Source organism: Methylomonas sp. Kb3, assembly GCF_002834115.1.
GTDB classification, from domain to species: Bacteria; Pseudomonadota; Gammaproteobacteria; order Methylococcales; family Methylomonadaceae; genus Methylomonas; species Methylomonas defluvii.
In genome coordinates this window covers 461372-519042 of record NZ_PIZT01000068.1, presented here as the reverse complement: position 1 = coordinate 519042, position 57671 = coordinate 461372, and the positions used below count along the sequence as shown (strand labels likewise).

The 57671-nt window shown below is 52.9% G+C and carries 52 protein-coding genes (1 of these 52 cut by a window edge); 28 read left to right on the top strand and 24 right to left on the bottom strand.

Going from position 1 to position 57671, the window contains the following annotated elements:
* Positions 1–200, bottom strand: the start of a protein-coding gene (locus CWO84_RS21195) for a heparan-alpha-glucosaminide N-acetyltransferase domain-containing protein (protein WP_101055039.1). It extends 976 nt beyond the left edge of the window; the window shows 200 of its 1176 coding nt (coding positions 1–200); it begins with the start codon at positions 198–200; its stop codon lies beyond the left edge, outside the window.
* 79 nt (positions 201–279) lie between these two features.
* Between CWO84_RS21195 and CWO84_RS21190 the strand changes: the two genes are divergently transcribed.
* The 3 genes from CWO84_RS21190 to CWO84_RS21180 all read left to right on the top strand — a co-directional run bounded on the left by CWO84_RS21190 (position 280) and on the right by CWO84_RS21180 (position 3245).
* Positions 280–528 carry a Rho-binding antiterminator gene (locus tag CWO84_RS21190; protein WP_101055037.1) on the top strand — a complete coding sequence of 83 codons (249 nt, stop codon included), beginning with the start codon at positions 280–282 and terminating at the stop codon, positions 526–528.
* A 60-nt stretch (positions 529–588) separates the two neighbouring features.
* A complete protein-coding gene (locus CWO84_RS21185; protein WP_101055035.1) occupies positions 589–1263 on the top strand; it encodes a transaldolase family protein in 675 nt (224 codons plus the stop codon).
* Between the two features lie 314 nt (positions 1264–1577).
* Positions 1578–3245, top strand: a complete 1668-nt coding sequence (locus tag CWO84_RS21180; RefSeq protein ID WP_101055033.1) for a L,D-transpeptidase family protein — start codon at positions 1578–1580, stop codon at positions 3243–3245.
* A gap of 65 nt (positions 3246–3310) precedes the next feature.
* Here CWO84_RS21180 and CWO84_RS21175 read toward each other — a convergent pair whose 3' ends face one another.
* Entirely contained in the window at positions 3311–4288 is a 978-nt protein-coding gene (locus tag CWO84_RS21175) for a DUF882 domain-containing protein (protein WP_101055031.1), read from the bottom strand.
* A 1085-nt stretch (positions 4289–5373) separates the two neighbouring features.
* Here CWO84_RS21175 and CWO84_RS21165 point away from each other — a divergent pair.
* Positions 5374–6678 carry a DUF3422 domain-containing protein gene (locus tag CWO84_RS21165; protein ID WP_240618113.1) on the top strand — a complete coding sequence of 435 codons (1305 nt, stop codon included), beginning with the start codon at positions 5374–5376 and terminating at the stop codon, positions 6676–6678.
* Positions 6679–6920: 242 nt separating this feature from the next.
* Positions 6921–7091: a rubredoxin gene (locus CWO84_RS21160; RefSeq protein WP_084153209.1), complete on the top strand. Its 171-nt coding sequence runs from the start codon at positions 6921–6923 to the stop codon at positions 7089–7091.
* 70 nt (positions 7092–7161) lie between these two features.
* Here the strand turns inward: CWO84_RS21160 and CWO84_RS21155 are convergent, their stop codons facing one another.
* Complete coding sequence (locus CWO84_RS21155; RefSeq protein ID WP_101055027.1) at positions 7162–8871, bottom strand: proline--tRNA ligase; 1710 nt, start codon at positions 8869–8871, stop codon at positions 7162–7164.
* Between the two features lie 163 nt (positions 8872–9034).
* Between CWO84_RS21155 and CWO84_RS21150 the strand changes: the two genes are divergently transcribed.
* Positions 9035–9673: a response regulator gene (locus CWO84_RS21150; protein WP_101055025.1), complete on the top strand. Its 639-nt coding sequence runs from the start codon at positions 9035–9037 to the stop codon at positions 9671–9673.
* A 43-nt stretch (positions 9674–9716) separates the two neighbouring features.
* Here the strand turns inward: CWO84_RS21150 and CWO84_RS21145 are convergent, their stop codons facing one another.
* The 3 genes from CWO84_RS21145 to CWO84_RS21135 form a co-directional block, all read right to left on the bottom strand.
* Entirely contained in the window at positions 9717–10622 is a 906-nt protein-coding gene (locus CWO84_RS21145) for an NAD(P)-dependent methylenetetrahydromethanopterin dehydrogenase (RefSeq protein ID WP_101055023.1), read from the bottom strand.
* A 47-nt stretch (positions 10623–10669) separates the two neighbouring features.
* On the bottom strand, positions 10670–11578 hold the full coding sequence (locus CWO84_RS21140; RefSeq protein ID WP_101055021.1) for an NAD(P)-dependent methylenetetrahydromethanopterin dehydrogenase: 909 nt from the start codon (positions 11576–11578) through the stop codon (positions 10670–10672).
* A gap of 86 nt (positions 11579–11664) precedes the next feature.
* Positions 11665–12459 (bottom strand): inositol monophosphatase family protein, encoded by a 795-nt coding sequence (locus CWO84_RS21135; RefSeq protein WP_101055019.1) that lies wholly within the window; start codon positions 12457–12459, stop codon positions 11665–11667.
* Between the two features lie 90 nt (positions 12460–12549).
* Here CWO84_RS21135 and CWO84_RS21130 point away from each other — a divergent pair, with 90 nt between their 5' ends.
* From CWO84_RS21130 to CWO84_RS21110, 5 genes are all read left to right on the top strand, one after another.
* Positions 12550–13275, top strand: a complete 726-nt coding sequence (locus CWO84_RS21130) for an RNA methyltransferase (protein WP_033155454.1) — start codon at positions 12550–12552, stop codon at positions 13273–13275.
* A gap of 4 nt (positions 13276–13279) precedes the next feature.
* Positions 13280–14032: a serine O-acetyltransferase gene (gene cysE / locus CWO84_RS21125; RefSeq protein ID WP_033155455.1), complete on the top strand. Its 753-nt coding sequence runs from the start codon at positions 13280–13282 to the stop codon at positions 14030–14032.
* Positions 14033–14316: 284 nt separating this feature from the next.
* Complete coding sequence (gene iscR / locus CWO84_RS21120; protein WP_033155456.1) at positions 14317–14802, top strand: Fe-S cluster assembly transcriptional regulator IscR; 486 nt, start codon at positions 14317–14319, stop codon at positions 14800–14802.
* Complete coding sequence (locus CWO84_RS21115) at positions 14802–15905, top strand: cysteine desulfurase family protein (RefSeq protein ID WP_101055017.1); 1104 nt, start codon at positions 14802–14804, stop codon at positions 15903–15905. The genes iscR and CWO84_RS21115 overlap by 1 nt, the downstream gene beginning before the upstream one ends.
* Before the next feature lie 15 nt (positions 15906–15920).
* On the top strand, positions 15921–16244 hold the full coding sequence (locus CWO84_RS21110) for an iron-sulfur cluster assembly accessory protein (RefSeq protein ID WP_033155458.1): 324 nt from the start codon (positions 15921–15923) through the stop codon (positions 16242–16244).
* Positions 16245–16295: 51 nt separating this feature from the next.
* Here CWO84_RS21110 and CWO84_RS21105 read toward each other — a convergent pair whose 3' ends face one another.
* Positions 16296–16640 (bottom strand): hypothetical protein, encoded by a 345-nt coding sequence (locus tag CWO84_RS21105; protein WP_101055015.1) that lies wholly within the window; start codon positions 16638–16640, stop codon positions 16296–16298.
* Positions 16641–16838: 198 nt separating this feature from the next.
* Here CWO84_RS21105 and def point away from each other — a divergent pair, with 198 nt between their 5' ends.
* Genes def through CWO84_RS21085 form a run of 4 tightly spaced genes read left to right on the top strand, consistent with a single transcriptional unit; the run spans position 16839 to position 19482 of the window.
* Positions 16839–17366, top strand: coding sequence for a peptide deformylase (gene def / locus CWO84_RS21100; RefSeq protein ID WP_101055013.1), 528 nt, complete (start codon positions 16839–16841; stop codon positions 17364–17366).
* Between the two features lie 11 nt (positions 17367–17377).
* A complete protein-coding gene (locus CWO84_RS21095; RefSeq protein WP_101055011.1) occupies positions 17378–18292 on the top strand; it encodes a quinoprotein relay system zinc metallohydrolase 2 in 915 nt (304 codons plus the stop codon).
* A gap of 18 nt (positions 18293–18310) precedes the next feature.
* Positions 18311–19144 (top strand): quinoprotein dehydrogenase-associated SoxYZ-like carrier, encoded by an 834-nt coding sequence (locus tag CWO84_RS21090; protein ID WP_033155462.1) that lies wholly within the window; start codon positions 18311–18313, stop codon positions 19142–19144.
* Positions 19144–19482 carry a DUF2845 domain-containing protein gene (locus CWO84_RS21085; RefSeq protein ID WP_101055009.1) on the top strand — a complete coding sequence of 113 codons (339 nt, stop codon included), beginning with the start codon at positions 19144–19146 and terminating at the stop codon, positions 19480–19482. Before CWO84_RS21090 ends, CWO84_RS21085 begins: the two co-directional genes overlap by 1 nt.
* Before the next feature lie 134 nt (positions 19483–19616).
* On the opposite strand, the gene CWO84_RS21080 is transcribed toward CWO84_RS21085, so the two are convergent.
* The 5 genes from CWO84_RS21080 to CWO84_RS21060 form a co-directional block, all read right to left on the bottom strand.
* Positions 19617–20519, bottom strand: coding sequence for an EAL domain-containing protein (locus CWO84_RS21080; RefSeq protein ID WP_101055007.1), 903 nt, complete (start codon positions 20517–20519; stop codon positions 19617–19619).
* Between the two features lie 28 nt (positions 20520–20547).
* Positions 20548–21546 carry a sulfate ABC transporter substrate-binding protein gene (locus CWO84_RS21075; RefSeq protein ID WP_101055005.1) on the bottom strand — a complete coding sequence of 333 codons (999 nt, stop codon included), beginning with the start codon at positions 21544–21546 and terminating at the stop codon, positions 20548–20550.
* Between the two features lie 296 nt (positions 21547–21842).
* Entirely contained in the window at positions 21843–22571 is a 729-nt protein-coding gene (locus CWO84_RS24740; protein WP_101055003.1) for a VPLPA-CTERM sorting domain-containing protein, read from the bottom strand.
* A 526-nt stretch (positions 22572–23097) separates the two neighbouring features.
* Positions 23098–24459, bottom strand: coding sequence for a hypothetical protein (locus tag CWO84_RS21065; protein WP_240618112.1), 1362 nt, complete (start codon positions 24457–24459; stop codon positions 23098–23100).
* Between the two features lie 506 nt (positions 24460–24965).
* Positions 24966–25367 (bottom strand): hypothetical protein, encoded by a 402-nt coding sequence (locus CWO84_RS21060; RefSeq protein ID WP_033155468.1) that lies wholly within the window; start codon positions 25365–25367, stop codon positions 24966–24968.
* 445 nt (positions 25368–25812) lie between these two features.
* Between CWO84_RS21060 and CWO84_RS21055 the strand changes: the two genes are divergently transcribed.
* From CWO84_RS21055 to CWO84_RS21025, 7 genes are all read left to right on the top strand, one after another.
* Positions 25813–26199 (top strand): hypothetical protein, encoded by a 387-nt coding sequence (locus CWO84_RS21055; protein WP_101055002.1) that lies wholly within the window; start codon positions 25813–25815, stop codon positions 26197–26199.
* 435 nt (positions 26200–26634) lie between these two features.
* The gene (gene ftsH, locus CWO84_RS21050) at positions 26635–28530 is read left to right on the top strand and encodes an ATP-dependent zinc metalloprotease FtsH (protein WP_033155470.1); all 1896 of its coding nucleotides are present in this window, start codon (positions 26635–26637) and stop codon (positions 28528–28530) included.
* Positions 28531–28749: 219 nt separating this feature from the next.
* Entirely contained in the window at positions 28750–30288 is a 1539-nt protein-coding gene (locus CWO84_RS21045) for a TolC family protein (RefSeq protein ID WP_033155471.1), read from the top strand.
* A 119-nt stretch (positions 30289–30407) separates the two neighbouring features.
* Positions 30408–30878: a MarR family transcriptional regulator gene (locus CWO84_RS21040; protein WP_033155472.1), complete on the top strand. Its 471-nt coding sequence runs from the start codon at positions 30408–30410 to the stop codon at positions 30876–30878.
* Positions 30879–31056: 178 nt separating this feature from the next.
* Positions 31057–31320: a YtcA family lipoprotein gene (locus CWO84_RS21035; protein ID WP_033155473.1), complete on the top strand. Its 264-nt coding sequence runs from the start codon at positions 31057–31059 to the stop codon at positions 31318–31320.
* 15 nt (positions 31321–31335) lie between these two features.
* Positions 31336–32493, top strand: a complete 1158-nt coding sequence (locus CWO84_RS21030; protein ID WP_101055000.1) for a biotin/lipoyl-binding protein — start codon at positions 31336–31338, stop codon at positions 32491–32493.
* Entirely contained in the window at positions 32490–34763 is a 2274-nt protein-coding gene (locus CWO84_RS21025) for an FUSC family protein (RefSeq protein ID WP_101054998.1), read from the top strand. The genes CWO84_RS21030 and CWO84_RS21025 overlap by 4 nt, the downstream gene beginning before the upstream one ends.
* Before the next feature lie 197 nt (positions 34764–34960).
* Here CWO84_RS21025 and CWO84_RS21020 read toward each other — a convergent pair whose 3' ends face one another.
* The 4 genes from CWO84_RS21020 to CWO84_RS21005 form a co-directional block, all read right to left on the bottom strand.
* A complete protein-coding gene (locus tag CWO84_RS21020; protein WP_240618111.1) occupies positions 34961–36100 on the bottom strand; it encodes a HupE/UreJ family protein in 1140 nt (379 codons plus the stop codon).
* Positions 36101–36222: 122 nt separating this feature from the next.
* The gene (locus CWO84_RS21015; RefSeq protein WP_101054996.1) at positions 36223–37392 is read right to left on the bottom strand and encodes a hypothetical protein; all 1170 of its coding nucleotides are present in this window, start codon (positions 37390–37392) and stop codon (positions 36223–36225) included.
* 61 nt (positions 37393–37453) lie between these two features.
* Complete coding sequence (locus CWO84_RS21010; RefSeq protein ID WP_101054994.1) at positions 37454–39094, bottom strand: DUF4331 domain-containing protein; 1641 nt, start codon at positions 39092–39094, stop codon at positions 37454–37456.
* A gap of 92 nt (positions 39095–39186) precedes the next feature.
* A complete protein-coding gene (locus CWO84_RS21005; RefSeq protein WP_101054992.1) occupies positions 39187–39870 on the bottom strand; it encodes a DVUA0089 family protein in 684 nt (227 codons plus the stop codon).
* Between the two features lie 452 nt (positions 39871–40322).
* Here CWO84_RS21005 and CWO84_RS21000 point away from each other — a divergent pair, with 452 nt between their 5' ends.
* Positions 40323–40940: a sigma-70 family RNA polymerase sigma factor gene (locus CWO84_RS21000; RefSeq protein WP_101054990.1), complete on the top strand. Its 618-nt coding sequence runs from the start codon at positions 40323–40325 to the stop codon at positions 40938–40940.
* A 5-nt stretch (positions 40941–40945) separates the two neighbouring features.
* Complete coding sequence (locus CWO84_RS20995; RefSeq protein ID WP_101054988.1) at positions 40946–41785, top strand: cupin domain-containing protein; 840 nt, start codon at positions 40946–40948, stop codon at positions 41783–41785.
* 38 nt (positions 41786–41823) lie between these two features.
* On the opposite strand, the gene CWO84_RS20990 is transcribed toward CWO84_RS20995, so the two are convergent.
* On the bottom strand, positions 41824–43416 hold the full coding sequence (locus tag CWO84_RS20990) for an ABC-F family ATPase (protein ID WP_101054986.1): 1593 nt from the start codon (positions 43414–43416) through the stop codon (positions 41824–41826).
* Between the two features lie 145 nt (positions 43417–43561).
* On the opposite strand from CWO84_RS20990, the gene CWO84_RS20985 reads away from it, so the two are divergent.
* On the top strand, positions 43562–44251 hold the full coding sequence (locus tag CWO84_RS20985) for a glutathione S-transferase (protein ID WP_101054984.1): 690 nt from the start codon (positions 43562–43564) through the stop codon (positions 44249–44251).
* Between the two features lie 9 nt (positions 44252–44260).
* Positions 44261–44560 carry a hypothetical protein gene (locus tag CWO84_RS20980; RefSeq protein ID WP_101054982.1) on the top strand — a complete coding sequence of 100 codons (300 nt, stop codon included), beginning with the start codon at positions 44261–44263 and terminating at the stop codon, positions 44558–44560.
* Positions 44561–44659: 99 nt separating this feature from the next.
* Here the strand turns inward: CWO84_RS20980 and CWO84_RS24540 are convergent, their stop codons facing one another.
* The gene (locus CWO84_RS24540) at positions 44660–44821 is read right to left on the bottom strand and encodes a hypothetical protein (protein ID WP_165786391.1); all 162 of its coding nucleotides are present in this window, start codon (positions 44819–44821) and stop codon (positions 44660–44662) included.
* A 205-nt stretch (positions 44822–45026) separates the two neighbouring features.
* Between CWO84_RS24540 and CWO84_RS20970 the strand changes: the two genes are divergently transcribed.
* Together CWO84_RS20970 and CWO84_RS20965 are read left to right on the top strand one after the other, a co-directional pair.
* On the top strand, positions 45027–45311 hold the full coding sequence (locus CWO84_RS20970) for a hypothetical protein (protein WP_101054980.1): 285 nt from the start codon (positions 45027–45029) through the stop codon (positions 45309–45311).
* A gap of 74 nt (positions 45312–45385) precedes the next feature.
* Complete coding sequence (locus CWO84_RS20965) at positions 45386–46639, top strand: hypothetical protein (RefSeq protein WP_101054978.1); 1254 nt, start codon at positions 45386–45388, stop codon at positions 46637–46639.
* Positions 46640–46691: 52 nt separating this feature from the next.
* Here the strand turns inward: CWO84_RS20965 and CWO84_RS20960 are convergent, their stop codons facing one another.
* The 6 genes from CWO84_RS20960 to CWO84_RS20935 form a co-directional block, all read right to left on the bottom strand.
* Positions 46692–51122 carry an EAL domain-containing protein gene (locus CWO84_RS20960; RefSeq protein WP_101054976.1) on the bottom strand — a complete coding sequence of 1477 codons (4431 nt, stop codon included), beginning with the start codon at positions 51120–51122 and terminating at the stop codon, positions 46692–46694.
* A 5-nt stretch (positions 51123–51127) separates the two neighbouring features.
* Complete coding sequence (locus CWO84_RS20955; RefSeq protein ID WP_101054974.1) at positions 51128–52072, bottom strand: ABC transporter substrate binding protein; 945 nt, start codon at positions 52070–52072, stop codon at positions 51128–51130.
* Between the two features lie 50 nt (positions 52073–52122).
* Positions 52123–54273, bottom strand: coding sequence for a TonB-dependent receptor (locus CWO84_RS20950; RefSeq protein WP_101054972.1), 2151 nt, complete (start codon positions 54271–54273; stop codon positions 52123–52125).
* A gap of 202 nt (positions 54274–54475) precedes the next feature.
* Complete coding sequence (locus CWO84_RS20945; protein ID WP_240618110.1) at positions 54476–56302, bottom strand: bifunctional protein-serine/threonine kinase/phosphatase; 1827 nt, start codon at positions 56300–56302, stop codon at positions 54476–54478.
* Positions 56303–56321: 19 nt separating this feature from the next.
* The gene (cynS, locus tag CWO84_RS20940) at positions 56322–56765 is read right to left on the bottom strand and encodes a cyanase (protein WP_101054970.1); all 444 of its coding nucleotides are present in this window, start codon (positions 56763–56765) and stop codon (positions 56322–56324) included.
* 75 nt (positions 56766–56840) lie between these two features.
* Positions 56841–57653 (bottom strand): formate/nitrite transporter family protein, encoded by an 813-nt coding sequence (locus tag CWO84_RS20935; RefSeq protein ID WP_101054968.1) that lies wholly within the window; start codon positions 57651–57653, stop codon positions 56841–56843.
* Positions 57654–57671 lie beyond the last annotated feature (18 nt).

Below are 57671 nucleotides of genomic sequence, written 5' to 3'. Positions count from 1 at the left end.
AAAAACACGAACACCGGTGCGCAGAAATGCGTGATCCAACGGGTCAGAAACAAGGCCACTGAGGTCTTATCCAGATCGGTGGGACTAAAACGGCTGTCGCTGAAAAAATCGCGAGTATGATCCAACGTCATCAATACCATGACCAAGCCGCGCAAAATGTCGATAGACGCCAAGCGTCTTGAAGATGAATTGCTACCCAAAATAATTTGCCCCCAGATGATTGGCTATGGAAGACACCGAGGGTAAGATCGATGAACAAAAAACTCAAGGGGAGATGCCATGAGCGAATCACGAATCGCTTGCGATTTACACGACTATATCGAAATTGCCTGTCTATACGGCTATCGGGTTAGATTGACATTAAAGGATCAAAGAATCGTCGAGGGCCGGGCACTGAATGTAGTGACTGAAGAAAGACGCGAATTTCTATTGGTAGAAGATAGCCCTGCCGGGAAAATAGCGCTGGATCAACTGGCAAAACTGCAAGTAATCACACCGAAAGCGCGATTTACCGAGGTAATTTTCTAAAGATAAGCAACAGCACTGGTTATACTGGCCGCTTTTATCCGTAAAACCACACGCCGTTCCATGTTAGAAATTTATTTAGACAGCGCCGATGTCGCCGGCATCAAAAACCTTTGCCCAGCTTTGCCCTTGGCGGGCGTTACTACCAATCCGTCGATTATGGCCGCCAGCGGTATGGGCCTACAGGAACTACTACCTGCGCTGACAGACATCATCGGCCCACAGGCGCGGTTTCATGTGCAAGTACTTAGTAACTCGGTTGACGGTATCATTGCGGAAGCACATAAACTTCATGAATTGCCGTTCGACATTATCGTCAAAATACCCGCGCATACCGCTGGTTTGAGTGCTATCAAACAGCTGAAAAAAGCTAATATCCCGCTATTAGCCACTGCGATTTACAACGTGCAGCAAGGGATGCTTGCTGCGCTGCATGGCGCGGATTACCTGGCACCCTATCTCAACCGCATCGACAATCAAGGCTTTGACGGCATTGCTGTCGTCAGCGATTTGCAGGCCTTCATCGACCGCTACCAATTGCCCAGCAAACTTTTGGTTGCCAGCTTCAAGAATGTCAATCAGGTGTTGCAGGTGTTAAAACTTGGCGTTGGCGCAGTCACTTTGCCGCTGGACATTGCCCAGCAAATCTTGACCACACCCGCTACCGACACCGCCGTTGAGAAATTCAGCCACGACTGGCAAGCGGCATTTGCCGATAAACTGTCTTTTGAAAGCTAAAGTACGGGGGAGGAGGTGTAGGGAACTCTGAAAACAACCCCGCCCTTCTCCTGGTACCGCACATTACAAAGCTTTGGCAAGCTTTTCGCGTCAATTGTTGTCATAACAGGGTACAATTAGACTAACATTATATTGATTAGCTTTGCGGCTAGACTTAAGCGCAAAGCGCACAATAAACACCCAATTCGAACCCTATTCGTGTAACCATGACAACTCAATCGCACGCCCTGAAAAATTCGCGCCATAGGTATGCCAGGTTAGCGTTGGCGGCCTGTATTTATTATGCGGGAACGGAGCAGGCATGGAGCGCAGATATGCCAGCTACAGTGCCGGAAACCAGTCTGCCTTCGATAAACAGCGTTCCTGAAGTCGTTAATCCTATCCCTGCCGACAACCCGATTGGCGCCATTCTGCTTAGCAAACGACATCCGCTGTTGTTACGCGCCGACTTTAGCCGCGTTAGCGAACTTGTTAGCCAAATCTACCTGAGCACTCAATTTCAACCGATCTGGTTTACGGCAAATCGCTCGGAAAAAAACCTTAACGATTTATTGAGCATATTAAACAATGCATCCAATGATGCGTTGAATCCTGCCAATTATGATGTTGACCGCCTGAAACAGCTGATCAATGAGCCAAATCCGGATAGTGCGGCCGTTGCGGGATACGATGTGGCTTTGACCGTGTCTTTGGTGCGTTATCTACACGATTTGCGGCACGGCCAAGTAGATCCCCGCGATGTTGAGTATCCGGTACACATCGCCCCCAAACCCGCTTTGGACTTGGCTGGCTTGTTGAAACAACACTTGGCAGCGCAAACATTGACCGAGGTAGTCGGTCAGTTTGAGCCTAAAACCAAGCAATACCAACAACTCAAACAAATTTTCACCCGCTTACAGCAGTTGGGAAATCAAACGGGGGCTCAGGAATTCAAGCCCGGCAAAATGCTACGTCCCGGCGATAAACATCCGCATATCGTGCATTTGCGCCAACGGCTACGGGACATGGCCTTACTGGACAATAATAATGCCGCCGACAGTAAAACTTACGACAACGATTTGGTTGCCGCCGTCAAAAAGGTTCAGCAACAACAAAGTTTAACGGCCGATGGCGTGATTGGCTCGGCCACTGCGGCATTATTCAATCAATCTTCGAGCGAAAAAATCGCCCAGATCGCGCTGGCTATGGAGCGCGCGCGCTGGATTCCGGACACCACCGATGGGCCGATGATTGTGGTTAATATCCCGGCCTTTGAGTTATGGGCGTTCAATTCAGTTGACGATCCCAACCCGCTGAACATGAAAGTGGTAGTAGGGAAATCCCCGAGCAACCAAACGCCGGTACTTTGGGAAGAAATGAAGTATTTGGAGTTTATGCCTTACTGGAACATTCCAAAAACTATTTATGAAAAAGAAATTCTGCCAAAAGCCGCCAATAACCAAGGCTATTTAGCCAGCCAGGAAATAGAACTGGTAAGACACCAAAACAGTGAAGAGAAAGGCGGTGGTAGTTATTTACGCGCGCGCCAGCGGCCTGGCAAGAAAAATCCGTTAGGACGGGTTAAGTTCGTATTTCCCAATACCGCCGATGTGTATTTACACGACACCCCAGGCCATGCCGCATTTAACCGCCCTCGTCGGGATTTAAGCCATGGTTGCGTGCGGGTATCGGCGCCGGAACAATTAGCCGAATTCGTCTTGGGTGATCAGGCCGGCTGGGACAAAGAATCCATCAAGCAAGCAATGTCGGCCCCTAAAACCCGCCACGTGACGCTAAAACGTGCCGTACCGGTACTGTTTTATTACGGCACGACATTTGTCGACCATCAAAACCAGTTACGTTTCTACCCGGACGTTTACGGCCAGGACGAACAACTGAAAAAGGCCTTGGACAAAATCCATGCGCCGACAACGGCTAGTTCGACAGCGAATAATCAATTAGTGATGAGCAAAAGCACGGACCTCGGCGACACTAATCCATAAACCGGAAAATCGAGCAGACATAAAAAAAGCGCCGCAAATGGCGCTTTTTTTATGAGCGAACGACTCTATAACTTCCAGGTTCTGAAGGTTCCCGTGTCCAGATGGATAAAGTTTGACTCAGGGTAATATCCAACGCCGCCACGGTGCATAGCCAGTGCCGCGCCATGAATACGCCGAAGGTCAAAGCGCTCGATACGAATATCAACTGCCCGACCCTGCATGTGGAAGCTATTGTTCGCCACACCGGAATTCTCGGCATGCAGTTTAGCGTTGGTCAATGGCGAACGATAACCGCAAATAACATCAAAAGGTTGATTTAAACCCAAAATTTGTTTCAAATCGTGTAACTGATCCAGCAACTCCGGATCGATAGGATGCACATCGTCGGTACGATAATCGCGCAACAAAAAGCTGATTTCATCCAAGGCATCGCTAAGGTAACGACCTCTTTCAAAATACGTCAGGCTCAATTTGTCCCCAGTATGCGGATTTTGAAAAGCCAAGGCCCGGTGAGTTGCAAAACGCCCGTGATCCGCCAAAAACAACGAATCTTGGCTAGGTCCCATGAATGATTCTCTTGGTGCCGGCTGAATAATAGAATGCACTCTACCGCCCTGATTACCATGTCGATTGGCATGGTAGGAAGCCGTGTTTACGTGTTGTTTTTTGCCTGTATAAATATCTCGTACACGAGACTCATGTAGGGAGTGGCGTTCTGCATGGGCTGTATGCAGCTGTCCATGCTGGCCGGCTACAGGTCTAAGGTTATTGCCACCAGCGCTTTTGCTTAGTTTGGCAGGTTGACGAACAGCCTTAGTCGCTTGAATGGCTCCATGTTTAGGCAAGCGCACTGCGCTCCTTGCCGACTTCTCCAATCGATGGTTTTTATCCGCTTTTACCGCTACGCTTTTCGCAGCATGAACGACGCCGGGCATCGCAATAGATAAAACCGCACCAACAGCCAGACGCCCAAAGAAGCTGCGTCGAGACAGCTCTACGTCGTCCTGCTTATTGTCTTGATTTTCTAAATTATGTCTCAGCATCCATAATCTCCTGATTCAACATCATTCGGATAGTGATGATTCCGAAGGCTAATGCCTAACGGGCTTTTGCAATTATAGCACTCCGTCACATTTCAAATTCGCTTTTGCCGACATTTTGCCGCAAGGATTGCTTACAAAGGAGACACGTAAACGTTCAATCCGCATCAAATTGCCACTCCATACCGCTTGAAACCTCGCTTTCTCTGCTTACTATTCGCGCTGATAGCATTTTACCGACCGCTGTAAAAGCACCAGCAACAGCCTGACAAACGCGAACAATTTAACCCCTTTGATATGCCAATACAGTCAAGCCGCATCATATTCAAATACTCAATTCTTGAACGTATGGTAGCGTAAAAGCTGACTTGAAAATTAAGCCGCCAAAACTTGCGGGGGACAAACTACCCCGTAAAACGAAAGCGCCAGCTTTGTGAATTAGCCTGTTTTCTTGCCATTTTTTTGATAAAAACACAAAATAATTTTAACTACGAACCGCTTGTCACAGAAGCTTTTTGCTAGAAAGCGTATGGTATCTCGACTGCAAATCATTGGAGAACGACATGGAAAAACTAATTAAACCCCAAAATCAACTGACACTGTCTCAACAGCTCTGTCATTCCTTTTTTTCCCAAAAAGGCTACGATCCTTTTATAAACTTTCATTCGCACGATGGCAGCGCAATGTACGACTCTTACTTACATCATCAAAGGAGTTTTGCATCCGGGATAACAGGACAAAACTGCCAAATCAGTTTTGTAAGCAAATTCACCAAATTGGAGTAATACACAACGGCGGACATAAAAGCCGCAACCGATTACTCAAACTCGTGAAGCGTCGCGGATAAATAATCGGCCTGTGCCAACAGCAGTAGACTTAGCAATCTCGACACCTAACCCATATCAGTCATTAGCTTGGCACAAGCCGCTTTATCAACACATTAGGATATGAGCATCAACAAGTTCTGATGCAGTTTTTTTATAGCCCATTGCCCGCATTCGCTTAGGCAGTAGCAACCTAGCCCTCTCTACGTTATATTCATCGGTAAAAGCGATAGACGCTAACCTTTGATGCTACCCAATTTACTTGTGACTACTCTATTTCAAATCCCGGAAAATCATCCACAACGGTTTATATTACATAACGAAGTTCATGCCAGGGCCTCGTCTATTCTTAGCTTGCCGGTCAGGGCCAGTTACTTAGCGCTGGCGTTATCAAGCGATGAAAAAATGCAGGAACGTCGGCATTTGAAAGCACTTTGCGAACGGTTTGGAACTGTACCGCCCGACCTAGATGCAGACCACTTTAGCGCCAGCTTCGATGCGTTCCAGATGAGTTGGGAGCAACACGGCGAATTCAGTACCTATAGTTTTTATGCCTATGACATAGACACAGAGCCGTTTGCAGCTCCTGCTTTAAAAAAAGTCCCGGTCGATTGGTTATCGCAGATCAGCGGAAAAGTGATTGTTGCCGCACACGCCAGCATCGTTTCCGCCGAGGAGGTTAATTATCAGGATGAAATGGATTTATCCCCGTTAACCGCCTACTTTGCCGGCAACCCAATCGTTGGTTCAAAAGTAACTGGCGGCGCGGCAGCCGTATTTACCGATTTCCGGATTCATGTCGATGGCTTTAGCCGTTTCTTGGTGGTTAATCAAAATTTGCGAACCGCGCAGGCGGGACGCTTGCTGCATCGCTTGTTCGATATTGAAGTTTACCGCGTGATGGCGCTGTTGGCGTTTCCGATTGCGCGTAAACTGTATCCAGAATTAAAGAAGGCAGATCGGCAGCTGTATACCATTACCAATTCGATGACCCAGCCGGATAACGACGACGCTAAACTATTGGATGAATTAACGGCATTGGCGGCTGAAGTGGAGAATCATATTTCCACTCATCAATTTCGTTTTGCCGCAGCCAGCGCATATTACCAATTGGTCGGCCAACGCCTGGAAGACTTGCGCGAAGTGCGGATTCAGGGCATTCAAACCTTGGGCGAATTCATGAAACGACGTATGGAACCAGCGATGCATACCTGCAATTCCGTATCCCACCGCTTCACCCTGGTTTCCGAGCGCGTCAGCAATGCCAGCCAGTTGTTACGCACCAAAGTCGACATTATTATCGAGCGGCAAAACCAGGGCCTGTTATCCTCCATGGCCCTGCGTGCAAAAATGCAGTTGCGCATGCAACAAATGGTGGAAGGCATTTCGATGGTAGCTATCACCTATTATGCCGCGAGCCTAATCGGCAAAATCGCCGAAGCACTGCACAGTTTAGGATGGCACGTAGACGCCGAGTTGGTGGAAGGCGCATCGATTCCGTTTATTTTGGTCATCATCGGCATAAGTACTAAGCGAATTCACAAGATCATTGCCAATACGACGGAATGAATATCATCCCATCATGGTGTGCGCCGTAAACCAGCCAAATATTGAACAGAACAAAGATGACATTTATTTATCAAAATCATGCCATTAGATGGTTTTAAGGATAGACTGATTAAGCCCGGCCGGACGACTTTCAGGCAGTCCGAACAATCCCCTCCAAATCTTCGTGGTTTTTTGTGCGCGGAGCATCGGCTACAATCGCCGGGCTTTCTTTAAACCGTGATTACAATTCGAGGAATCTATCAATGGCAGAGTATAGAAAATACAAATGCAAAACCTGCGGCCACGTTTACGACGAGCAGTTGGGCGATCCCCGCAACGGCGTGGCCCCCGGCACTCGTTGGGAAGATGTTCCAGAAGATTGGGGCTGCCCTAAATGCGGGGCGGTAAAATCTATGTTTACTCTGGTACGTTAACAAGCGTCTAACGCAGTCAATAAAAAGGGCGCAATTTGCGCCCTTTTTCGTTTGATTAATCCGACGAAAGTTATGCGAGTTTGTTCTTAATAAAGTCGACGAGTTTATCAAATTCAACATTCTGGCTTTCTTTGTCCATGCGGCCTTGATATTCGACGGTACCGCTATCCAGGCCACGGTCGCCTATTACGATCCGGTGCGGAATGCCGATCAGTTCCATATCCGAGAACATGAATCCGGCTCGAACCTTTCTATCGTCCAGCAACACTTCGATGCCGGCATCCGTTAAATCTTTATAGATTTTCTCGACCGTATCAATCAAACGATCAGACTTATGCATATTCATTGGGCAAATAGCGACTTGAAATGGCGCCAGCTCATTGGGCCAGATAATGCCGCGCTCATCGTGGCCTTGTTCGATGGCCGCCGCAACCACCCGCGAGATACCAATCCCATAGCAGCCCATGATCATGATCTGGTTTTTACCGGCTTCGTTAATGATGGAGGCGTTCATCGCTTCGCTGTATTTTGTGCCGAGCTGAAAAATGTGGCCCACTTCTATGCCTCGGGCAATGGTAATTTGACCCTTGCCGTCCGGGCTAGCATCACCTTCTAATACCATCCGCAAGTCTGCAATGTGCTCAGGTAAGGCGAGGTCGCGCTGCCAGTTGACACCTTGATAATGTTTGCCGTCTTGGTTGGCGCCGCAAATAAAGTCGAACATCAAAATCACGCTGCGATCGGCAACTATCTTGATGCTCAAGTCGATAGGACCTATCGAACCGGGTTTGCAGTGGCAGGCGCCGAGAATTTCTTCATCGCTGGCAAATTGCAGTGGCGACAGGACACCGTCGATTTTTTCGGCTTTAATCGGGTTTAATTCGTGATCACCCCGCAGCAGCAAGGCAACCAAGCTGGCGTCCTCACCTCTGACAATCAAGGTTTTCAGGCACTGTTTGGCATCGACCTTAAAAAATCGGCTGACGTCTTCGATGCTATGCTGATTTGGTGTATCAACCAAAACCATAGTTTGAGTCGGCTCGGCGCGTATCCCTTCAGGCATTAGAGCTTCGGCTTTTTCGACATTCGCGGCGTAATCGCTAGCGGTGGAAAAAGCTATCGCATCTTCGCCGGATTCGGCAAGTACGTGAAACTCATGGGAAACCGCGCCGCCAATTGAGCCGGAATCGGCTATCACGGCCCGGAATTTCAAACCAAAGCGGTTAAAAATATTGGTGTAGGCTTGATACATTACGTCGTAAGTCGCCTGTAACGATTCCTGATCGAGATGGAACGAGTAAGCATCTTTCATGATAAATTCGCGCGAGCGCATCACACCGAAACGCGGACGAATTTCATCACGGAATTTGCTCTGAATTTGGTAATACGTTACTGGCAGCTGTTTGTAGCTTTTCAACTCATGACGAGCGAGGTCAGTAATAATTTCCTCGTGCGTCGGGCCCAGACAAAATTCGCGGTCGTGGCGGTCTTTCAGCCGCGCCAATTCCGGTCCGTATTTTTCCCAACGACCGGTTTCTTGCCATAGCTCCGCAGGTTGCAAAGCCGGCATCAGTACTTCCAGACCGCCCGCTTTATTCATTTCCGCACGTACAATATGCTCCACTTTACGCAATACCCGCAAACCCAGTGGCAGCCAGGTGTAGACGCCCGCGGCAAGTTTACGGATCAAGCCGGCGCGTATCATGAGTTTGTGGCTGGCTATTTCGGCGTCGGCCGGTATTTCTTTGACGGTACTAAGAGGAAATTGGGAAGTGCGCATATTGGCCCTGAAGTTGTTTTATCAAAACCGCTATTTTAACGGCTAAACGCCAAAACCACGAATCAACGACACTATTTGAGTCTATCCTACTAACTTTTAGCATTGCTGTTGTTGATGAAATTTGGGAAACTTGACCTGATAGAAGCCCCAGAAAAAGGAAGTTATGATTAAAGTATTGCTGGTTGATGATCATGAGCTTGTCAGAAGCGGTATAGAAGCTTTGTTGGCAGCTGAAAAGAATATTGTGGTGGTCGCCGTCTGTAATTGTGGCGAGGAGGCTTTGCGGATTGTCGAACAAGAGCCGCCCGATGTCATTTTGATGGACATTAATATGCCCGGCATAGGCGGGTTTGAAGCGTGCCGGCGCATACTGCAATCGCAGCCATCGATTAAAATCATCGCCTTGTCGGTGCATAACGACGGCCCCATACCGCAACAGTTGCTGAAACTAGGTGTGGTCGGCTTTGTATCCAAGGCTTCGCCGGTCAGCGAAATGGTGGCGGCAATTAAATCGGTAATTTCCGGTAAGCGCTATTTGTGCCAGGACGTGGCCAGTAATTTGGCTTTTCAGTTTTTGCCTGGCGCGGATGTCTCGCCTTTTTTACAGCTTTCCCAGCGTGAGGCTGAAGTAGTACGTCTGATTTTGCGTGGCAGGAGCATTCAGGAAATGTCGGAGGCTTTGCAACTGAGCGACAAGACCATCAACACCTACCGCTATCGCTTGTATCGCAAATTGAATATAAAGAACGATGTGGAGTTGACCAGATTGGCAGTCAAATTTAATTATCTTGATGCCCTTTAAAAAACAGGGATGCGAGGCTGTTTGCCACACATCCCTAGAGTAGTCAGACCAAGGTGCGGGCTTTGGTAAAGGCTTCCCGAAAATCCAGAAAGACCGGTTTTTCCGCTTCCAGCATCATTTTCAACAATTCATGTTGCAACTGATATTTGACATTACCTATCGCCAGCGCACCGACACCGACCGCATTTGTCGCTTGATTCGCCAAGCTTAATGGTGCTGATAAATCATTTAACTCTACGCCTTCTATACCGGAAGGCGGTACGGCATTGACATCACCGGCTACTTTCAACTGCTTGGCTTGCGCCAGAACGGCCGCATTGATAACTCGAATACCGGCCTTTGCCGTGCAGAATACTAAGTCTGCATCGGCTATTAACGCGGCTTTTTCTTCGTCATTGCGGGCAACTCCGCCACTCATGGTGGCACCAAAACGCCGGTTATATTGTTTGGCCGCGTCTTTTGCGGAATCTATTGATAGATGATCCACCAAGATTGTTTCCGCGCCTTGCAACGACGCTATCACGCCGGTGGCGATGCCGACCGGACCGGTGCCGCCGAACACTACCGCTTTACTGCCCTTCAATTCCTTACCATGATGTTGTTTAAGCGCCTTTTCCACGCACGCCACCAAAGCTGCTGCGGTGGTGCAAGCACCGCTCGGATCGGCAAATACTGAAACCTCAAACGGCGGCACCATGGCCGGCTTGGTGGCTTGCAGCATGTCAATAGCCATGCCCATATCCCTGCCGCCGATAAAGATAGCGGTTTTCTTACTGGCCGACGGACTACGCGAAAAAATCGCATCTTGGGTCAAATTGTGAATGGTCTCCAATTTGACGTTGGAATACGGCATCAGCACATCAAAGCCTGCGTCGAGTGCCATGTTAATGTCAAACGGACTGTTGTTTGGCATCGGGTCGAACATGTGAAGTATGCTGCGTTTTGCCATTTTTACCTTACCCTCTGTGATAGGCAGACTTTGGGGAGCTTAGCTAATTACTTAGACGATTTGATGAATTCGCGAGCGACTTCAAAAGCGTGTTCGAAATGTAAGAATAGCGGTTGATCGCTTTCCAGCATTCTTTTCAGCAAACGACTTTGCGCTTGGTATTTGATGTTGCCTATCGCTAGCGCGCCTATGCCTACCGCACCGCTGGTGGATCCGGCTAACGGTTTGCCGTTATCGAACGCATCCACACCGGCAATGCCGGCCGGCGGCACCGCATTGACATCAGCGGCTACTTTCAATTGCGCAGCTTGGGAGATTAATTCTGTGCTGAGCAATTCAATGCCGGCCGCACCCGTTGCAAAAACTACATCGGCGGTTTTCATGTATTCGGCCTTATCGGCGTCGGCGCCTGCCAGCACCGTAATTTTGCCGTCGCCAAATTCTTCGCTGCATAGCTCTGCGGTGCGCTCGGCTTTATCGAGTTGCCTGCCGATAATTCTGACTTTAGCGCCTGCTTGAGCGGCAATCACCGCAGCCGCTTGACCGACCGGACCGGTACCGCCCAGGGCGATCACGTTTTTACCTTCCAAGGTGGTGTCGAATTTTTCAGCCAGTTCTTTTTCAACTGCTGCGACCATACCGGCTGCCGTAGTGAATGCACCGCTAGGATCGGCGAATACCGATACTTCGAAAGGCGGGACCATGGAATTCTTGGCCATTTTCAACATATCCATTGCTTGCTTGGTCTCCCGGCCACCGATAAAGATGGCGGTGCGCAACAGGCCTTTCGGGCTGCGCGAAAAAATAGCATCTTGGACCAAGCCCCTGACTTCGCTGGGTTCAACATTGATGTAGGGGATTGCTGAAATCCAGCCTGCGTCCATCGCCATATTGACGTCGAACGGGCTTAAGTTCTTGGCTGTAGTCAGCATGTGCAGGATAAAGGGTTTTTCCATGATGGCCTCTTATAATTTGATTAGCCGGTAAGTATAAAAGAAAAGGCAAGACGATAACAATTTTAGGCTAAATGCCGAATTGCGCATTATTTTAAGCGCGCCGGCACATGCGGCTCGATAGCGTGGTACATCAATTGATGCATCTTAGGGTTGCCAACAATGATGTTGCCGGACTGTAAGTATTTGTCGTTAAAGGAAAAATCTGTGGCGACACCACCAGCTTCCTGAACCAGCAACACTCCGGCAGCAATATCCCATTCCTTCACGCCGATTTCCCAGTACGCATCCAGACGACCGCAGGCCACATAAGCCATGTCCAGTGCGGCAGCTCCGGCGCGGCGGATACCTGCTGAGTCGGCACAAACGGCTTTAAACATGCCCAAGTAGGGTTCGATATTTTCCATGGTTTTAAACGGAAAACCCGTGCCAATCAGGGCGCCGCGCATACTGCTTTGTTTGGTGACCCGGATTTTGCGATTGTTCAACATAGCGCCGCCGCCGCGTTCGGCAGTGAAAAGTTCGTCGCGGCTAGGGTCGTAAATCACACCCAACTCTAGTTTATTTTTGTTTTTTAGCGCTATAGACACGGCATATTGTGGAAAGCCGTGTAAAAAATTAGTGGTGCCATCCAAAGGGTCAATTATCCAGGTGTAGTCGTTACCTTTGTGTTCGCCGCTTTCTTCGGCGAGAATGCCATGGTCGGGAAACGCGGCGCGAATGACTTTGATAATTTCCTGCTCGGCGGCCAGATCAACCTCGGAGGCGTAGTCATTACGGCTTTTTTGATCGATAGTGAGTTTCTCGATATTTTGTGAAGAGCGTTGGATTAGGTCGCCGGCGTTCCGCGCTGCGCGGACGGCAATATTAAGCATCGGGTGCATAGATCGAATTGATAATGAGCAGTTAGAAAACTCGGATAGGATAGCAAATTTTGCTAGAATCGCTGCTTTTTTAGCCGCAGAGGCCGCGCATTGCTATCCCATTTTAAAGTGGTTTTAGTGGAGACTTCCCATCCCGGCAACATCGGTGCGGTGGCTAGAGCCATGAAAAATATGCAGATGGACCAACTGCGCTTGGTGTCTCCAAAAAGCTTTCCGCATGCCGATGCCACGGCCAGAGCGTCAGGGGCCGACGATGTACTTAGATCGGCAACTGTCTTCGATTCTTTACAAGATGCCATCGCCGATTGCCAGGTAGTATTGGGCTCCAGCGCACGCGATAGAACCATCAGCTGGCCAAGCTTGACTGCTAGGCAAACTGCCGAAAAATGGGTAGGTGTATCACCGGAGCAAAATATCGCCTTGGTGTTCGGCCGGGAAAATTCCGGCTTAAAAAACCATGAATTGGACTTATGTCATTATTTGTTGCGAATTCCGTGCAACACAGAATATAGCTCGCTGAACTTGGCGGCGGCAGTGCAAGTTGTGTGCTACGAGTTATTCGTCGCATCTGGCCAGGAGATGGTCAGCACGGTGGGCGATATTGGCGAAGAACCTCTGGCGACAGCCGAACAGATGGAAGCCTTTTATGTGCATCTCCAGCAGACCATGGCGGATATTGGTTTTCTGCACTCGGAGCGTTCTAAATCAATCATGCGTCGCTTGCGGCGCATCTTCAATCGGACCCAGCTTGATACCAAGGAGCTGGATATCCTGAGGGGCATACTGCGCTTCTCACAAAATCACAACGCCAAATAAACCCATGCTTGCCAAACTCAAAGAAGATATTAACTGCGTATTTGCCCGGGACCCGGCCGCGCAGTCGGCTTTTGAAGTGATAACCACCTACCCCGGCTTTCACGCCGTACTGATTCACCGTTGCAGCCACTGGTTATGGTTGCGTGGCTTTAGGTGGGCCGGTCGTTATGTATCGTTCTTGGGCCGGTGGCTAACCGGTATCGAAATTCATCCCGGCGCGCAAATCGGCCGGCGGTTCTTTATCGACCATGGCATGGGGGTGGTGATCGGTGAAACCGCAGTGATCGGCGACGATTGCACGCTATATCATGGCGTGACCTTGGGCGGCACCAGTTGGAATAAGGGTAAACGCCACCCGACCCTGGGCAATGGCGTGGTAATAGGGGCTGGGGCCAAGGTACTGGGACCGATTGAGGTCGGCGATGGCGCGAGAGTCGGTTCGAATTCGGTAGTAGTAAAATCGGTGCCCATGGGGGTGACGGTAGTTGGGATTCCCGCACATATCGTCGACCCAAAAGCCAAACAAGAAAAAGCCCGGCGCGATGCAATGGCACAGAAAATGGGTTTCGACGCATACGGCGCCACGGGTGATATGCCGGATCCTATCGCTAACGCTATCAATCTGATGCTTGACCATATCCATCAACTCGATAAACAAATAGCCGATATGCAACAGGTATTGAACGATGCCGGCATTAATTGCCATCGCCAGGCCATGTCGGCTTTGGATGATTGTGAAATTAAGGATAAGCAATAACGCTGTCAGGTATTTTCTGATAACAAACCCTCCAGCGCTTGTCATCTGAGTGACTCAAACTGAGTAGCGTTTGCTTTGAACTTCTTGCAGAGTCGCGAGATTTCAACCCCATCCCCAACGAGATCAAGCTGTAATCCGCTTGATCTGTCCTCAGAATTGAAAAATATGTGTTACAGATTGTCTGTGTTTAATACCTCAAGAACCACTTAAGATTGAATACTTGACCAAATTACTGGGTTTATTTATAGTCAGCATTATTTTCATTAGTTTGTAAGGGGTTTGAAATGCGGCTTACCACAAAAGGGCGTTACGCGGTCACCGCGATGCTGGATTTGGCTTTTCACAGTCAAGCTAACCCGGTTACTTTGACTGACATTGCGACTCGGCAAACCATCTCCTTGTCTTATCTTGAACAATTGTTTGCTCGTTTACGCAAGGCCGGCATGGTGAAAGGCGTTAGAGGACCCGGCGGCGGTTACACACTTAGTCGTAGCGCCCGGGAAATTAATATTGCCGACATTATCGAAGCAGTCGACGAACCTGTCGATTCAACCAAATGCGGTGGTAAAGCCAATTGCCACAACGACGAGCCTTGCCTGACCCACGATTTGTGGATGGGCTTGAGCGAGCAAATTCGCGCTTACTTAAAAGAAATTAGTCTTGGACAATTACTGGAGCGTGATTTTGTCAGCGATGTGGCGAAAAGACAGAGCAAACAAGTCGAGCATGTCATCGAAATGCAACCGCGGCAGGAAAAACGCATCGCGTAATGATCTATCTGGATCATAACGCCACCACCCGTTGTGACGAACGAGTGGTGGAAGCGATGTTGCCCTATTTGCATGGCATGTACGGCAATCCATCCAGTTTGTATAAGCTCGGCCGCATAGCCCGTAGCGCCATCGACACCGCCAGGGAACAAATCTCTGGGCTGATAGATGCATCAGGTGCGCAGATTGTATTTACTAGCGGCGGCACTGAAGCAAATGCGTTGACACTAGCCAACGCCCGTGAACGCGGGCTGGCAATTTCTGCAATCGAACACCCCTCCATTTTCGAAAACGCCGCATACTTCCGGCAGTGTTTTCGCGACTTGCAAACGCTTGAGGTGGATGGCGCTGGGATAATGCCGTTATTCGCGCTGGACAAAGCAAATTGGCAAGCTGGCGACATGGCGTCAGTGATGTTGGCGAATAATGAAACCGGCGTTGTTCAAGACCTTGCAGCCATCGCCGAACGTTTGGCTGAACGCGGAGTCAACCTGCATACAGATGCCGTCCAGGCCTTGGGTAAAATCTCATTTTCGTTCAAAAAGCAGGGCGTTAAATTGATGAGTCTATCCAGTCATAAAATATACGGGCCAAAAGGCTGCGGGGCGTTGGTCGTCGCAGAAGATTTTGTTCTAAAGCCCTGGCTACGCGGTGGCGATCAGCAGTATGGCTGGCGGGCCGGAACAGAAAATGTGGCGGCAATAGTGGGTTTTGGCAAAGCAGCCGAGTTGGCTAAGACAGAAATAGACGCAAGGCAAGCTCGTATGCTGGCGCTGAGAATGCATTTGGAACAAGCTCTACACACCATTCCGGGCTTGGTGATCTTTGCCGAACACGCCCCAAGATTGCCGAATACCGTACAGTTTGGTATTCCCGGTATTAACGGCGAAATGTTGTTAATGCAGTTGGATCAGCGCAATATCGCGGTTTCCAGCGGCTCCGCCTGTTCGGCGTCGTCCGGCGAAATCAGCCCGGTGTTGGCGGCTATGGGAGTGGAAGCCTCTTTGGCTAAATCGGCTATCCGCGTCAGTTTGGGTAAAGACAACCAAGAAACCGAAATCGATCAATTCGTCGATGTGTTAAAAACATTGATAGCAAATTAATTAGGAGAATGAGCAATGGCTATTACCGTGACCGAAAGTGCCGCCCGGCAAATCCAAAAACAGTTACAAAAGCGCGGCACAGGCTTAGGCTTGAGATTGGGCGTAAAAACTTCCGGATGCTCCGGCTATGCCTACGTGTTGGATTATGCCGATCAGGCCGAAGCCGATGAGGTGGTATTCGATCAACACGACGTAAAAGTGCTAGTAAAACAGGCTGATTTGGATAAATTGAGCGGCATTGAGCTGGATTATGCCAAGGAAGGTTTTAACGAGGCCTTTAAATTCAACAACCCCAATGTAAAAGGGACTTGCGGTTGCGGGGAGAGTTTTTCGGTTTAGCTTATAAAAACGCCGGCTTTGCAATCTCAATAAAGCCGGCGTCATCGGCACTTATTTCATATTAGCGCCGCAGTTTCCTTCCATTTTTTTGCCGTCAGCGGCTTTGTCGGCGGCTGGAGCAGCCGGTTTGTTACCAGCACACTTGCCTTCGGTAGCGGCTTTGCTATCAGTGCTTTTTTTCATCATGGACGCACCGCATTTGCCTTCGCCGCAAGAACCGTCCTTCATTTTATCGGCACCGGCTTCAGGTTTGGCTTCGGCAGTCAACATATAGCCTGAGCTCAACTCAGACAACGCAAACGGATTGCTATCGGCTTGAGCAAAATTGCCCGCCAGCGTTGGCAGCAGAGATGCGCCAATTGCAATGGCGAACGGGGTTTTGTTGATTTTCTTCATACTATCTCCTGTGGAAAAAACGAATTGTTCTAATAATCGGTTTGCAACCGGAGCCCTGCATTTCCGGCAACTGGCCTGTTGTTAATATCACAAAAAAGCCTTGTAAAGTAAAGGCAGGAAGATTACGCCAATCGGCAGTATACTCTCGCCCGAAACGACTTATTTCCGCAACCTGCCTATACGCTATCCGGCAAAACCATGACTTCGAAAACACCGATTGCCCAACTGGGAGCCGAGGTATTGCGGCGGCAGGCGCAGCCTGTTGACGACTTTGCCTGCCCGGAGTTCCATAAACTGATTGAAACCCTGCATGAGACTATGCTGGAGGCTAATGGTGTTGGCATAGCCGCCCCGCAATTGGGTGCTTCCCGGCAAATTTTGATCATCGCTTCCCGGCCGACAGCCCGCTATCCTCATGCTCCGGAAATGCCGCCGATTCTGATGGTCAATCCAAGTTTTAAGATTGTCGATAACTCATTGCATAAAGACTGGGAAGGCTGTTTAAGCGTGCCGGGTATCCGGGCGCTGGTGCCGCGTTACCGGGCTATCCAAGTGCAATATCAAGATCGGCAAGGTGAAACCCACCGCTTGGCCTTGCAGGATTTTCCAGCCCGCGTCTTCCAACACGAGTTCGATCATCTATTGGGATTGGTCTATCTGGATAGGGTGGAAAATAACCAAGATATTATCGCCGAAACTGAGTTTTTCAAACGTATCGCCGCATAGGAGTCGATTGGATGAAGTTTGTGTTGTTATTAGTGGGTCTATTGACTAGTTACAGCAGTATGGCTCTGCCGCCGCTGTCTTTCAGCCAAGTGGCGCCGGGCATCTATCTGCATATCTCAGCACATCATTGGCCGGATCGAGATAATCACGGCGAGATTGCCAATATCGGCTTTATTGTTGGTGAGCGCTGCGTAGCGGTGATCGATAGCGGCGGCAGTCCACAGCAGGGTGCCGCGTTGCGAAATACCATCAAGCAAGTGACCACCAAACCGGTTTGCTATGTGATCAACACCCATGTGCATCCCGACCATATCTACGGCAATATCGCTTTCAAGGAACCGGGCGTCCAGTTTGTCGGCCATTATAAGCTGGCGCGAGCCATGGCCACGCGCGGCGACCATTATCTCGGTCGCGCAGCGGAATTGCTGGATATTCACGTCAATCACGACAACATTATTCCGCCCGATATAGAGGTGAATGACAGCATGACCCTGAACATCGGTAATCGTGAACTGCTGCTGACCGCCCATCCCAGTGCGCATACCGATAACGATTTAAGCGTCTACGACAAGACCACCGATACTATGTGGCTAGCGGATCTGTTGTTTTTAGAGCATATCCCGGTGATAGACGGCAGCATCAAAGGCTGGTTGTCTGAGATGGAGCGCTTGGAGAAAAATCACTACAAACTGGTCGTCCCCGGTCACGGTCTTTTAGTTAAAGATTGGCCGGCAAGTCTGCAGCCGCAAAAAGCCTATTTGAACAGTCTGGCTACCGAAGTAAGGGCTATGATCAAACAGGGCAAAACCCTCGAGCAGGCCGTGAATACCGTCGGCTTGCCTGCTAAAAAAAATTGGCAGCTATTTGAACAATTCCACCGCAAAAACGTGACCATCGCGTTTGCCGAGCTGGAATGGGAAGATTAAACAACGGAGATTAAAAGCATGCACAAACCTTATAACGCTATTTTTCTGCTGGCTTTAATGATTTTGCCGGCCATCGCGGTTGCAGAAGGCGACGACATTACTTGGAACACGGTTTTGAAAAGCCAGTTTTTCGCCGGTAAAAATATCGACGAATCCAATGCGGTTATCGAATTGGATGCGCCTTATCGGGCGGAAGATCCGGCGATTGTACCGGTTAAAGTCACCAGCAAATTTGCACAAAGCAAAGACAAATACATCAAAAAAATCTGGCTGTTTGTCGATAAAAATCCGTTTCCATTTGTTGGTGAATTCGAGTTCTTTCCGGAGAGCGGTAAAGCCGATCTGGCTTTGCGAGTGCGCGTCAATACCTACAGCGATATTCGCGCGGTTGCCGAAACCAATGACGGCAAGTTCAGCATGACCAAAAAATTTGTCAAAGCCAGTGGCGGCTGCTCGGCACCGATTGGTGCGGACCTGGATGAAGCCATGAAGCGGCTAGGCAAAGTTAAGTTTCGGCTTGACGACGGTATTCAAAGCGGCCAACCGGCTTTGACGCAATTGATGATCAGCCATCCCAACCTTACGGGCATGCAGATGGATCAAATGACCCGATTCATCCGAAAATCGCACTTTATCGATCAACTAAAAGTGACTTTTAACGACAAGCCCGTGCTTAACGCCAAAATCGATATTGCGATTAGCGCCGACCCTAATTTCCGCTTCTACTTTGTGCCGGATAAGGCCGGCGAGTTAAAAGCCGAATTTACCGATGTATCCTGTGAATCGCCCACCAGCCGAAACGTTTGCAATAAAGGCGGTAGCTACTCGCAAAGTTATACGGTAAGCCCTTAATGACCCGTTCGCCAATCAGAGGCATTTTGTTGGGATTGGGCATGCTGGTATTTGCCGGCGATGCGCTTGCGCTGCGCTGTGGACATAAACTGGTCCAGGTGGGTGATTATAAAGCCGAAGTCTTGGACAAATGCGGGGAACCGGATTCGGTCGAACAGCGCCGCGCAATCCGCGGCAGCCGCTTACGGCATCCCTACGGCGCGTTGGAGGTAGATCAATTTGAAGAGGTGCTGATCGAAGAATGGATTTACAACTTCGGGCCACGCAAGTTTCAGCAGTTGCTGGAGTTTGAAGATGGGGAGTTGAAAAAAATCAGCAATTTGAGTTACGGATACTAAAGCGCAAGGTTTTCAGCCCTGACCCAACCTCAAAAAAGCCCCCGCCGAGAAGGCGGGGTTAGCAGGATTGCCACAGGAGAGCACATTTCACCGGTTTTCGGTCAATCATCAAACTATCTTGCAGTCGTCGCACACTACATACCATGCTGGGCCGGCACACTGAAACTACCGAAATGCTGCGGTGCGCCAGGCATTAACGGATTCTCTTGCACGACCAGCTTTGGTTTTTGCCAGTGTCCGGCCGCAGCAGGCCGGCCCAGGAAATAACCTTGCAGCAATTTACCGCCGGCATCCAAGGCAATATCCAGTTGCACCTCGTTTTCAATGCCTTCGATAATCGCTTGCGCGCCCAGGGCCTGGATGATTTCGATTAATTTGGGCAACACCCGGCGGATCTTGGCGTCGGTTTGCGCTTGATGGATGATGCTTAAATCCAATTTCACAAAGCTGGGCGATAAGCGCCACAAGCGGTCCAGATTGGAATGCCGGCTACCGAAGTTATCGATAGCCACCTGGAAGCCGCGGTCGCGGTAATTGTCCACCGCTTCCAGCAACTGTTGATCGGCCTCCACCGCATTTTCCATGATCTCCAGCACCACTCTTGTAGTCGGCACCGAATGCAGATGCAAAATGTGCTCGAACACCTTGCCGTGCGTATTCACGCTAACCAGCAATTTGGGGTGCACGTTTAAAAACAGCAAGCCCTTGTCCGCCGGCAGATTCAGATAATTCAGCATGTGCAGGGTTCTAGCCACCCTATCCAGCTTCACCAGTTTGCCCTGATTGTCCGCCCAACTGAACGCAAAATCCGGACCCACGGCTTCCAAGCCGGTGGAGGTGCGCAGCAAGGCTTCGTAGCCAAGCAATCCCTGGGATTTGCCGGCATCGAATATCGGTTGAAACTCGCTGCGCAATTTCAGGCCAATGAACCGGCTCAGTACTTCCTGTTGCTCGATTTCCAGTTTGAATTCGTCCAGATCGAGATACAAGGCCCGTTCCAGATCGTCACGGAGCAATTCGATGGTATTTTCCACCATGGCTACACCCTCCTCTGCCTAAACGTTCTTAGCGCCCGTAAATTTTGTCAAACACGCCGTTATCGTCGAAGTGTTCTTTTTGAATCGAGCCCCAGCCACCCAATTGACCTACGCTAACCAATTCCAAAGTCGGGAATTGTTTGGCGTATTTAGCTGCGATGTCTTTGTCGGTGGGCCGGTAGAAATTTTTGGCGATAATCTCTTGGGCTTCTTTGGTGTATAGATATTTCAGGTATTCGATCGCCAGATCCTGGTTACCATTCTTTTTCGCCACTGCTTCGATCACCGCGACCGGCGGTTCGGCCAGGATGCTGAACGGCGGGGTGACGACTTCGAATTTATCGGCGCCGAATTCTTTGAGCACCAAATACGCTTCGTTTTCCCAGGTAATCAACACGTCGCCGATTTCGCGTTCGGCAAAAGTAGTGGTGGAGCCGCGCGCACCGGAGTCGAGTACCGGCACGTTTTTAAACAGCTTCTCCACGAAAGCCTTGGCGGCGTCCTTGCTGCCGTTTTTCTTTTCCGCAAAGGCCCAGGCCGCCAGGTAGTTGTAGCGGGCACCGCCGGAGGTTTTCGGGTTGGGGGTGACGACGGAGACGCCGTCCTTAATTAAATCGTCCCAGTTTTTGATAGCTTTGGGATTGCCCTTGCGCACCAGGAATACGATAGTCGAGGTGTACGGCAGGCTGTTGTTGGGCAGTTTGCTTTGCCAGTCTTTCGGTAACAGATTGGCTTTCTCGTGAATTTGATCGATGTCGCCGGACAGAGCCAAGGTCACCACGTCGGCTTCCAGGCCGTCGATCACGGCGCGGGTTTGCTTGCCGCCGCCGCCGTGTGATTGCTGGATACTGACGTCTTCGCCGGTTTTGGTTTTCCAGTATTGGGTAAACAGTTGGTTATATTCTTTATACAACTCGCGGGTCGGGTCGTAAGACACGTTCAGCAGGGTGCGTTCGGCCAGCGCATTGCCGCTGAGGGCCAGGGCGATGCCGAAGAGTAAGGGCTTGAAGGTATGGGTGAATCTCATGGGTACTCCTGAAAAAAAGTTATCGATCTGCTTGCGGCAAGCTGAATGTTGGTTGACCACGGGGCTTATGCTACGCAAAGCCGATAACCAACAAAAACGATATAATTAGAATTAAATATCTTATATTGCGATATTTAATTCCGGATACAGGCAACCCTGACGCATGACCAGGTTCAACGTAAACCAAGGTTTTCAGGAAAATTCCGACAAAGCGGCGAGTAAGGCGTTCGCCGGCTTTGGTGTCATACCAGAACAAAAAGCAGCGGGAAGCCCAAGCCTCCCGCCGATGAGCAAGGTCAAACCACAGCTATCTTACGCCGCCCTACCGTCGCCAATCCGGCCAGCGCGCTGCCGAATAGCCAAACAGCGCCGGGAATAGGCACTTGCGAGACCGTGATGGTATTGCCCACCAAGGAAAAATTTAGCGTATCGGAACTTAAGGTCAGCCGATAATCGCCATGATCGCGGGCGGGAAGCCCGGTCGGTAAGGTCAAGTTGTCGTTAGTATTGATACCGGCGACGGCTTCACTGGTAGATAACGTGTAATCGGCCACCAGGTATAAATAATTACCGGCTTGCAAGGTGACGTTAAACGCCGGATCACGTAAGAAAAGCGAACCATCCGCCGAACCGTCGGTATTTGTCAAAATCGGCTGATTGCTGCTATCGGGGCAGTGATTGCCATCGGAATCGTCGCAACGCGCCAACATGTCGCCGGCATCCAGCAAGCCGTCATCCCGGTAGATATAAGTATCCGGGTCCAGAAAAGTAATTTCACCGTCGTTGTTCAGGTCGACTTCCTGATAACCGGCGGTGGATGTTTGCTTTTGCGTGGCCTCATAAGCCAACACATCAACTTTGAATGTACCGCCGCTAAGCATATTGATTTTCCAAGTATCGTAAGTAGTGCCGCCACTTACTTTATAAATGGTGCCTGACACTTGCAGTGTATTTGCTTGGGCCTCGGCAAAGAGCGCACACCCTGCCAATCCGGCGACACCGATTGATTTTATTAGTTTATTCACGATTACAACCTTTATGTTGATTGAAGTTAAAGCGCGTAGGGATCTTGATTTTAGGAGCCTCTAAAAATTCGCCGTTCCCTCGTCTTTGAAAGCAGGTAGGCCGCGGCGTACTTAGTTTGCTAAGTTGCCTATAGAAACGAGTATGAATTATCGGAAGTCCTGCATCGTGTTAGCCGTTTCCACGCCTATGGCTAAGCACGGCGATCCCTATACAATATTCAGACCACAAAACATTTTTGTTTAAATACAGAAAGATACGTAGATGACCAGTATTAATGCGCGGTGAATTTTCCGTGAAATAACTTACGCACAAAGTTATTTGCCACAATTTATGCCCTTTGGGTATCTGCATAGGCATGACGAATTTTTTGGTTTAGCTGAAGCCGCTTATTAACCCGGCCCACAAATATCGTCGCTCCGGCCAACGCGGGAATAGCGGAACCCGGTATTTTAAGGGTCTACTGAATAAGTCAAAGAGAGGGTGCGCAGCCGCTGATGAAAACTGCTTGGGCAGAGGTTCCTTCAATCAGAAAACTTCGGTATTACATCGTTTCCCGCGCACCAGCCAGCCAAACCCGCCGAGTACGGAAAGAAACAGGGAAAACGCCCCCGGCAAAGGCACCGGTGCCGATTGCAGCGGGCTCATATGCCAGGCCAACGCATAATCCCAGCTGAACGGACTGGCTTCGCCGGATTTGACCCGCAATTCGTAGTCATGACCGGTGACCAATCTAAGCCACAGGTTCTCGCTGTTGTCGGCGCTGCTCGCCGAGAAAGCGGCGATGTTTTGCGCCGTGGCGTCGAATAACTCCAGATTCAGATCGTATAAAGTGGTTGTTAGATTCAGATCGTTCGATACCCCAAGGTTCCAAACCAAAGACGCCTGCAAATTCAAAGCCGTCGCGGCGGCGAATTTGTATGTCGCCAAACTATTACTAGCCAAGCCGCCGAACGCAGTATCGACATCGAATCCGGCCAAGCCGATGCCGTTTGCCGCACCGCCATCTTCCAGGCTATCTTGTTCGCCACCGGCGATGATTTGGTAACTATGCAAAATATTCAGTTGGCCGGCACCGAATCTATCATCCAGGCCGTTCAGTGTTTGATGCCCGCTGCGGCGATAGTCGACGATGTTGTCCGTGGTTGAAGCATTCTGTGTCGCTCTGTCGGCACCCGCCAGCAACGCAGCTTTAACGGTTTCGGCGCGTTCAGCGTTGTAAACGGTTCCCACGCCCTCAATATTAATCGATCCCTGCGATAAATTAGCCCCACCCTTGTGGCCGGTCTCAACTAATAACGCGGCAGCAGCGGCTACTATGGGTGTGGCTCCGCTAGTGGTAGTTTGCGGCGCCACTAAATCGGGGCGCGTCCGCCCCGATATATATAACGAGTCAACCGCATCGGATCCTCTATCCTGCCTACCGTCCGTGCGCCCTACCGCAATTGCATTGTAAGCGCTGCCCAACAGCGGCGAGTCGCTGAGGCCATTGTGCATACCAACCACCTGGATGAATTGGTTGCGCTGCACCTGTCGATCAACCAAACGCAGAATCATCGCCGTTTCCGGCACGGTGTCGCCTTTGCCGACCCAGCTGTGGTTAGCAATCCGACTGGCGTTGAAGGGAGCCAAGGCCGTTGGACTAATCAGACTATCGATCCAGGCGTTGGCATCATAACTGGCGATGTTGCCGATGCCGTTGGCAATGGAATCCTTACCGTAAAATCTGGCACCGACGCTGTCAGCATGTCCCGATGGTGCGGTACTGGCTTTTTTTCCCGGAAAACTGAACGTCTTACCGGCGAATTGGGTGTTACGAATATTCGGCGCATAGATGGGGTAATCCGAGTGATCCCGCGATTCGACTAATGACGCTTCGGCGTGAACCACATTGACACCAGCGCCGGTCGGCGTGTTTGCACCTCATTGCGTGAGCAAGGCTTGATAGCCGATGTCGGCTTTGTAATCAGCGGCGGCAGCGGATGTGAAAAACAACATCGGAAACAGATAAAACCCAGGCTTTTTAGTCATTGTTATCACCCTTTTAATCGCTTGAACTGCGGTCAACGCTATCCGGTCGTTCCGAAAATTACCGCGCAGCAAGCGGGATAAAACTGGCCGTCCGACTCGTGGCGATACCGGAATGAGGCGCCACACTGAGCGCATCTAACGTCCCAGCACTGGATATGCCGGTCAATCGCAACTATAGACCAGATACCAAGTCTTGCCGGATGCGCGTTGTTCGTTGATTTTGGTGATTACAGCATTCCGGAAGGGAAGGCTCTGAATGCCCGGTGTAGATTATTCCTAACCTTGGAAATCGCGGCGGCCGCATGAAGAATGGGACTCCCGCCTGCGCGGGAGCGACGATGTTTGACGGCCGAATTAATTAGCGATTAATGAATGCGAATCAGATAGCCGTCGGTTTTTTCACAACCGGGTTTGCTGTGGGCGGTAATACTCAAGCGCGCAAATCCACCTTCTATAGGTCTATCCACTTTGCCCTTTATCTCCAAGCGGCCGCTAGGTTGTTGGGTGATTTGCAGTTGCTTTGAGGTGAAATGGTATTTGGTTTCGCCGGCACTCACGTTAACCACCACCGATGTCAGTGTGGTGTTCGCGGAAGCCATCAACGAAAACTCGCTGAACGATTGCAAATATTTATTGGTTGCTGGCTGAAACTCCGAAAACACCGGTTTATCGCAGTGCTGAGAACTCTGGCTGCTGCCGTAGGCATGTGCCGCAGTGCCGCTCAAACTCAACAAAGTGGCAGCAGCAATTTTTAATACCATGATCATTATTTTCTCCGAGGCGTGGTTATAAGAATAGTTATACCCTTAGCTTACCAATAAAACCGCACATTGCTGGCGTTCAATTCAATCAAGCAAACGCGAGCGCCCCCTTTACGGCTGGCAAGCTTATGCATACTCAATTATAAACCCGGCCCTATTTAACACGGGTACACCGTTCGGACTGAGCGCTTCAAAGCCTTATGCCGCGCGTCCTTCGACACACTCAGCCCGAACAATATTTAAGATTCGGGGCAATAAAAAGTGTGACGAAAAGCACACATATAGTTCTTATGAAAACAAATTAAGTTCTAATCAGAACCATAGTCTGATAGACTTTACCCACACTATCAATTGAAACGAAGCTCTCGAAACATAAGTTCGTTTTGATCCTGAAGTGCCGAGGCGCAAGCCGCTATCGATTTATTTTTTCTGGTTTACCGAGGCTAACATCATGATGTCATGCAAAAAATTCATAACTTTTTCTATCGCAATCTCACTTATCAGCGCGCTGAGTTTTCCGGTCTCCGCGGCGACTTTTAGCCACGAAGAAGTAAGAGCCGCTCTGGAAAGCACCATTTCCAAAGTCAAAGCGTCCATCTCCGCAGTAGAAAACGGCGCAGACAAAGAAACCGTAGCCGAGCTGGTCAGCCATGCCAAGCAACAGCAAAAAGACATCGAGAACAACGATCTCGAAGTCAAACGCCAGCATGCCGGCAAACGCCTGAATACCGCATGGAAAGCAGCCCGCGGCGGCGATTTGCAATTGGCCGGCGAATCCTTGAAAGACGCTTTAAGTCGCTACGAGGAAATGCACACGCTTTATATTTCCAGCCATTAAGCCGCGTAAAACCGCCGGTTGAGCCACGCCTCAAAGGGCCGAGCGGCGCACAAAATCGGGGCGTTTTGTGTACAAATTGGACACAGGCTAGAGCATTGTAGGGCTAAAGCTGTATGTAAAGACTGCCATTTACGACCCGCATTGCGGATAACGCCGGCGCATTTGATGCGCGTGCGTCGGCCTTGGACCTATGGACCAAGCGTTTTCTTACCTCCGAAAAGAAAAACGTGACAGTTAACTTGTTCGCCAACTGGCGAAGCGGTGATGCGGGTCTTTTTTATATCGAATTAATGGCGCAAAAGTTGCTGATTTTTTTATGTCGAACCAGGGTTCTCTATTCTCGCCTGGCTCGATGCGGCAAACGTCCGTGCACCAACCCAAGTCTTGCCGAAGCGTATCACTTGAACCTTGCATCCTAAACAGGAGATCGCAATCATGAAAAAGCTCTTCATCGCTCTATCCATAACCGTTGGCATTGCTATCTTGATGTTCGCGGTATTCAATCCCAGACTGTCTTCCTACAATTCGCAAAACGACATTTCCTATTCCGATTTCATCAAGGATGTGCGCAGCAAATCCGTTGCCGAAGTAGTGATCGACGGCAGATCCATCGACGGCCGCCGCCATAACGGCACCCGCTTTGCCACTTACAACCCTGGTGATGCGCGGATCATAGACGATCTTTTGGAATATGACGTCAAGATCAAAGTCGAGCGGCCTGAGACGCAGTCCACCCTGACGCAACTGTTATTCTCTTGGGCCCCCACTTTGCTGCTGATCGGGGTATTGATCTATTTCATGCGTAAGCAGCAACAGGGTGCCGGCGCGCAAAACGGCTTTGGTAAAAGTCGGGCCAAATTGATGACTGAAGATCAAGTTAAGATACGTTTCAATGATGTGGCCGGCGCCGAGGAAGCCAAACAGGACGTGGCTGAAATGGTCGATTTCCTGAAAGATCCGGGCAAATACGAAGCTTTGGGCGGCAAAATTCCGCGCGGCGTGTTGATGGTGGGCCCTCCCGGTACCGGTAAAACCCTACTGGCTCGAGCGATTGCCGGCGAGGCTGGCGTACCGTTCTTTTCCATCTCGGGTTCCGACTTCGTGGAAATGTTCGTCGGTGTCGGCGCCTCCAGGGTGCGCGACATGTTTGAGCAAGCTAAAAAGCGCGCGCCCTGCATTATCTTTATCGATGAAATCGACGCCGTCGGTCGCCAGCGCAGTAGCGGCGGTAATATCGGCGGCGGCGAAGAACGCGAACAAACTCTTAACCAGTTATTAGTGGAAATGGACGGCTTCAGCGGCAACGAAGGGATTATCGTCATCGCCGCGACCAACCGGGTCGATGTGCTGGACAAAGCTTTGCTGAGGCCGGGCCGTTTTGATCGCCAAGTGCAAATCGGCTTGCCCGACATCAAAGGCCGCGAACAAATTCTCAAAGTCCACGCCACCCGCGTTCCCTTGGCGGACGATGTGAATATCACCGACCTGGCGCGCGGCACACCGGGTTTTTCTGGCGCCGAACTGGCCAATCTGATTAACGAAGGCGCCTTGTTCGCGGCCCGTAACAACCAGCGGGAAGTGACCATGCACAACCTGGACAGCGCCCGGGACAAAGCCATCATGGGCGCGGAGAAACGCACCATGATCATGAGTCGCGAGGATTTGCTGATGACGGCCTACCATGAAGCCGGCCACGCCATCGTCGGCCGTTTGATGCCTGAGCACGACCCGGTTTACAAAGTCAGTATCATGCCGCGCGGCGGCGCGCTGGGCATTACCATGTTTCTGCCGGAACACGACCAATACAGTGCCTGCAAAGATAAACTGGAGGGCCAAATTTCCAGCCTGTTCGGCGGTCGGATTGCCGAGGCTTTAATTTACGGCAAAAACAAAGTTACCACCGGCGCCTCAAACGACATTCAGCGTGCTACTCAATTGGCCCGGAATATGGTGACCAAGTGGGGCTTATCCGATCGCCTGGGCCCCATGGATTGCGGCGACAACGACAGCGGATTTATGGGTTCAACCAAACCGATGTCCGAGCAAATGGCCCGCCTGATCGATCATGAAATCAGACAAACCCTGGCGAATAACTACAGACGCGCCGAAGCCATCCTGAAATCGCATATGGATATTCTGCACAATATGGCGCAAGCCTTGCTGGATTGGGAGACGCTGGACAAATATCAGATCGACGAATTAATGCAGGGCCGCAAGATCGCACCGCCCAAGGCAGCCCAGCCGGCAAAACGGCACTCCGACAACGGCAAATTGCCCAGGCCGACGACTGAAACGGTAGCTCCTATCGGCAAAATAGCGGCTTTGTCGTGATCTCAAGATCTGACATACCCTTCGCACAGCAAATTTCGGCAGATTCTCTCCCTCCCCGCCGGCAGGGGGTGGGCGAGGGATTAAAAAGCCGAAATTTGACGTGCGACGACTTTATAAAACTTAACTAAACAAATGAACTGTTTCTCGCCGGCCCCCAATAAATGATAGAGTCGGGTTTAAAGAATACAGCAATGGCCAGGGGATTTTTTCCAAATTAGAGTGATTCGACAACCCAATAAACGCTTGAAAAAATTCGTTTCCAATTCGGCAATATTGGCGTACTTAGCGCCAAGCTATCGCAACGCGGCGATTGCAACATTGACAGTGTTGACAGCCTGCAGCGTGCCGACGCCGCTACCGCATGCAGAAAACACTCCGCCAGTCCCTGCCCAGTCGGCTGTATCTTGGCGCGCTTATCAAACCCAAAACCGGCCGCCAGCACCTGATACATCCAGTCCCAGCGCTGTGGACGCCGGAATCGATACCCAACAAACCTACGATTTACCGGCCTTGGTGGATTTGGCTTTACGCACCCATCCGGAAACCCGGATTAGCTGGGAGGAAGCAAAAGCCGCTGCCGCGCGCCTGGAAAGAAATCGCAGTACCTGGTATCCAACGCTAACGGCAATGGCCTTTGGTCAGCATTTTACCAGCAGCTTTCCCATCCCCGGCAGCGCGCTGGTCAGCAACGGCTACGCGGCTCTCGCCAGCCTGGATTTGGCATGGACCTTATTCGATTTCGGGCGCCGGGAGGCACTGGTCGATGCCGGTACGGAGCGTCTGAGCGCGGCGAATTTTGCCTTCGACCGTAAACACCAGGAAATTGCCTATCGGGTGGCCAGCAGTTTTTTTGCCTATCAGGCCGCCTTGGCCAAGGTGACGGCGGCGCAGCAAACGTTCGAGTCGGCCAAGACCAACGCCGATTCAGTGCAAGCCAAACTCAAACAAGGCCTGGCCACCAAACCCGATCTGTTGTTGGCCTTACAAGAGCAGGCAAAATCCAGTTATGACTTGCAAGATGCGCGCGGCTCGGTGACTCAGGCACGCGCCGATTTGACCAATAATTTGGGTATTTCGCCGGCATACAGCCTGCATCTGGTTGACCTGAGCCAGTTGCCCTTACCCGCCGAACTGGCGCAATCGGTGGAAAAAATCGTCGATCAGGCCTTGGAACAGCGTCCGGATTTGCTGGCGCGCCTCGCCGAATTGCGCGCTCGCGAAGCGGAAGTTAAAAAAGCCAGAGCGGAATTCTGGCCGAAAATATCGTTACGCGGCATGGTCGGTAATCAATATTGGGGCGACGTGCATACCAAGCCGAGCGGCGGAGAGAATTATTCCGCCAACGCCATGGTCGATACGGCCATGTTGAATGTGGAATGGACCTTGTTCGACGGTTTTGAACGCAGCAATGCGGTGCGGGAAGCCGAGGCCAAAAGGTCGGCATCCCAAGCCCAGTTGGAGGCCTTGCGTCTGGAAATCATGCGCGACATCTGGAAAGCCTACGCCGACACCAAAACCGCGCTGGAAAAGCGCGAGTTTGCGTTGGCGCTGTTGAAAGCCGCCAAAGAGTCCTATGCCGCCACCCAGGAATCCTATACACACGGCTTTTCGACGGTAATCGAACTGTTATCGGCGCAAAAAGATCTGGCGCGGGCCCGCTTTACCGAAATCGACAGTCGTGCGGGCTTATTGCGGTCCGCCGCGACACTGGTTTATGTGTCAGGCAAGCAAAACCAGGACGTGTCAAATGAGCCTTAAACGGCCGTCTTTCATGACCACACAGCCAGTAACCCCAAACCCATGCGCCGGGATGGTCTTGAGCATGAATGAGCTTACGGTTATCATCGAATCCTAATTAGAACAATTATTTTCACATTATGTCCTCCGACTCTACCTTTCCAACCGTTTTGCGCCAGTTACTCCGCACCCACCAGGCCTTTTTGTCTTATGCGGCCCGCCACGTTCACCGGCTCGAATTAACCTTGCCGCAATACGATGTCATCATCACGCTAGGCAAAACCGCCGGCATGCAGCCCAAGAAACTTGGCGAAGAAACCTTGATTACCAAAGGCACCCTCACCGGCGTGGTCAGCCGCTTAGAGGACAAGGGCCTGGTGGAAAGGTCGGCGTCAAAAAAAGACGGCCGCAGCCAGATCATCCGCCTGACCGATGCGGGCCGCGCCGTCTACGAACAGACTTTCCCCGAGCATCTGGCCCATATCGGTCGCCTGTTCGACGATTATGCGCCCGAGGAAATCTCGAAGCTGGAGGCGGATTTACATAGACTGCATGAAGCGGTCATCACCGCGCGCGGCAATCATATTGAACAAGTCGATGATGAATTCTAGCGAGTGCCGAAATATTCATACGTTTGAGGTGAAGCGCACAATGATCTCCGGGCGATTACTTAAGTGGGCCTCTAAAAATAAAAACACCTCCTTCTCCTCACGGGAGAAGGTTGGGATGAGGGAATTAAAATCAATTACTTACCCCCCTCACCCTAGCCCTCTCCCTGACGGCGAGGGAATGTTTAGAGGTTCCCTTAAAACGTTTTTCCCGGCGAGTCTTTCGATTTTCCTGACCGCGTGCGATCCGCTGCTCAGTCTGCAAGGTTCTTTCTGGCCGGCCTGGATCATCTGCATCCTCGGCGGGCTGGCAACCAGCATGCTGCTGATGTGGCAACTGGTGCGCTACCGGCTGGCGCCCCATTTGGGACCGCCGCTGTTGATCGCGCCCAGCCTTTGGGCCTTATGCACCTTTGTCATCTGGTTGGTGTTTTATGCAGCATGAAAACGGCGAAGCCTGATGGAAAACAGTCAAAACGATAGCCCAGGGTTAAGCCTGAAAAACCGGATATTGCTCGGCCGCATCATTGGCATAGCCATCGTGCTGGGTGCGGCGGCGACCGGCGCGCTGGTTTGGCATATCAATTATCAAAATCCGCGCACCAACGACGCGATGGTGCGGGCCAATATCGTCGGCATCGCCCCGGAAGTCAGCGGCCGTATAGTGGAATTGCATGTCGAGGATAACCAATACGTCAAACAGGGCGACTTGCTGTATGTGATCGACCCGCGCCCGTATCAGGCCAGACTGGACAAAGCCAAGGCCGAATTGCTGCTGGCGGAAAAAGACGTGGATTCCCGGCGCGCCTCCAGCGGTTCCGCGGAAATGGCTATCGAACGCCTGGAACACCAGCGCGCTGCCGCCAGTGCCGAAGTGAAAAAAATCGAGGCGGAAGACGAATATCTGCATAACTATCTGGAACGGCTGGAACCGTTGGCGGATAAGCAATACGTCACCGCCGACCAGCTCAAACAGGCGCGCTCGCGTTATGCGGCTTCGCGCGCCGAACTGGCGGATGCGAAAGCTAAAGAACTGTCGGCTCGCAGTGCCATCGAGGAAGCCAAGAGCGATAGCCGGCGAGCGGTATCGTTAGTCGCCCAGGTCGGCGACGTCAATGCCCGTATCGAAGCCGCCAGAGCCCTGGTCACCGCCGCCGAGCTCGATCTGGAATACTGTTACGTGCGAGCGCCTTTCAATGCCTACGTCACCAATTTGAATACCCGCGAAGGCGAATACGCCAAGGCCGGTACGCAAATGTTCGCTTTGGTCGATGACCGCCAGTGGTATGTGATCGCCGACTTCAAGGAAACTTATTTGCAGTCGATCAAACCCGGCCAGGAAGCCGAGGTGTTTCTGGTTGCTTATCCGGGCAAGCGCTTTCGCGGCGTGGTGACCGGGATCGGCTGGGCCAATTCGCCCGACAATATCAAACAGCATGGCGTGTTGCCGGAGATAGATCGCACGCTGAACTGGGTCATTCTGGCTTCGCGTTTTCCGGTAAGAATCGAGATTAAACAGCATGACCCCGCGCATCCGCTCCGTATGGGCATGACCGCGTTTGTGACGGTACGGAAAGCCACTGCCGACGCAACCGGTACAGCTCTGCCGCCGTCATGACCCGAGGCGACAGCCGGACTGGTTCAAGCACACAGTCAAAACCCAACCGGCTTTGGTTTGGCACCAGCCTGGGGCAATTCCTAACCGCCGAACTCAAAGATACACCGGCACGGCGCGTCGCCGCCCTGCGTTTATTCGTCGTCACCCTGACAATCGCACTCGTCAGCCAAACCTTGCATATCCCGCCGCTAGGGGCAATTTCCATCTTGATTTGCCTAAGCTACGACGCTTACGCCAACGCCGGCCAATCCCTGGCGTTTGGAATACGCCAGCTCGGTTACCTGATGGTCACGACCTTGGTATCGGTATTGACGCTGATGCTGGCCGGCAACGACCCTTGGTTACTGCTGCCGCTATCGTTCGTCATCTTGGCCTTGTCCCTGTTTCACGCCCGCCTGATCGCCTGGCCCACGGGCATTGCTTTATGGTATTCGGTGGCGGTGCTGTACAGCCCCAGCACGCCCGATGAAAACATTTACCATGCCTTATGGAACATCCCCATTATTGGCGTACTGGCGCTGGGAACATGGACGGTAGTGCATTTAACCATCAAACCGCAAGATCCGCTAAAACTGTTAAAAGCGGAGATCGCCATGCAATTGGCGACGGTGGAATACATTTTCAGCGCGCGTCTGGCCGATGCCGGTGCGTATAGCCCCAGACCTGAAGCAGCCATGCACGCCGCTGCCGGCAGCCTTGGCAAACTGCTGGGTTTACTGGCCAACGCCGAATTGATCCATCCTGCTTTACACGAACGCCACCTGACTTATCGGGCGCTGTTGCTGGAAATAGACGGTTTGCGCCAGTTGGCGGACTGGCTTAATCAAGTGTTGGCTGCGGAATATAGGGCCCAGCCGCTGACGCCGGAAAAACTGCATGTATATCGGGCTTTACAAAGCGCCTGTGCCAGATTACGGCAAGGCGTGGCGGAATCGCGCGACGTGTCCGTAGAAATCACCAGCTTGCTAAGCGATGAGGTATTGCAAAACTATGCGCGGGAAGCTAATCCCTCGCTGTTAACCGCCTTGTGGCGGGCTCTGCAACGCATTGCCGGCTTGATGCATGATTTGCATCAACCGATAGCCGCCAAAGACAGTAAAAACATCAACGCTGAATCCGACGACAACCCTGAACATGGCTGGCTGCCAGCCTGGTTTGCTTACGAGTTTTGGGCAAGCTATGCCGACAGTTTGCAATTCGGCATTAAATTTTCCCTGGGCGCGATCCTGTGCATGCTGATCGTGGAAAGCCTGGGCTGGCCGGACATCAACACCGCGATTCCCACCTGTCTGGTCGCGGCACAAACCAGTCTCGGCGCCGACTACCGGCTCTCGCTGTTACGGGTGTCGGGCGCCGCCGTCGGCGGGATCTGCGCTTATTTTTACGTATTGGTCTTTCAATCTCAGCTCGATACCATCGTCGGCTTTGCGTTTGCCACAGCGCCATTCTGGGCGCTGGCAGCCTGGATTACCGCCGGCAGCGAACGCATCGCTTATCTGGGCCGGCAACTTGGTTTTTCATTTGCGTTGTTTGTGCTGCATGATTTTGGTCAAGTCACCGACCTATATCTGCCGCGCGACCGGGTCATAGGTATTTTGCTCGGACTTATCGTGATGGGCGTTATCGATTATGCGCTGTGGCCGCGGCGCTCGATTGCACTGGCCCGCCACCACAGCGTAGCGGCGTTGCGCACACTTGCCAGCTTCACCAAGCGCTTACCCGATGTCAGTCACCTGCTCACTTACACCTTACCCTTACGGCTATCGGCGGAAAAAGAGCTGGCCGCCGCTCAAGACTTGTTGGCACACGCGGTATTGGAACCCGATGCGCGCTTGGCCGAGAAAGTGCATGAACGAGCGGCGCTGCGGACGATTGTGAAGGACGCCGGCCATTTATCCGGCTTGTTACAAGTCCGCAAACGCTATCGCTTACTCAGCGGCCAGCGCTTCAGCCACTTTCCTGATGAATTGCAACAGCTCAGCCGGGCGTTCGATGCCGAGCTGGCAACCGCCCTGGAATATGCCGCCAGCCTCCTGCAAGGCAAACAAGCCGGCAACCGGATCGAGCTTGCCAATCATCAAGCGCGTCTAAAGCAAAGTTATATCGATCATCATCGTATCGACAATCTGGCCGACGATTTGGCCGTAGAGTGGGAGCTACGCTTTATGCTGGACCAACAAATTGTGGAGCTGATAGCCCACATCGAAAAAGCAGTGCTGGCTGCCAGGTCATATCCGCAACAATCCGGCCCGGACCTTGATCTGCAATAAGGCCGCGCAGTGCATCCAATATAGCCCCTGGGCTCCCGCCTGCGCGGGAGCGACGATATTTACTAATCCAGCCTGTTTATCACGGGTATTCCGTTGAGGTTGAGTGTGGCGAAGCCCAGGCTGGTGTGCCCTTCGACAGGCGAAGGGTAGTTAAGGGCCGGGTTAATAATCAGCAGCACCGATATACGCCAAGTTGCTCAAAATATGTTCATCTGAAAATCCAGACTTCGTTCCGCTAACCAAACCAAAGCCACGGCGACGATGGATGCTGAACCGGTTTTCATTACGACTAGCGGATAATAGCGATAGCGGCTAAAGCCGACTATCAAAGGCAAAACCGCGCCGACAATCGCCAACTGCCCTGCTTCCACACCCAAATTAAAGCCCAATAGCGGTAACAGCCGCTGCGTGTCCGGCAAGCCCATGTCCAACAACACGCTGGCGATGCCCATGCCGTGGATCAAGCCGAAAGCAAAGGCAAACCAGGTGCGGCGTTTTACCAACACCGGATAAATATTATTCAACGCTGCCAACACCACGGAGGCGGCAATGACCGATTCTACCCAGCGGGACGGCAGACAAATGTATTGCAACACCGTAAGGCTCAGGGTGAATGAATGTGCCAACGTGAAGGCGGTAACCACACCTAGCACGTCGAAAAATACCGGTCTAAAGCCTGGTTTTGGCTGCCAAGCACCCCGCTCCCACGCCAAAGCCGCCGGCAGCAACAGACTTAACAAAAATAGAATATGGTCAAAGCCGATCCAGATATGCCATAGCCCGGCGTAGCCGAATCGCGCCACGGTCCGCCACCCGGAATAATCAGCGTCCCGCACAAATTCGCTACGTTGGTGGTCAGGACTAAAGATCGCGGTATCGGTTTTAGCGGCATGAATGACGCTTATCAGCCCGCGATGCTGCGGGTCGAGATCGAAAAGCAAGCGATAGTCTATCGACAACGGCGTGGACGCAGACGGACAAGTCGCCCGGAAACTTAATACGGCGTAATGACCATCGCTGTGTTCGTCCACCCGTAAATCCCCTGCTTGCAGCGAACAGACTTGCTTAGCCGTCGTCATTTGCAAACGACTCAGCGCATAGGCATACACAATATCCCGACTATTTCGCAACTCCGCCCAGGTAATATTACCGTCGTCGTTTGCATCCAAACCCAAGGCGTAATCCAGGTCGCGCAAGGCAATATCCCATTGCCCGGAGATCTGCCACCCATCAACCTGCACCGTCATGTAACTATCGCTGGCCTTATGGGCAAAAACGCTAAAACTTGCAGTCAGCAGCCAGACCATGATTAACCCGACCCAAATGATTCCGCGCATTCGGTTCGAGCTTAACCCGTCTAAGCTTGGCGGGGCCTGCCCGTCGACAGGCCTGCCCTGAGCGCAGTCGAGAGGCCCAGGGCAAACAGTATTTAAGGGGTGAAGGAATTTTGCCGGCCCGTTCATATTCCGCTCCCCCCAATTTGCGCGAGTAGCGTTTCAAGTCGCGCATCTTGCAATTTGGACTCGGTTAAAAAAGCCAGCAGCGGCTGCGGATTTTTGCCGGCCGCCAGCGCTGCTTCCAAGAAAATGCGCGCATCCCGCGGCTCGCGCTGCACGTCCCAATTTTTTTGCGCCAGCGCCAGCGCCGATTCAGGCTGATCAAGCACATGCAATAAAAAGCGCGCCTCATCGCCTTGATGACTGCTATCGCCGCGCATGCGGCTGGCGGCAAAGCGAGCAGTCAGCGCATCTATGTGGACAGCGGCAGTCGGCAGCCGCAGTGCTATTTCGGCTAAAGTCAGGCGCAGTAATAAGCCATCGGCGCGCGTATCGTTGGCTAATAATTCCACCACTTCTTGGAAACGATTCCGGTCCAATAAATAATCGGCATAGGTAGCCAACAGATAACCATTGCGGCGCGGTATGTGTAGCGCCTGCCGGTAATAACGGTCGGCCGCATCGGTATTGCCCATGCGCTCGGCCATTTCCGCCAGCGTGGTCAAGGCCCATTGTTGATCTGCCGGTACGGGACTGTGCGCAGTGCTTACTGCGCGCGCCAACTGGCGATAAGCAGCGTCGAGCTGGCCGGAAACACTCAGAATGGAATTCAGGCAAACTTGGCCAATCAGCGGCTCGGCTAATTTTAGTAAGGGTATACAACTGTTCAGCGCTTCGGCGTGTTGGCCTTGCACTTCCAAAATGGCCGCCCGCGTCAACCAGGCTTGCGCCAAGCGCGGCTGACGCGCCAAAGCCCGATGCAAATAGTCCAGGGCCGCCGGAAATTCGTGGCGATTTTGAAACAAGGTCGCCCGTAAGGTCAGAACCTCGGCACTCGGTTGCGCGACTGCCAGCCAAGGTGTTAGCGCCGCTTCGGCATAACCGAAATAGCGCGGATCCGATTCAGCGCGGCCCAGTTCTATATAGCGCCGGACTAAAGCTAAAGCCGGTTCCAAGTCATTAGGCTGAGCCGCGACTTGTTTGCGCAAGTCACGAATTTCCAGCCAACTGTCGCCCCTGGCCGGCAAGACTTCGACGATTTCGTCATCGGTCTTGGGTAAATAAGCTTGTGCCCCGGCGTCACTGAACATAGCAACAGACATCAATAAACCTAATCTAAGCCAGTGTTTCATCGGCTCCTCCTTCGGATGCTTAGCGGACAGGGGGCGAGCACAGCCGCCCCCCTGCCCTCTTCTAGTTATTTGGACAACTACCCATAACCAAGGAAACGGCATCGAAACAACCGGATTCGCCTGGATCGACATGGCGGCTTTGCCGGCCGCTATTGGCAAAAGCCACATAAGGAAATACTTCCTGATAGCTTCTGTCGTTGGTGTTAACGCCATCGGCGACCCGGTTATTCGGGAAGCTGTTGAATGCCGGATTCAACACCCCGACCACCGCTTGCGCGGCAATATCGGTCACATCATCGGACACCCGCCGCCCGTTCGGAAAGCCGGCGCTATCGCCCGCCAGAAACGCCATGCGTTTCCGGGCACTTAAAGGTGCGGGGCCGATGCCGGTGTTCAAGCGCAGCAAGTCCGCCACCGGTCCACGTTGCGTGGGCGAACAACCAGGGCAAATGGGCGCGGCATAAAACACCAAGGGACCCAGGTCAAAACTGGGGTTGGCCGGATTTACCCTGGGCGGCGCCGGAATCGGCACCGCACCACCGTAAGCAGCATTGACGACCCTGGCCAATAACGGATCCAACACATAACCGGCAAAACTAGCGTCGTCCTTGGGTTCGCTCATACTGAACCGGTCTTTGTCGCCGGTACCGATTAACACCTCATTGACCAAGGGATTACCCATGCGCTGAATCTGCACATAGGCATTGGCGAGTTTAGGCTTGCCGCCGGGTCTGTCGGCATACGCTTTGGTGCGAGGCCGCGAAGTAGTGGCATAAGTCCCGATCACCGCCAAGGCCTCGCCGGCGGTATGTTGCTTGCCGTCCTGGGTGAGCATGGCGATAGGCAATTCGATAGCGATGGAATTGACGTTGTAACCGGCCACATCGTCGGACGCGAAGTTTTGGTTTTCCGCGTCATTTTGGTTCTCGGCAAACACACCCGGCACACCGGCGCCGGACGCACCGGCTCTAAAGTTAAAGGTATCGAAAGTCGTGCCCAAATCGATGTAAAACGGATCGTCGACGGTGCCGGCAAACACGCTAACCCCGCCGCCTAAGTCGTAAATCCCTTGGCTCGCCAGATTTTGATAGTTGGGCATGGTGCGCGGACCGACGTTGGAGGGCACGGCATATAGCTTTTGCTGATTGGTTAGATCGATGACTTGGCGATTGACGCCCTTGCCCTTGATCAGCGTCACCGTGTAACTCTGCCGCAAACCCAATCCTTCCGAGCCAGGGCCATCCAATGCGGTAATCGCCGGCGGCACGATCAAGCTGCCCGGCGCGACCGGAGCCGGCGAATTGGCCGGGGCGACAATGCCGGTGCCGGCGCCGACAAAACCGGTAAACACGCCGGGCAAACGGTTCTCGGTTTTAAACCTGAACTGCAGCGTAATGTCTTCGTCGGCGTCGAAATTATTATCCACCTTCATTTCATACAGAACTTCCGGATCGAATGGAAAATAATTCGGGCCGTTGCTGGGTTCCAGCAAGGGATCGACATTCAATATCATCGTTACCTTGCTGGGATCGTTATAGCTAACAAAAGCGTACCAATCGGTGATGTCGGCCTTGGTATCCAATGCGGTTAACGGTGCTTCGCGGTGATTGGCAGCATCAACGGGCGGTAGGCCGCCCATCAACAATAAAGCGCTGGCGAACGTGGTCAGCGGCCAACGGCTGTAGTGGTGTAAGTCTTTCATAATCAAATTCCTCTTTAGTTAATGTCACAGCTTCAGCCAGCTGCGTTAGGGAATACGCGGAAAATCGGCAAACGGATGCGGGTAAATGGAATTTATGCCAAGCGGACCGGGCTTGCCGCGTCGGCTCGCGCCGTGGATCTAGCCTTGCCCAGCCGGCCTCCAAGCAAAAACAAGCCGGACAAACTTAGCAGCATCAGGGTGGGCGGCTCCGGCACACTGACGATCTGGGCATTGGCGACGTTGAGAATGTGTAGATCCCAAGCCGCCGTGCGATTCGGTTCCACCGGATCGCCATTGCTATCGGTTAAAGATCCCTCGCAAAACCGACCGTTCGAACAACCGAAGGCGGCGGTAAATTGCGGATCGGCATCCCGTAAAAATCCGTCGGCCAGCGCGGCGCTTACCGAAAAATTATCGTATTGAGTCAAGGTTGCCAGGTAATTCCCGGCGACAAGATTGATGGCTAAATAACTGTCGAATTCGCCGTAATTAAAATTAACCCCGTTCGACAATTGGCTGCCGCCCAAGCCGCCGTCATCCTGCTCGGCCAGTTGGTTGCCTAAGCCGTCCCACAGCGTCAAAATCGGATCGAAGCCGCCGCCCAGCCAGGACGAGGTAAACAAGGTCACCGTGCCCGGTGAACCGAGTGAAAAGGCAAAGCTCAACTTATCGTTATCGTTGGCAAAGTTGCCGTTAAAATCAAAGTCAGCGGCCTCAACCGCCGTCGCTACGGTCAGGCAGGCGCCCAACAACGCAACCGGAAATAGCTTTTTCATCGTGGTTTCCTCTCAGTCTGTGGTTAGAAATGGCAAGCCGGCGACGGATTCCAGATGCGGATGGCGATACTCGGCATTCGCGCCGGCTTGCGATGACTGATACGCGGCAAACTCGGCAGTGGATGCAAAACAGGTAAAAAATATTGGTGGCAGTGTTTATACAACGGGATTGGTTCGTACTTGGCACATCAGCATCTTTCGATAGCGAACCACACGAGTCTTAACCTCTTGCAAAATCGGCCGCTTGACTGTTTGCCATAGGCAAACCGCTGTTTTATAGTGAGCCACCCCCACTCTCTGCGCCCCTTAGATGCGGCTACCAAATCTCGGCAAACCAAGAAAAGTCCCTATGCCTTATGTCGCTTGATTCACAGTTTAAGCGTTATCCCCACATTGCCGTGCATCCAAACCAACCGATGCATCGTATAGCTTTCTAAAGGGATACGAGAGCGATGGCGGATAGCGATTTGAACGATGACGAGAACCGACAACCAATAACACCTGCCGACGAAGCCTTATTGCTGGAATGGCTTGGCCGCGTCGTGGACCAGGATCAAGCCGCGTTGGGTAAGTTGTACGACACCTTGGTGGATCAGGTCTACGGTCTGGCGTTGCGGATCACCCGGCGGGCGCAGTGTGCTGAGGAAGTGGTACAAGATACGTTCTGGCAGATCTGGCGGCAGGCGCCGCGCTTCGATGCCGAACGCGGTTCGGTAAAAGCCTGGGTGATGACGATGGCTCGCAGCCGCGCACTGGACGCCTTGCGGCAGTTGGACGGCAATCTAAACGAGCTGGAACCGGAGGCTCTGGCGCTAATCGAAGCCCCAACCGACCAAATGCCGCCGGATTTACTATCCGCAGTGCAGCAAGGCCATCGCTTGCAAACGGCCCTGGCGGCTTTGGAACCCTTGCCCCGACAATTGCTGTCGTTGGCGTTTTTCCGGGGTTTGAGCCACGACGAAATCGCCGTTTGCAGCGGTTTGCCCCTGGGCACTGTGAAATCGCATATCCGCCGGGCTCTAAAGACTATGCAGCAATTATTGACAGCCGATGCCGGCGAGGTTAACTAAACAATATGACTGACAAATTCCCGCCCTTGGATAGCGCAGATGCCACCGACTTGCAGCAACTCGAAACGCTGCTGGCCGACGGTTTGGCGCCGATTCCGGTTGCCGGCGCACGCCGCAATTCGTTACGCCAAGGCCTGATGACGCAAGTCACGGCCAGCCTTGCCAAACAAGCCGGCATACTCACCGTGCGCGCCAGACACGGCGTCTGGCAAGCCCTGAAAACCGGCATCCGCATCAAACCACTCTGGGACGGCGGCCTGCAAGGCCATTCGGTTTTGATCGAATTCGCCCCCGGCGCCAGCCTGATAGCGCATCGGCACAACTGTCTAGAAGAAGGCATCGTCTTGCACGGCGATTTGCAGATGGGCGACTTACGGCTCGGTCCCTTGGATTACCATGCAGCGCCGGCCGGCAGCCGGCACGGCGGGATAAGTTCGACGAATGGCGCCCTGGCCTATTTGCGCGGTACATCGCTGGGCGATAACCGCGAGGTATTGCGGGAAGTGTTGGGCGGTCTGCTGCCGTTTGGCAAGGCTGAGTCGTTTAGCGTGTTTACCAAGCAAATAGACGACTGGCAGGAAATAGCCCCCGGTGTCTGGAAAAAACCGCTGTGGCAGGACGGGGAACGCGAATCCAGTTTTTACCGCCTGGAAGCCGGCGCCAAATGCCCGGCACACGACCATCTCCTGGAAGAGGAATGCATGATGCTGGACGGCGATTTGTTTATCGACGACTTCTTGCTGCGCGCCGGCGACTATCAACTAGCGCCGGCCGGCAGCGCACACCGCGAAGTCTATACCGACGTAGGTGCGACGCTGTTCGTGCGCGGCGGCAGAGATTACTGACCGATTTATCCGCGCCGGAATACCCTGGCGGCTTAGCCTTAGTTGATGTCTTGACTGTTTAAATAGTCTTCGTAATTACCGCTGAAATCGACGATGCCGTTCGGGGTCAATTCGATGATGCGGGTCGCCAGTGAGGACACAAACTCGCGGTCGTGGCTGACGAAAATCAGCGTACCGGGATAATTTTCCAAAGCCGCGTTCAACGATTCGATCGATTCCATATCCAAATGGTTGGTCGGTTCGTCCAATACCATCACATTGTTTTTTTGCAGAATCAATTTGCCGAACAGCATCCGGCCCTGCTCGCCGCCGGAAATGACTTTGACGGATTTGTTGATTTCATCATTGGAAAACAGCAAACGCCCCAACGTACCGCGAATGGTCTGATCGTCGTCGGTTTCCTTGCGCCATTGGCCCATCCATTCGATCAGCGGCATGTCTTCGGCAAAATCTTCGGCGTGATCCTGGGCAAAATAGCCGACGTCGGCGTTTTCGGCCCATTTCACTTCGCCGCTGTCCGGCTTCAAATCGCCAACCAAAGTTTTCAATAAGGTGGACTTACCGATACCGTTGGGACCGATCACCGCCACCCGTTCGCCGACCGCGATCATCATGTTCAGATTTTTGAACAACGGTTCTTCGCCATAACCCTTGGCCAGATCCTTAGCCTCCACCGCCAAACGGTACAATTTTTTAGCTTGATCGAAACGAATAAACGGATTGACCCGACTGGACGGCTTGACTTCATCGAGCTTGATTTTCTCCAACTGCCTGGCCCGCGACGTAGCCTGCTTAGCTTTGGAAGCGTTGGCCGAGAAACGGGCCACGAAAGTTTGCAACTCGGCGATCTGGGCTTTTTTCTTGGCGTTGCTAGCCAACAATTGCTCGCGCACCTGGGTCACCGCAGTCATGTAATCGTCGTAATTACCCGGATACACCCGCAATTCGCCGTAATCCATATCGGCCATATGGGTGCAGACGCTATTCAAAAAGTGCCGGTCATGCGAGATGATCACCATCGTTGAGTTGCGCTCGTTCAGCACGTTTTCCAGCCAGCGGATGGTGTTGATATCCAGGTTGTTGGTCGGCTCGTCGAGCAGCATGATGTCGGGGTTGGAGAACAAAGCTTGCGCCAACAGCACCCGCAGTTTCCAGCCCGGTGCCACCGCGCTCATTAGGCCGTTGTGTTGTTCCAGCGGGATGTCCAAACCCAGCAATAACTCGCCAGCCCGTGCTTCCGCGGTATAGCCGCCAAATTCAGCGAACACTGTTTCCAAATCCGCGGCGCGCATATAATCGTCTTCGCTGGCCTCCATATTGGCATAGATGGCGTCGCGTTCCGACATGGCTGCCCACATTTCCGCGTGGCCCATCATCACCACGTCCAGCACTCTTTGCTCTTCGTAGGCAAATTGGTTTTGGCGCAAGATACCCACGCGCTCGTTGGCGTCTATGCTGACGTTGCCCGAGGTGGGTTCCAAGTCGCCGCTAAGGATTTTCATGAAGGTAGACTTGCCGCAGCCGTTGGCGCCGATCAAGCCGTAACGGTTGCCGTTGCCGAATTTGACGGAAACGTTTTCAAACAGGGGCTTAGCCCCGAATTGCATGGTGATATTGGCGGTAGAAATCAAGAGAGTGTCCGAAGATTAAGAGTAAAAAGAGCGTCGCCGCCGCTTGAAGCTTGTGACGAAATAAATGAGTTGGCGCGAAAATCGGTTATTTTACCAGACTTTAATCGACGATCATTTACAGTAATGTGTCACTGACTATCCCCACATGAACACACCGCCCGCCACCACAGAACAAATTTACCCCATCTTGTATAGTTTCCGCCGCTGTCCCTATGCGATGCGGGCACGTTTGGCCATTGCCGTATCGGGATTAAGCGTCGCGCTCAGAGAAATCGAGCTCGGCAATAAGCCGAAGACGATGCTGGCTATTTCGCCGAAAGGCACGGTGCCGGTGCTGTTGTTGCCCGAGGGCCGAGTCATCGAACAAAGTCTGGATATTATGCTGTGGGCCTTGGCGCAACACGATCCACATGAATGGCTAAACCAAGCGCCGGAAGATACGCAGCGATTAATCGACTGGAACGACGGCGATTTCAAATACTATTTAGACCGCTACAAATATGCGGACCGTTATCCGGAACAAACGCCAGCCGATTATCGTCAACAAAGCGAGGTGTTTTTAGCCGAGCTGGAAACACGCTTGCAGCGGCACAAATTCTTATGCGGCGATAATTTCAGCCTAGCGGATGCCGCCACTCTACCGTTTATCCGCCAGTTTGCTTCAGTGGATAATGCGTGGTTTGAAAGTTCGCCGTATCCAGCCCTGCAACAATGGCTGAACACTTTTTTAAGGTCCAATCTGTTTGCAGCGGTTATGCAAAAATACCCGCCCTGGAACGTTGACGACCCGCTAGTCCTTTTCAGGTACGAGACCGGCCTCGTCCCATTTCAATAGGTGCCCGACATGTTAAAAATTTACAGAAAAACCATACTCATCGACGGCTCCGGCGCACATCCTCGCCTGGAATCGCCTCAAAGTAAGCTGTCCAATCTGCTGAGTATTCCGGCGATGATCGCCGGCGCGGTATTGGGCACCGTGGTGTTTTCGGCGTTTTTTGCCTTACTGCTAATTCCGGTAGCGATAATCGGTATCAGAGGCTGGTGGTTGCTGCGAAAGCTGAAAAATGCCCAGGTTGACGGCCAAAGTCTGGAAGCTGAATATACCGTGGTCTCGGACACCTCAAAAAAATCCGATTCCGACTGAGGAATAACGCTCCTTTAGCAACAAAAAAAGCCCCCACCTTGAGCAGGGTGGAGGCTGTGGAATGTGTAGCTTTACAACGAGGAGGTACTACGAAAAAACTTAAAATCGGACCGGTTTAGCCACTTCGATATTGCTAAACAGGGAAGCAGCGCCAAAAAACAGTGTGGAAAGAACAAACTGACCGGACAGGAAGCTGAACATACCGGTAGCAAAAAACAATCCGGTGACGATGTCTTTATACAGATTGCTTGACTTGTTCATTTTTCCACCTTGACTGGGTTTCAGCCGATTCATTGAAGACGGTTTAACTATAAACCTTTGCAATTTATTTACAATAAGGCATTTATTGCATGATTTGTTTCTTATTTTGAAACAAATTTAGTTGCACACCACCCTTCAACAGCCAAATTGAACCTCAACTCGGTTCAAACTTAAGCTACCGATATTGATGCAGGAGGATGTAGTCATGAGCCACCATTTAAATCTACTGCGCGCCATATTCCAGGATCCGCTTAGCGGTAACATCCATTGGCGGGAAATAGAATCGCTGTTGCATCACCTGGGCGCCAATCTGCAACCCAGCCATGGCGCGCGCTTTCGCGTGATACTGAATAATGTCGAAGGCGTGTTGCATCATCCACACCACAGCGGCATATGCACTAAACAGGAAGTCAAACATCTGCGCGAATATCTGGCAAGCGCCGGCGTCAGTCCGTCGGCATATGAAGAACAGCGCAACAAACCACATTAGCCCAACGCCTGCCCTAAGGTTTTTAAGCATTTAACACGACCATGGTCCACAGCAAGGATTGAACGGAACGCCCGATGAAATGGATTACAAAAAGCGTATTGCTGGCAGTGTTGCTATTGCCTGTATTGTCCGGAATGGCGCTATGGCTGGCAATTGATGACAAGCCAAAATTACAAACCCGAGCCGACCTGACACCGGCACAAATTGCCCGCGGCAAATTAATTTTTCGGCAAAACGATCCGCGCCGTCTAAAATCCGGCGCGATCGCCCGAGTGGCACTGGATCAACAGGAACTGGACTTGGCGATCAATTATCTTGCCAATCAATACGCTAACGGCGTAGCGGGTTTACGGCTCTATCAAGGCCGCGCCCACATCGACGCCAGCTTGCCTTTACCCCGAAATCCCGTAGGCCAATATCTGAATTTGACGTTGGTGCTTAAGCAAACCAGCGACTTACCGGAAGTGGACCACCTGTCTTTGGGACAAGTCCGGCTGCCCGGCATGCTAGCCAAACCCTTGCTGAAATGGGCGCTCAACACCTTGCAACCGGCAGCGGATCGGCAAGCCTTCGCCGATATTGTCAAGCATGTGCTGTTTCAACCCCAGCGCCTGACGGTAACCTATCGTTGGCAAACTGACTTGCCCGGCAAATTGCGCGGCGCCTTGCTAACGCCTGATGATCAGCAGCGTCTGCAGGCTTATCAGCGACATTTAGCGGAACTAAGCCGGACAGATAACAAAAGCCTCAGTCTCACTGATTTCAGCAAGCCGCTGTTTCAGCTGGCCGCACAACGAAGCGCCAGCAACGACCCGATTCAGGAAAACCGGGCATTGATTCTGATATTGACACTTTATGCCAATCAACAGCGCCTGACGAAAATTCTCCCGGAATCCAGACTTTGGCCCCGCCCGATTTGGCGCCAAATAACGCTGAACGGCCGCGACGACCTAGTGAAACATTACCTGGTTTCGGCGATGCTGGCGGCCTATTCCGGCACCCCGTTGGCCGACGCGGTGGGTTTGTTTAAGGAAATAGAAGATTCGCGCGGCGGCAGCGGTTTTTCGTTTAACGACCTCGCCGCCGACCGGGCCGGGACGCGCATGGGAGAACACGCTGTCGCCAGTCCGGCGCTGGCACGGAAAATCCAATCAATATTAGCCAACGCCGATGAAAATCAAATGATGCCGGCTACCGCCGATTTACCGGAATCACTAAGCGAAGCCGAGTTTATCCGCCGCTTTGGCGGCACCGATGGCGAAGCGTACAAACAACTGATGCAAGACATAGAACGGCGTATCGCGGCCTTGCCGGTGAATCGGGAATGATGGGTGAGCGAAAACCTGGCTAGCCGGCGAAGCCGCCGCAAACGGTTGATGACTAACCCACGGCCACTTTTGCTCGCGCCAACAAGGCCGTAAACTCGTCGGCGGCCATCGGCTTGCCAAACAGATAACCCTGCGCCTCGTCGCAGTCGTTTCTTAACAAGTATTGCGCCTGCTGCTCAGTCTCCACGCCTTCGGCTATCACCTTGAATTTCAGGATCTTGGCGATGGAAATAATCACCATCACAATCGCGGCGGCGTCTGCGTCGTCGGGTATGTTCGCCACAAATGAGCGGTCGATTTTCAGCTTGTCAAAGGCAAACTGCTTGAGTTGGTTCAAGCTGGAATAACCAGTGCCGAAATCGTCTATCGAAATTTGCAAGCCGGCTTCCCTGAGCTTGGCCAATATAGCCCGCTTCCGTCCCGGATTGCGGATGAACAAACTTTCCGTCAACTCCAATTCCAGGTATTCGGCGGGCAAGCCGGTTTCATTGACGATGTCGATAACTTGCGCGACAAAGTCTTCCTGATCCAATTGCCGCGCCGACACGTTGACCGCCATCGTGAACGCCGGATAGCCGCTTTGCCGCCAAATTTGGCTCTGCCGGCACGCCTCGCCCAACACCCACGCACCTATCGCCTCGATCAGGCCGATTTCTTCGGCGACCGGAATGAATTGATCGGGCGGAATCAAGCCCAGCTCGGGATGTCGCCAGCGAATCAGGGCCTCGGCGCCGACGATCCGCCCGGAATCCAGATCGATTTGCGGCTGGTAGTGAAGAAAAAATTCGTCGCGTTGCAGCGCCCGGCGTAAATCGCTTTCCAGGCGCAGCTTGGTCGACACGACAAATTCCATATTATCTTCATAAAAACAATAGGTATTGCCCTGCTCCTTGGCGCGGTACATCGCGGTATCGGCGTGTTTGATCAGCAAACCGCTGTCGGCGCCGTCGGCGGGATACAGCGAAATGCCGATACTGGAGCTGACGTAAAACTCTTGCTCCATTAACGCGAATGGCTGGGCGATAGCGATACGGATCTTGTCGGCGACGGCAGCGGCGACTTGCGGATTGCTGATATTTTCCAACAGCAGCGTAAATTCGTCGCCGCCGAACCGGGAAACCATGTCTTCCCGCCGCACACAGCCTTGAATCCGCTCTGCCGCGGCTTTCAACAACTGGTCGCCGACATCATGCCCCAAGGTGTCGTTAGTCAGCTTGAACCTATCCAAATCCAGAAACAGCACGGCATGCAGCTGATTTTGATCAGCGCTGACGGCGATCACCGAGTTCAGCCGGTCGATGAATTGCGTGCGATTGGCCAGATTGGTCAAGGGATCGTGGTAAGCCAGGCGATTCAAGGTCCGCTGGGTCAGGCTGGCTTCCAACAAATGCGCGATACGTTTACGCAATACCGCGAAATGAATCGGTTTGGGAATGTAATCGTTAGCCCCTATCGAAAAAGCCAATTCCACCGAATGGTCGTTTTCCAAAGCGGTAATCATCAGTATCGGCACCTCCGCCCCATGGGGCAGCGCGCGAATTTTGCGGCAGGCCTCGAAACCGTCCATTTCCGGCATCATCGCGTCCATCAAGATCAAATCCGCCATTTGCCGCTGGCACAACGCCAGCGCCTGCCGGCCGGTGCCGGCCAAATCCACCCGGTAGCCGTCCTTCTCCAAAACATCTTGCAAGGCAAACCGCATGGCTCTGTCGTCGTCCGCCACCAGAATTCTGGGGCCGGCCTGCGGGAGCGGATCAGCAGCCGTTTCCGCGCCCATTTCCAAACTCAACAGTTGTTCGATGAACCGGTATTCGTCGCGCAATTGCTGCAGTAAGGCCTCGCCGTTTTCAATCTGCGCTTCAGCCGCCTGCTCTTCCAGTTGCCGGGCGATCAGCGCCAGCTTTTCTGCGCCCAGGTTGCGGCTGGCACCTTTCAGGCCATGGGCCGATTCGCGTAATTGCGCGTGATTGTCCGTCGCCAGCGCCTGGGCGATTTGCTCGATTTGCGCCGGCGCGTCTTCCAGATAATAGCCCACCATCTTCACAAAACCCTGGCCGATTTCCTCGCGCAATTGGCGTAAAACCGCGTGATCCAGCGCCTCCAGCGACGGCTCCGGCGAGAGCGGCTCGGCGGTCAGGCACGGCCTGCCCTCGAACCAACTCAGCAGTTTTTCCCGCAACGGCTTCAGCTTGATCGGTTTGGCCAGATAATCGTCCATCCCGGCCGCCAGACACAAATCGCTATCGCCTTGCTGAGCGTTGGCGGTCATCGCCACGATGGGCAGCCGGCCCACGGGCTCGGGCAGCAGCCTGATGCGTCGAGTCGCCTCAAAGCCGTCCATAGTCGGCATGTGGCAATCCATCAGGATCAAATCGAAAGCCTGATGCTCCAGCCAGGACAAGGCCTCGACGCCGGAGCCGGCGATTTCGTAGCGGCAACCCAGCCGCTCCAGCATGCCCGCGGCCACCATTTGACTGGCACGGTTGTCTTCGACGATCAATATGCGCCGCCCGAGCACGACGCTTTGCTCGACCTCGGGCGCCAAGTCGGCCGCGGGTTCCTGATAATCCTGACCGGCGGTCAATATGAAATCGTATAGTTTGGAAACCTGTACCGGTTTCGCCAACTGCGCGGCCACGTTTGGCAAGCGCGGCAGATTGACGGCATTAACGGGGTCGGACAGCAACACGATTTTGACATCGGCCAGCGCCGGATCGTCAACGATCATATCCACCCAAGTGGCATCGCCGGCATCTCTCAGATCGATGATGACAAAATGATATGCCTGGTCCTGATCATTGGCGGAACGCAACATATCCACGGCTTTAATGCCGTAGCCGCTATGCCGGTAGTGAATTTTCCAACGCGCCAGACTTTGCGCCAAAAACTGGCGCATTTTGTCGTTCTCGGTCACGACCAATATCCGCAGATTGGCGAAATAGGCTTGCCGAGCCTCAGAGATGCCCTCGGTACCGCGCGGCGGATTGAAGGGTACGGTAAACCAGAACGAACTACCTTGCCCTTCCCGGCTGTGAACACCGATTTGCCCGCCCATCAGTTGCACCAATTGCCGGCAAATCGCCAAGCCCAGGCCGGCGCCTTCATAATGCCGGGTTCTGGAACCGTCGGCCTGGACAAAGGCATCGAAAATACTGCTTTGCGCCGCCTCGGGTATACCCATCCCGGTGTCGCTAACGCAGAATCTCAACTGGATGGCATCGCTTGCCGCCGCTTCGGTGTGCACATCGATGGCGATGCCGCCTTGTTCGGTAAACTTCAGCGCGTTGCCGACCAGATTAATCAGCACCTGCCGCACCCTGGAGGCTTCGCCGTTCAACACCAGCGGTATATCGTCGGCTAGCGAGTAAGTAAGTTGCAGATTTTTTCGATGCGCCTGAGCGGACATCAATTCCACAACTTCATCCAAGGTTTCGTAAAGCACGAAATCGACCGGCTGCCGCTTCATCATCCCGGATTCGATGCGGGAGAAATCCAGAATATCTTCGATTAACTTCAACAGCGCTTCGCCGGCGTTGCGGGCTACCATCGAGTATTCCAACTGCTTGGGCGTCAACCCCATGTCCTGCAACAACTCCAGCATACCCAGCACCGCGTTCAGCGGCGTGCGCAGCTCGTGACTGACATTGGCGGCAAACTCGCCTTTTAGACGCGCCGATTCCAAAGCCGTGTCGCGAGCCCGTTCCAACTGCCCTTCCCGAGTTTCCAACACCGCCATCATCGTGTTGAAGGCTTCGCCCATTTCGATGATGTCGCGCGGCCCGCTCAACCGGGCCCGAACGTTTTTCGCGCCGGCCGAGGCCTTGCGCATCCTCAGCGCCAGTTGTTGAATCGGCAAAGTCAAGCGCCGCGACATCGCCAATAGAAACAGTAGAAACAGCGCGGCCGAGCCGCTGGACGCCATCAAAGTGGTCCAGCGAATTTTTTCTTTCATGACATTGAGCGATTGCTTGCCCATCACCAAGCGCACGTAGCCGACCAATTCCGGCGTCGGCATTTGCGCCTCGAACGGTGACGTCTCTTGCCCCGTGGCGTTGCGCGCGAATACCGGCGCGGCAAAATACCAGGCTTGTTCGTTCTCATGCACCAAGGCCAGGGATTCCGGCCAGCGCACCGCGTCGGCATCGGCGGCGGGCATGGCCGGTTCGCCGCGTTCGAACAAAGGCTCCAGCGCATTGTTGTAAATGGCTACGCCGCGGACATCGGGAAACGCCAGGAAGCGTCGGGCCGGCTCCTCGGCATTCTCCTTGCTGGCATACAGCAAGGCCAACGTGCTCTGTGCAGCAAAGGCCTCTGTGGATTGCCGGCCTTGGGCGACCCATTTATCGCGGACGATGTAGTAAGACAGCGTGGAAATGCCGAATGCCGACAATATCGAGATCACCACCAGACCGAAACAAAAGGTCACGGCAAGCTGTTGCAGGAAACTCGCCCGCTTGAACCTAGGCCATCGCAAACGCTTCATGGCGTCTAAGGCACCGGAAAAACCATCGCGAATTCGCGGCGCGTCTGGCTGGAAAAACGCAAACCCAGATGTTCCGCGGTGCGTAAATTGACGGCTACCAGCAAATCCCGCAGCAGTTCGACGGATTCGAATTTGCCGCCCGCCTGCAATTGCTGGATAGCCAGACCGGCCAAACTGCGGCCCATGCTGAAATTGTCCGGGTACAGCGAAAATAATGCGCCTTTGCGCACATGGTCCAGGTTGCTGGAAAACACCACGAAATTTTTCTCCCAGGCTTCGCGCAGCACTTCCGGCAACAATGACGATTCGTCCATCGCGGCGTTTTCCCGCGGCAGCCAGAGCGCGATGGAATTGTCTTTAATTTCCAGCAGAATCTGCCGGAACTGATCCGAAGAATCGTGTAAGTTGCCGGTCGGTTGCGCTACCAGCGTCAAGCCGCGTTCAAGAGCCGCCCGCCCGGCGCGCTCGATCTCCCAGGCTGTTTGCCGTGGATCGTAGATCACGGTCACTTTTTTCACCTCCGGCACCAGTTTTTTCAAATGATCGAACATGGCTTCCGGGGCCGGCGTCAGGCTGATGCCGGCCAAGCCTTGCACTTCGTCCGGGCGGATCATCGTCGCGCCGATCACCACCGGAAATTGGGAAGATACCGCTTTGGCGACCGCCAATCCTGCACGGCCCAGCGTCACCACCACATCGATCCTGTCGTTTTTCAGGTCCTGAATCAACTTTTCGACGGACTTGTCGCGCTCGTTCAACAAGTAATGCCCAACCGGCTTACCCAGCTCCTGTTCCATGCCCCGCGCGATCTCCATGAACACCGAACGATAAGGCTCGCGCACATCGGGATAAATGATGGCAACGGTGGGCGCTTGCGCCCAGGCACCGCCGCAAAAAGGCCACAGCACACATAAGGCCAACCCTAGCTGAAAAAATAGTCTATAAAACAAAATGACTCCCGAACTACGGTATAAGCAAGACCCGACCAACGGCGCCTTGGCTAAAAATGAAGACTGATTTCGCCGTAAAAACTGCGCGGAGCCAACGGCAAGTCGTTGGGAATGGCGGCCGGATTGCCGGCCAGACTGGGTTCCCGGGCGCTGACATCGAACAAATTACGCACAGAAAAGGCCACTTCGAAATGCTTAGCCAAATTCTGCCGGCGCAGCGTCACATCCACCCAAGTATAATCCGCGACCGGCTTGCGCGTATCGCCGAAACTGCGGTCCCGACCCACAATCCATTTCGCTTGCGGACTGAGCTGCCAATCGGGCAAAAACTGCCAATTCAGCCGCAGGTAGACCTGGTGATGTGGGGCGTAGCCGCTATCGCGGTCCAGGGCCTGGTCACGGCTACGTTGATAGGCGTAGTTGCCGATAATTTTTAAGGTGTCGGCGGCCTGCCATTCCGCTTCCAGTTCGGTACCGTAGCCTTGCTGGATACCGGTATTTTGCGCCGTCGAAGTGGTGGCACCGGCATCCGGCACGAAGCGGATGATGTCCTTCCACCAGAAGTTAAAGAAATTCAAACCCAGGCGCAGGCTGTCCGTCGGCCGGTAGTCGAAACCCAACTCGACGTTTTCCATGGTTTCCGGGCGCAAGGCTGCATTACCGAGCTGCGCCGGGTTGTTGATGATGTACATTTCCTGAAACGACGGCGCCCGAAACGCCGAGCCGTACATCAGTTTGGCGGTCAAATCGTAGCGAGCTTCCCAAATCAATGCCGCGCGCGGATTGAAGGTATTGCCGAAATCCGAATAGCGGTCGTAACGAGCGCCGGCGGTCAAACTCCAGTCGTTGGCAAAGTTCCACTGATCCTGCAAAAACAGATAGGCCACTTTCCGATCCACCTCGGGGATGAACGTCGAGGAGGTGCCGGAAACGTCGGTCAGCGGGATGCCCGGCAGCGACGGTATCGGCGCGCCGGTGGCGGGATCGATGCCGAAATTCTGACTGACCCGCGCCTTGAACAGGCTGTCGTAATTAAAACCGATACCGCTACGCAACTGGTGTTGCTGAAAACCGCTGTAGGCGAAGGACTGGCTGATGCGCACATGCCTCTCCCACACCTCGGGATTGCCGATGTAACCGTTGGGAAACGTCACCGGCGCGCCGACGCCGATCTGGCCGTTGGCGCCGATAGGCAAGGTAGTGCCGGCCGGAAATAGCGTCAAATTACGCTCAATTTCCTGACTGGTTTCGAAATAGCTGGCTTGCGTCGTCAAATCCCAGTTTTCTATATCGGCGTTATGGTAAGTGACGTCAGCGTTCCAACGGTCGCTGGCATAACGGTTGACCGGATCCAGGGCTTGGGCGATACCCGAGCCGTTACCCAAATCGCTGCGGTGTTGCAGGCCGCCACGAAACCGCCAATGGCCGCGCGACAAATCCAGCCGGGCATCGAGATTATCGCGCGACATATTCAGTGGCCCCGGTGCCAGCGAGGCGCTAGTCCCCAGCAAGCGGTCGAACTGGCTTTGCAGGTCGGCATCGACGATGGCATCCTGACCGGCGGTCTTGTGGTATTCAAACGCCAATGCGACGTCGAAGCCGGCCCACTCGCCACCGTGCAAGCCCCAGCCATCGTAAGTGTCAAAACTGCCGACCCGGCCGCCGAGCTCGGTGCCTTCGATATCCTGTTTGGTTTTGGTGATGACATTGATCACGCCGGCGAAGGCGTCGGCGCCGTAGACCGCCGATCCCGGTCCGCGCACGACTTCGATGCGAGCGATGTCGCGGATCGGCATGCCGCCCCAAACCTCACCACGGCTGCCGGTATAGGAGTTGGTAATCGGGATGCCGTTGACCATCATCAACACTTGCTGGTTGAATTGCGAAAAAATGCCGCGAAACGTGTAAATCGGGTTATAGCCTATCGTGTTGCGTTCGACATGCAGGCCGGGCACAGTTTCCAACGCTTCGTCGATGTCGGTGGCACCCATTTGCTTGATGTCGTCGGCAGTGATAACGGTGGCAATCGACGGGGCTTTGGAAATCGGTTGCTTGTAACCGCTGGCGATACTGACCATTTCCTCGGTGCCGTAGATTTGCGATATGGCTCTTTCTTCCTCTTCCGTGGAGACCGGTTGCGCTTGCACCGTTGCACTTATCAGGCAAACACAACAATTAACAAGCAACCGACGGACGGACATGGCTAACTCCAGTTTTGAATTCTAGTTATTTCGGAAGTTATGCATTAACGCTGAGGCTAATATTGCCGGAGCATATCAAGAAGCGGGCGATTTTTGTTAATTTTCGGCCCGTCGATAATGTAGAGCACTCCTTGCAGGATTTCCGACGCGGTTGGAAGAATAGCAGAGACGATGAAATCCGGGTTAGCAATACCCGGACATGTTAGCGCTTGAGTAAGGATCCGCCCCTGGCCGAGGCTGGCCCGCCCTGTTCCGCCGGGCTGTCCTGATTGCAACTAAAGGACTTGGGGAGATCGTTATTTGTGGATTGGCTTATTAACAAGACTACAATAACGCCCAGCAAAATGCAGGACACGCCTTTCCAGAATGCCGCCGGATTGCGTTCCAGCAAGGCCGGACCGGTTTTGGTCAGAAACGCCGGGTTGGGATGGCGTAAGTCAAAGATGAATTCGGACAAGTCTTCGTAGCGCTGGTGCGGGTTGGGGTGCGCGGCCTTGCGAATCGCATCGTCGACCCAGCCCGGAATATCCCGGTTGCGATACAAAGTGGCATCGTAACTTAGCTTGTTTTGCGCGGCCCTTGATTTGCATTTGGCCACTTCCGCGCCGTAAGGCAGTTTGCCGGTCAGCATTTGATAGGTAATCACCGCCAGGGAAAACTGCTCCGAGCACACGGAGCCCGGCTCGCCCAGAAAATACTCGGGCGCGGTGTATTGCGCGGTACCGAGGATAGCGTTGTCGCCGATGGGTGCGCTCATCTCCACCACGCCGGCCACCCGCGTCGAACCGAAATCGATGATTTTCACCGTGCCGGTGCTGTCGATCATGATGTTGTCTGGCCGCAGATCCTGATGCAGCATTTCCAGGCGGTGAAATCCCCGCAAGCCCTTGGCGATTTGTTCGACGATGCCGCGCACGGTTTCCAAGTCCGGTTGCGGGTGATCGATCATCCATTGCTTCAGGGTCTGGCCGTCGATAAATTCCGTCGCCACATACAGAAAATTACGTTTGCGGGTCTGGGCACACGGCTGCAATACATGGGCGTTATTGATGCGCCGGGCAATCCAGTCTTCCATCAGAAAGCGTTCCAAATACGCCGGATCGCCGCGCAAATCGATGGACGGGGTTTTAAGCACCACTTGGGCCTGGGTTTCGCTATCAACCGCCAGATAGATATGACTACGGCTGCTGGCGTGCAATTGCCGGACGATGGTGTAGCCGTCGAAATCCATCCTGGCTTCCAACTGTGGTGGAAACGGCAAATCGGTTAAGGACTGATACAACTCGTTGGCACTGGGTAGCGGCAGTTGGTCGATGCGCACAATCTGTACCGTCAGATTATCGTCGCTACCATTTTCGTACGCCGCCGCGACGATAGCTTGGGCCGCGCCGTCCAGATCGTCGCCGGCTTCGCCGATGGTTTGGGTGACAAAACGCGAACTAACATATTCGTAGACACCGTCGGTCGCCAACACAAATATATCGCCCAAGCTGACGGTCAGCGTCTGATAGTCTATTTCCAGATGCGAGTCCATGCCCATGGCCCGGCTCAGATAACTTTTTTCCTGAGACAACCACAAACGGTGGTCGTGGGTCAGCTGCTCCAGTTCGTCGCCGCTTACCCGATAAATTCTCGTGTCGCCCACGGAAAACAAATGCGCGGTGGTGGATTTAATCACCAGCGCGCTCAAGGTGCAGACATAGCCGCGATCCATGTCATAGCAATCGCGGTTTTGCCGGGTTTGCGCGTACAGCCAGGAATTGGTGGCCGTCAGTACCCGTTGCACCGACTTCTTCACCGACCAGGCTTCCGAGGTGCAAAAATAATCCGCCAAAAAGCCGGTCACCGCCGCCTGGCTGGCGATGTGGCTAACGTCGCTGCTGCTGATGCCGTCAGCCAACGCGATGGCAATGCCTTTGGCGCTTAACTGCGGTTCCTTGGCGATATACATGCCATGAAAATCCTGATTCAGCGGCTTGCGGCCCTTGTCGGAATATTGGCCGACGGTGATGCTTAATTTCCCGGACATGGCTTACAGCAAAACAGCCTCAGTAACTCTTGTAAGGCAGAAATTTCCCGCTCATGACGATCTTAACCCGGTCGCCTTTCGGATCGGGTTCACGCTGCAAATCCATACTAAAGTCGATGGCGCTCATGATGCCGTCGCCGAATTCTTCATGGATCAAAGCCTTAAACGTAGTGCCGTAGACATTCACCAGCTCGTAGAAACGGTAAATCAATGGATCGGTCGGCACAGCGCTGGGCAACGAACCTTTGTAAGGCACCACTTGCAGTTGGGCGATAGCCGCGGGCGGCAGCTCCAGCAACGCACCAATGATCGCGGCTTGTTCGGCATTCAGGGTCATCTGCCCCAGCAATGCGGCGGTGGTCCACTCCTTACTCAAACCAATCGCTTCGGCCAGTTGTGCCCAGCTCAATTGCTTGGCCAGTTTTTGCGTAACGACCAATTCGGTCACTTCGTTGCGTGTCATCTTTAACTCCTTAGCTTGGTTAACAGCGAGAAAAAACCCCGTGCTCAGCGGCATCGGGGCCGGATCGCTTGGCGCTTAGTTGAAAGAGCGCTTCGGCGCGGTTTTGACATGCGTGGAATACAGCGTCAAACCGGTAAACGCCAAACCGCCGACCAGATTACCCAACACGGTGGGGATCTCGTTCCAGACAAAATAATCCATGATCGAAAAATTGCCGCCCATGATCAAACCTGAGGGAAACAAAAACATGTTCACCACCGAGTGTTCGAAGGTCATGCCGAAGAACAGCATGATCGGCATCCACATCGCGATCACTTTACCGCTGACCGAGGTGGAAATCATCGCGCCCACCACACCCGTAGACACCATCCAGTTACACAGCATGCCGCGGATAAAAATGGTCATCCAGCCGGCTATGCCGTATTTGGCATAGCCCAGGGTTCGCGCTTCGCCGATGCCGGCCAGTTTTTTGCCGACGGCGTCCGGTTCCACGGAGAAGCCGTAAGTAAAGACCACCGACATCATCACCGCCACCGTCAACGCGCCGAGAAAATTGCCTAAAAACACCAAGCCCCAATTTCTGAGCACGCCGCTCAACGTCACCCCGGCGCGCTTGTCCAACCAGGCCAGCGGCGTTAATACGAACACGCCGGTCAGCAAATCGAAACCCAACAAATACAACATGCAAAAACCAACCGGGAACAAAATCGCCCCAAAGATCGGCGAGTTGGTTTGCACGGTAATCGACACCGCAAATACCGCCGCCAGCGCCAGGATCGCGCCGGCCATGTAAGCGCGGATTAAGGTGTCGCGGGTAGACATGAAAATTTTGGATTCACCGGCATCGACCATCTTTGTGACGAATTCCGAAGGGATCAGATAGGACATAACTCACCTTTAAATTGT

Coding starts and splice junctions, on each gene's coding strand:
- CWO84_RS21190 (WP_101055037.1), top strand. CDS start 280: ATGAGCGAATCACGAATCGCTTGCGATTTACACGACTATATCGAAATT.
- CWO84_RS21185 (WP_101055035.1), top strand. CDS start 589: ATGTTAGAAATTTATTTAGACAGCGCCGATGTCGCCGGCATCAAAAAC.
- CWO84_RS21180 (WP_101055033.1), top strand. CDS start 1,578: ATGCCAGCTACAGTGCCGGAAACCAGTCTGCCTTCGATAAACAGCGTT.
- CWO84_RS21175 (WP_101055031.1), bottom strand. CDS start 4,288: ATGCTGAGACATAATTTAGAAAATCAAGACAATAAGCAGGACGACGTA.
- CWO84_RS21160 (WP_084153209.1), top strand. CDS start 6,921: ATGGCAGAGTATAGAAAATACAAATGCAAAACCTGCGGCCACGTTTAC.
- CWO84_RS21155 (WP_101055027.1), bottom strand. CDS start 8,871: ATGCGCACTTCCCAATTTCCTCTTAGTACCGTCAAAGAAATACCGGCC.
- CWO84_RS21150 (WP_101055025.1), top strand. CDS start 9,035: ATGATTAAAGTATTGCTGGTTGATGATCATGAGCTTGTCAGAAGCGGT.
- CWO84_RS21145 (WP_101055023.1), bottom strand. CDS start 10,622: ATGGCAAAACGCAGCATACTTCACATGTTCGACCCGATGCCAAACAAC.
- CWO84_RS21140 (WP_101055021.1), bottom strand. CDS start 11,578: ATGGAAAAACCCTTTATCCTGCACATGCTGACTACAGCCAAGAACTTA.
- CWO84_RS21135 (WP_101055019.1), bottom strand. CDS start 12,459: ATGCACCCGATGCTTAATATTGCCGTCCGCGCAGCGCGGAACGCCGGC.
- cysE (WP_033155455.1), top strand. CDS start 13,280: ATGCTTGCCAAACTCAAAGAAGATATTAACTGCGTATTTGCCCGGGAC.
- iscR (WP_033155456.1), top strand. CDS start 14,317: ATGCGGCTTACCACAAAAGGGCGTTACGCGGTCACCGCGATGCTGGAT.
- CWO84_RS21115 (WP_101055017.1), top strand. CDS start 14,802: ATGATCTATCTGGATCATAACGCCACCACCCGTTGTGACGAACGAGTG.
- CWO84_RS21110 (WP_033155458.1), top strand. CDS start 15,921: ATGGCTATTACCGTGACCGAAAGTGCCGCCCGGCAAATCCAAAAACAG.
- CWO84_RS21105 (WP_101055015.1), bottom strand. CDS start 16,640: ATGAAGAAAATCAACAAAACCCCGTTCGCCATTGCAATTGGCGCATCT.
- def (WP_101055013.1), top strand. CDS start 16,839: ATGACTTCGAAAACACCGATTGCCCAACTGGGAGCCGAGGTATTGCGG.
- CWO84_RS21095 (WP_101055011.1), top strand. CDS start 17,378: ATGAAGTTTGTGTTGTTATTAGTGGGTCTATTGACTAGTTACAGCAGT.
- CWO84_RS21090 (WP_033155462.1), top strand. CDS start 18,311: ATGCACAAACCTTATAACGCTATTTTTCTGCTGGCTTTAATGATTTTG.
- CWO84_RS21085 (WP_101055009.1), top strand. CDS start 19,144: ATGACCCGTTCGCCAATCAGAGGCATTTTGTTGGGATTGGGCATGCTG.
- CWO84_RS21080 (WP_101055007.1), bottom strand. CDS start 20,519: ATGGTGGAAAATACCATCGAATTGCTCCGTGACGATCTGGAACGGGCC.
- CWO84_RS21075 (WP_101055005.1), bottom strand. CDS start 21,546: ATGAGATTCACCCATACCTTCAAGCCCTTACTCTTCGGCATCGCCCTG.
- CWO84_RS21060 (WP_033155468.1), bottom strand. CDS start 25,367: ATGATCATGGTATTAAAAATTGCTGCTGCCACTTTGTTGAGTTTGAGC.
- CWO84_RS21055 (WP_101055002.1), top strand. CDS start 25,813: ATGATGTCATGCAAAAAATTCATAACTTTTTCTATCGCAATCTCACTT.
- ftsH (WP_033155470.1), top strand. CDS start 26,635: ATGAAAAAGCTCTTCATCGCTCTATCCATAACCGTTGGCATTGCTATC.
- CWO84_RS21040 (WP_033155472.1), top strand. CDS start 30,408: ATGTCCTCCGACTCTACCTTTCCAACCGTTTTGCGCCAGTTACTCCGC.
- CWO84_RS21035 (WP_033155473.1), top strand. CDS start 31,057: ATGTTTAGAGGTTCCCTTAAAACGTTTTTCCCGGCGAGTCTTTCGATT.
- CWO84_RS21030 (WP_101055000.1), top strand. CDS start 31,336: ATGGAAAACAGTCAAAACGATAGCCCAGGGTTAAGCCTGAAAAACCGG.
- CWO84_RS21025 (WP_101054998.1), top strand. CDS start 32,490: ATGACCCGAGGCGACAGCCGGACTGGTTCAAGCACACAGTCAAAACCC.
- CWO84_RS21020 (WP_240618111.1), bottom strand. CDS start 36,100: ATGCGCGGAATCATTTGGGTCGGGTTAATCATGGTCTGGCTGCTGACT.
- CWO84_RS21015 (WP_101054996.1), bottom strand. CDS start 37,392: ATGAAACACTGGCTTAGATTAGGTTTATTGATGTCTGTTGCTATGTTC.
- CWO84_RS21010 (WP_101054994.1), bottom strand. CDS start 39,094: ATGAAAGACTTACACCACTACAGCCGTTGGCCGCTGACCACGTTCGCC.
- CWO84_RS21005 (WP_101054992.1), bottom strand. CDS start 39,870: ATGAAAAAGCTATTTCCGGTTGCGTTGTTGGGCGCCTGCCTGACCGTA.
- CWO84_RS21000 (WP_101054990.1), top strand. CDS start 40,323: ATGGCGGATAGCGATTTGAACGATGACGAGAACCGACAACCAATAACA.
- CWO84_RS20995 (WP_101054988.1), top strand. CDS start 40,946: ATGACTGACAAATTCCCGCCCTTGGATAGCGCAGATGCCACCGACTTG.
- CWO84_RS20985 (WP_101054984.1), top strand. CDS start 43,562: ATGAACACACCGCCCGCCACCACAGAACAAATTTACCCCATCTTGTAT.
- CWO84_RS20980 (WP_101054982.1), top strand. CDS start 44,261: ATGTTAAAAATTTACAGAAAAACCATACTCATCGACGGCTCCGGCGCA.
- CWO84_RS24540 (WP_165786391.1), bottom strand. CDS start 44,821: ATGAACAAGTCAAGCAATCTGTATAAAGACATCGTCACCGGATTGTTT.
- CWO84_RS20970 (WP_101054980.1), top strand. CDS start 45,027: ATGAGCCACCATTTAAATCTACTGCGCGCCATATTCCAGGATCCGCTT.
- CWO84_RS20965 (WP_101054978.1), top strand. CDS start 45,386: ATGAAATGGATTACAAAAAGCGTATTGCTGGCAGTGTTGCTATTGCCT.
- CWO84_RS20960 (WP_101054976.1), bottom strand. CDS start 51,122: ATGAAGCGTTTGCGATGGCCTAGGTTCAAGCGGGCGAGTTTCCTGCAA.
- CWO84_RS20950 (WP_101054972.1), bottom strand. CDS start 54,273: ATGTCCGTCCGTCGGTTGCTTGTTAATTGTTGTGTTTGCCTGATAAGT.
- CWO84_RS20945 (WP_240618110.1), bottom strand. CDS start 56,302: ATGTCCGGGAAATTAAGCATCACCGTCGGCCAATATTCCGACAAGGGC.
- cynS (WP_101054970.1), bottom strand. CDS start 56,765: ATGACACGCAACGAAGTGACCGAATTGGTCGTTACGCAAAAACTGGCC.
- CWO84_RS20935 (WP_101054968.1), bottom strand. CDS start 57,653: ATGTCCTATCTGATCCCTTCGGAATTCGTCACAAAGATGGTCGATGCC.